51 protein-coding genes, 1 tRNA gene and 2 pseudogenes (1 of these 54 cut by a window edge) are annotated in these 56,655 nt (G+C 68.1%); 37 read left to right on the forward strand and 17 right to left on the reverse strand.

Annotated elements, in window-relative coordinates; all coding sequences use genetic code 11:
- Positions 1–1,035 precede the first annotated feature (1,035 nt).
- The gene (locus ASF65_RS09455) at positions 1,036–1,500 is read right to left on the reverse strand and encodes a PaaI family thioesterase (protein ID WP_055888267.1); all 465 of its coding nucleotides are present in this window, start codon (positions 1,498–1,500) and stop codon (positions 1,036–1,038) included.
- Positions 1,497–2,054 carry a TetR/AcrR family transcriptional regulator gene (locus ASF65_RS09460; protein WP_055888269.1) on the reverse strand — a complete coding sequence of 186 codons (558 nt, stop codon included), beginning with the start codon at positions 2,052–2,054 and terminating at the stop codon, positions 1,497–1,499. Before ASF65_RS09460 ends, ASF65_RS09455 begins: the two co-directional genes overlap by 4 nt.
- Before the next feature lie 102 nt (positions 2,055–2,156).
- On the opposite strand from ASF65_RS09460, the pseudogene ASF65_RS09465 reads away from it, so the two are divergent.
- Positions 2,157–2,944 (forward strand): annotated as a pseudogene (locus tag ASF65_RS09465) (SDR family oxidoreductase).
- Positions 2,941–3,951 (forward strand): NADP-dependent oxidoreductase, encoded by a 1,011-nt coding sequence (locus tag ASF65_RS09470; protein WP_055888273.1) that lies wholly within the window; start codon positions 2,941–2,943, stop codon positions 3,949–3,951. Before ASF65_RS09465 ends, ASF65_RS09470 begins: the two are co-directional and overlap by 4 nt.
- A 61-nt stretch (positions 3,952–4,012) precedes the next feature.
- Here ASF65_RS09470 and ASF65_RS09475 read toward each other — a convergent pair whose 3' ends face one another.
- A complete protein-coding gene (locus ASF65_RS09475) occupies positions 4,013–5,380 on the reverse strand; it encodes a diguanylate cyclase (RefSeq protein WP_082505368.1) in 1,368 nt (455 codons plus the stop codon).
- 909 nt (positions 5,381–6,289) lie between these two features.
- On the opposite strand from ASF65_RS09475, the gene ASF65_RS09480 reads away from it, so the two are divergent.
- From ASF65_RS09480 to ASF65_RS09525, 10 genes are all read left to right on the forward strand, one after another.
- Positions 6,290–7,354, forward strand: coding sequence for a type III polyketide synthase (locus tag ASF65_RS09480; RefSeq protein WP_055888277.1), 1,065 nt, complete (start codon positions 6,290–6,292; stop codon positions 7,352–7,354).
- Entirely contained in the window at positions 7,351–7,857 is a 507-nt protein-coding gene (locus ASF65_RS09485) for an isoprenylcysteine carboxylmethyltransferase family protein (RefSeq protein ID WP_055888278.1), read from the forward strand. The genes ASF65_RS09480 and ASF65_RS09485 overlap by 4 nt, the downstream gene beginning before the upstream one ends.
- Before the next feature lie 64 nt (positions 7,858–7,921).
- On the forward strand, positions 7,922–9,418 hold the full coding sequence (locus ASF65_RS09490) for a DHA2 family efflux MFS transporter permease subunit (RefSeq protein WP_244486627.1): 1,497 nt from the start codon (positions 7,922–7,924) through the stop codon (positions 9,416–9,418).
- 492 nt (positions 9,419–9,910) lie between these two features.
- Positions 9,911–10,654, forward strand: coding sequence for a FadR/GntR family transcriptional regulator (locus ASF65_RS09495; RefSeq protein ID WP_055889068.1), 744 nt, complete (start codon positions 9,911–9,913; stop codon positions 10,652–10,654).
- Between the two features lie 32 nt (positions 10,655–10,686).
- Positions 10,687–12,195, forward strand: a complete 1,509-nt coding sequence (locus tag ASF65_RS09500) for an ABC transporter substrate-binding protein (protein ID WP_055888280.1) — start codon at positions 10,687–10,689, stop codon at positions 12,193–12,195.
- Between the two features lie 64 nt (positions 12,196–12,259).
- Positions 12,260–13,207, forward strand: a complete 948-nt coding sequence (locus ASF65_RS09505) for an ABC transporter permease (protein ID WP_055888282.1) — start codon at positions 12,260–12,262, stop codon at positions 13,205–13,207.
- 53 nt (positions 13,208–13,260) lie between these two features.
- Positions 13,261–14,088 carry an ABC transporter permease gene (locus ASF65_RS09510; protein WP_055888284.1) on the forward strand — a complete coding sequence of 276 codons (828 nt, stop codon included), beginning with the start codon at positions 13,261–13,263 and terminating at the stop codon, positions 14,086–14,088.
- A gap of 14 nt (positions 14,089–14,102) precedes the next feature.
- A complete protein-coding gene (locus tag ASF65_RS09515; protein ID WP_055888286.1) occupies positions 14,103–15,908 on the forward strand; it encodes a gamma-glutamyltransferase family protein in 1,806 nt (601 codons plus the stop codon).
- Between the two features lie 13 nt (positions 15,909–15,921).
- Entirely contained in the window at positions 15,922–17,733 is a 1,812-nt protein-coding gene (locus ASF65_RS09520) for an ABC transporter ATP-binding protein (protein ID WP_055888288.1), read from the forward strand.
- Between the two features lie 35 nt (positions 17,734–17,768).
- Positions 17,769–18,527 (forward strand): sulfite exporter TauE/SafE family protein, encoded by a 759-nt coding sequence (locus ASF65_RS09525; protein WP_055888290.1) that lies wholly within the window; start codon positions 17,769–17,771, stop codon positions 18,525–18,527.
- Positions 18,528–18,558: 31 nt separating this feature from the next.
- On the opposite strand, the gene ASF65_RS09530 is transcribed toward ASF65_RS09525, so the two are convergent.
- Positions 18,559–19,320: a LuxR family transcriptional regulator gene (locus ASF65_RS09530; RefSeq protein WP_244486607.1), complete on the reverse strand. Its 762-nt coding sequence runs from the start codon at positions 19,318–19,320 to the stop codon at positions 18,559–18,561.
- A 156-nt stretch (positions 19,321–19,476) separates the two neighbouring features.
- Between ASF65_RS09530 and ASF65_RS09535 the strand changes: the two genes are divergently transcribed.
- The 6 genes and pseudogenes from ASF65_RS09535 to ASF65_RS09560 all read left to right on the forward strand — a co-directional run bounded on the left by ASF65_RS09535 (position 19,477) and on the right by ASF65_RS09560 (position 25,754).
- Complete coding sequence (locus tag ASF65_RS09535) at positions 19,477–20,397, forward strand: proline iminopeptidase-family hydrolase (protein WP_055888292.1); 921 nt, start codon at positions 19,477–19,479, stop codon at positions 20,395–20,397.
- Between the two features lie 9 nt (positions 20,398–20,406).
- Entirely contained in the window at positions 20,407–21,345 is a 939-nt protein-coding gene (locus tag ASF65_RS09540) for an ABC transporter permease (RefSeq protein WP_055888295.1), read from the forward strand.
- Positions 21,346–21,410: 65 nt separating this feature from the next.
- The gene (locus ASF65_RS09545; RefSeq protein ID WP_244486628.1) at positions 21,411–22,202 is read left to right on the forward strand and encodes an ABC transporter permease; all 792 of its coding nucleotides are present in this window, start codon (positions 21,411–21,413) and stop codon (positions 22,200–22,202) included.
- Positions 22,199–23,200, forward strand: a complete 1,002-nt coding sequence (locus tag ASF65_RS09550; protein WP_055888299.1) for an ABC transporter ATP-binding protein — start codon at positions 22,199–22,201, stop codon at positions 23,198–23,200. Before ASF65_RS09545 ends, ASF65_RS09550 begins: the two co-directional genes overlap by 4 nt.
- Before the next feature lie 2 nt (positions 23,201–23,202).
- Positions 23,203–24,258 (forward strand): annotated as a pseudogene (locus tag ASF65_RS09555) (oligopeptide/dipeptide ABC transporter ATP-binding protein); the annotation flags it as partial.
- Complete coding sequence (locus ASF65_RS09560) at positions 24,255–25,754, forward strand: ABC transporter substrate-binding protein (RefSeq protein WP_055888306.1); 1,500 nt, start codon at positions 24,255–24,257, stop codon at positions 25,752–25,754. The pseudogene ASF65_RS09555 and the gene ASF65_RS09560, both read left to right, overlap by 4 nt.
- Before the next feature lie 93 nt (positions 25,755–25,847).
- On the opposite strand, the gene ASF65_RS09565 is transcribed toward ASF65_RS09560, so the two are convergent.
- A complete protein-coding gene (locus ASF65_RS09565) occupies positions 25,848–26,552 on the reverse strand; it encodes a GntR family transcriptional regulator (RefSeq protein ID WP_055888308.1) in 705 nt (234 codons plus the stop codon).
- Between the two features lie 272 nt (positions 26,553–26,824).
- Here ASF65_RS09565 and ASF65_RS09570 point away from each other — a divergent pair, with 272 nt between their 5' ends.
- From ASF65_RS09570 to ASF65_RS09615, 10 genes are all read left to right on the forward strand, one after another.
- Positions 26,825–27,814, forward strand: a complete 990-nt coding sequence (locus ASF65_RS09570) for an ABC transporter ATP-binding protein (protein WP_055888310.1) — start codon at positions 26,825–26,827, stop codon at positions 27,812–27,814.
- 43 nt (positions 27,815–27,857) lie between these two features.
- A complete protein-coding gene (locus tag ASF65_RS09575; RefSeq protein ID WP_055888312.1) occupies positions 27,858–29,153 on the forward strand; it encodes an extracellular solute-binding protein in 1,296 nt (431 codons plus the stop codon).
- 281 nt (positions 29,154–29,434) lie between these two features.
- On the forward strand, positions 29,435–30,319 hold the full coding sequence (locus ASF65_RS09580; RefSeq protein ID WP_055888314.1) for an ABC transporter permease: 885 nt from the start codon (positions 29,435–29,437) through the stop codon (positions 30,317–30,319).
- A gap of 1 nt (position 30,320) precedes the next feature.
- A complete protein-coding gene (locus tag ASF65_RS09585) occupies positions 30,321–31,205 on the forward strand; it encodes an ABC transporter permease (protein ID WP_055888316.1) in 885 nt (294 codons plus the stop codon).
- An 8-nt stretch (positions 31,206–31,213) separates the two neighbouring features.
- Entirely contained in the window at positions 31,214–31,864 is a 651-nt protein-coding gene (locus ASF65_RS09590; RefSeq protein WP_055888318.1) for an aspartate/glutamate racemase family protein, read from the forward strand.
- 318 nt (positions 31,865–32,182) lie between these two features.
- Positions 32,183–33,274: a pyrimidine utilization protein A gene (rutA, locus tag ASF65_RS09595; protein WP_055888319.1), complete on the forward strand. Its 1,092-nt coding sequence runs from the start codon at positions 32,183–32,185 to the stop codon at positions 33,272–33,274.
- A complete protein-coding gene (gene rutB, locus ASF65_RS09600; RefSeq protein WP_055888321.1) occupies positions 33,271–34,014 on the forward strand; it encodes a pyrimidine utilization protein B in 744 nt (247 codons plus the stop codon). Before rutA ends, rutB begins: the two co-directional genes overlap by 4 nt.
- A gap of 13 nt (positions 34,015–34,027) precedes the next feature.
- Positions 34,028–34,417: a pyrimidine utilization protein C gene (gene rutC, locus ASF65_RS09605; protein WP_055888323.1), complete on the forward strand. Its 390-nt coding sequence runs from the start codon at positions 34,028–34,030 to the stop codon at positions 34,415–34,417.
- Complete coding sequence (gene rutD, locus ASF65_RS09610) at positions 34,414–35,205, forward strand: pyrimidine utilization protein D (RefSeq protein WP_055888326.1); 792 nt, start codon at positions 34,414–34,416, stop codon at positions 35,203–35,205. Before rutC ends, rutD begins: the two co-directional genes overlap by 4 nt.
- 74 nt (positions 35,206–35,279) lie before the next feature.
- Positions 35,280–35,723, forward strand: coding sequence for a flavin reductase (locus tag ASF65_RS09615; protein ID WP_244486629.1), 444 nt, complete (start codon positions 35,280–35,282; stop codon positions 35,721–35,723).
- A 40-nt stretch (positions 35,724–35,763) separates the two neighbouring features.
- Here the strand turns inward: ASF65_RS09615 and ASF65_RS09620 are convergent, their stop codons facing one another.
- Positions 35,764–36,417 carry a TetR family transcriptional regulator C-terminal domain-containing protein gene (locus tag ASF65_RS09620; RefSeq protein WP_055888330.1) on the reverse strand — a complete coding sequence of 218 codons (654 nt, stop codon included), beginning with the start codon at positions 36,415–36,417 and terminating at the stop codon, positions 35,764–35,766.
- A 218-nt stretch (positions 36,418–36,635) separates the two neighbouring features.
- Between ASF65_RS09620 and ASF65_RS09625 the strand changes: the two genes are divergently transcribed.
- A complete protein-coding gene (locus tag ASF65_RS09625) occupies positions 36,636–38,546 on the forward strand; it encodes an EAL domain-containing protein (protein WP_162239478.1) in 1,911 nt (636 codons plus the stop codon).
- Positions 38,547–38,617: 71 nt separating this feature from the next.
- A complete protein-coding gene (locus tag ASF65_RS09630; protein ID WP_055888334.1) occupies positions 38,618–39,571 on the forward strand; it encodes a Gfo/Idh/MocA family oxidoreductase in 954 nt (317 codons plus the stop codon).
- A gap of 4 nt (positions 39,572–39,575) precedes the next feature.
- Here the strand turns inward: ASF65_RS09630 and mnmA are convergent, their stop codons facing one another.
- Positions 39,576–40,748 carry a tRNA 2-thiouridine(34) synthase MnmA gene (mnmA, locus tag ASF65_RS09635; protein ID WP_055888336.1) on the reverse strand — a complete coding sequence of 391 codons (1,173 nt, stop codon included), beginning with the start codon at positions 40,746–40,748 and terminating at the stop codon, positions 39,576–39,578.
- Positions 40,749–40,996: 248 nt separating this feature from the next.
- Between mnmA and ASF65_RS09640 the strand changes: the two genes are divergently transcribed.
- Complete coding sequence (locus tag ASF65_RS09640; RefSeq protein WP_055888338.1) at positions 40,997–41,287, forward strand: DUF1153 domain-containing protein; 291 nt, start codon at positions 40,997–40,999, stop codon at positions 41,285–41,287.
- A gap of 147 nt (positions 41,288–41,434) precedes the next feature.
- On the opposite strand, the gene ASF65_RS09645 is transcribed toward ASF65_RS09640, so the two are convergent.
- Positions 41,435–41,794, reverse strand: coding sequence for a flagellar export protein FliJ (locus ASF65_RS09645; RefSeq protein WP_055888340.1), 360 nt, complete (start codon positions 41,792–41,794; stop codon positions 41,435–41,437).
- A gap of 378 nt (positions 41,795–42,172) precedes the next feature.
- Here ASF65_RS09645 and ctrA point away from each other — a divergent pair, with 378 nt between their 5' ends.
- A complete protein-coding gene (gene ctrA / locus ASF65_RS09650; RefSeq protein WP_055888342.1) occupies positions 42,173–42,868 on the forward strand; it encodes a cell cycle two-component system response regulator CtrA in 696 nt (231 codons plus the stop codon).
- Positions 42,869–42,929: 61 nt separating this feature from the next.
- Here the strand turns inward: ctrA and ASF65_RS09655 are convergent, their stop codons facing one another.
- The gene (locus ASF65_RS09655; protein ID WP_055888344.1) at positions 42,930–43,322 is read right to left on the reverse strand and encodes a response regulator; all 393 of its coding nucleotides are present in this window, start codon (positions 43,320–43,322) and stop codon (positions 42,930–42,932) included.
- Between the two features lie 100 nt (positions 43,323–43,422).
- Entirely contained in the window at positions 43,423–44,115 is a 693-nt protein-coding gene (locus ASF65_RS09660) for a histidine phosphotransferase family protein (RefSeq protein WP_082505377.1), read from the reverse strand.
- Positions 44,116–44,371: 256 nt separating this feature from the next.
- Between ASF65_RS09660 and ASF65_RS09665 the strand changes: the two genes are divergently transcribed.
- Both ASF65_RS09665 and ASF65_RS09670 read left to right on the forward strand, forming a co-directional pair.
- A complete protein-coding gene (locus tag ASF65_RS09665) occupies positions 44,372–44,968 on the forward strand; it encodes a DUF1134 domain-containing protein (protein ID WP_055888345.1) in 597 nt (198 codons plus the stop codon).
- Between the two features lie 126 nt (positions 44,969–45,094).
- Positions 45,095–46,189, forward strand: a complete 1,095-nt coding sequence (locus tag ASF65_RS09670; RefSeq protein WP_055888348.1) for a hypothetical protein — start codon at positions 45,095–45,097, stop codon at positions 46,187–46,189.
- On the opposite strand, the gene ASF65_RS09675 is transcribed toward ASF65_RS09670, so the two are convergent.
- From ASF65_RS09675 to ASF65_RS09685, 3 genes are all read right to left on the reverse strand, one after another.
- Positions 46,128–46,973, reverse strand: a complete 846-nt coding sequence (locus tag ASF65_RS09675; protein ID WP_055888350.1) for an RNA methyltransferase — start codon at positions 46,971–46,973, stop codon at positions 46,128–46,130. The genes ASF65_RS09670 and ASF65_RS09675 overlap by 62 nt on opposite strands.
- Before the next feature lie 95 nt (positions 46,974–47,068).
- Positions 47,069–47,143 (reverse strand) — tRNA-Glu (locus ASF65_RS09680).
- A gap of 58 nt (positions 47,144–47,201) precedes the next feature.
- A complete protein-coding gene (locus tag ASF65_RS09685) occupies positions 47,202–47,573 on the reverse strand; it encodes a hypothetical protein (protein WP_055888353.1) in 372 nt (123 codons plus the stop codon).
- A 75-nt stretch (positions 47,574–47,648) separates the two neighbouring features.
- Here ASF65_RS09685 and ASF65_RS09690 point away from each other — a divergent pair, with 75 nt between their 5' ends.
- Both ASF65_RS09690 and rpoH read left to right on the forward strand, forming a co-directional pair.
- Positions 47,649–48,629: an RluA family pseudouridine synthase gene (locus tag ASF65_RS09690; protein ID WP_244486608.1), complete on the forward strand. Its 981-nt coding sequence runs from the start codon at positions 47,649–47,651 to the stop codon at positions 48,627–48,629.
- Between the two features lie 197 nt (positions 48,630–48,826).
- Positions 48,827–49,738 carry an RNA polymerase sigma factor RpoH gene (gene rpoH / locus ASF65_RS09695; protein ID WP_055888357.1) on the forward strand — a complete coding sequence of 304 codons (912 nt, stop codon included), beginning with the start codon at positions 48,827–48,829 and terminating at the stop codon, positions 49,736–49,738.
- An 80-nt stretch (positions 49,739–49,818) separates the two neighbouring features.
- On the opposite strand, the gene ASF65_RS09700 is transcribed toward rpoH, so the two are convergent.
- Together ASF65_RS09700 and ASF65_RS09705 are read right to left on the reverse strand one after the other, a co-directional pair.
- Positions 49,819–51,726 carry a hypothetical protein gene (locus ASF65_RS09700; RefSeq protein ID WP_156369237.1) on the reverse strand — a complete coding sequence of 636 codons (1,908 nt, stop codon included), beginning with the start codon at positions 51,724–51,726 and terminating at the stop codon, positions 49,819–49,821.
- Positions 51,727–51,972: 246 nt separating this feature from the next.
- On the reverse strand, positions 51,973–53,265 hold the full coding sequence (locus ASF65_RS09705) for an adenylosuccinate synthase (protein WP_055888361.1): 1,293 nt from the start codon (positions 53,263–53,265) through the stop codon (positions 51,973–51,975).
- A 209-nt stretch (positions 53,266–53,474) separates the two neighbouring features.
- Between ASF65_RS09705 and ASF65_RS09710 the strand changes: the two genes are divergently transcribed.
- The gene (locus ASF65_RS09710; protein WP_055888363.1) at positions 53,475–54,383 is read left to right on the forward strand and encodes a DMT family transporter; all 909 of its coding nucleotides are present in this window, start codon (positions 53,475–53,477) and stop codon (positions 54,381–54,383) included.
- 54 nt (positions 54,384–54,437) lie between these two features.
- On the opposite strand, the gene serA is transcribed toward ASF65_RS09710, so the two are convergent.
- Positions 54,438–56,030: a phosphoglycerate dehydrogenase gene (gene serA, locus ASF65_RS09715; protein ID WP_055888366.1), complete on the reverse strand. Its 1,593-nt coding sequence runs from the start codon at positions 56,028–56,030 to the stop codon at positions 54,438–54,440.
- Positions 56,031–56,129: 99 nt separating this feature from the next.
- Positions 56,130–56,655, reverse strand: partial view of a phosphoserine transaminase gene (locus ASF65_RS09720; protein WP_055888368.1) — the 3' end only. Its footprint extends 650 nt past the window's final position; the window shows 526 of its 1,176 coding nt (coding positions 651–1,176); its start codon lies off the right edge, out of view; its stop codon occupies positions 56,130–56,132.

Raw genomic sequence — 56,655 nt, forward strand, 5'->3', positions numbered from 1 at the left:
GACCTTCGCAAGCACTGAGCGTATGGGATCGGCCACGGAGGCAGTCCCCGTATGTCGCTTGATGATGCGACCCACTACTGCTGACTTCCAAGATTTTCTCGGTAGACTCGGCTGTCCTGAGAGACATGCCTAGCTTGAGATCGGCGCATTCTCGGACCGCACCGCTGCCAGCGATGAAATTTTGACTGTGGCCTTCACGGTCGTCCCATCGATGATCGCCGCAGCGGCACGCATGTCCTCAACGCGCCCGATCCTTCGGTGGTCAGTCCCACCGCAGAACCCCTTTCGCCTTCGCCCGGACCAGAATGACCCGTCAGGGGATTTGCTGGCAGGCAGCCGCAACTTGGCGACCTAGAACGTCGGACGACAGTGGCCCAAGACGTCGCGGTCCGCTTGGATTGGAGACGTCGCCGTTTGGAGACATGTTCGCAGCTGGCGTACGGAGCCAAGCTGAATGCGGACGGGCGCTACGTCGTCACATGCAAACAGAAATCACCCCAGAAGCTTTCATCCTTAGATATGTCTTCAGTTTGGCCGACGAAATCCCACCCCTCATATACATCCACTGTACGGTCCGCCGCACAGCGCTTGTCGATACGTGAGCGCAACACTCCTACCCAACTTAAGTAATTTTAGCACTTGGCTTTATATTCCTTCTGGGTATTGCCGCGATTGATTATATTCTAGTCTAATTCCTCCTGTCTGGACTGAGTGGTGAGGTCTCAGGCCGTTTCGAATGCGACCGGAGCCGTCCAAGACCATCAGGCCGGACGCTGACACGGTCGAAGCGTTTTCGGTGTTCGTTAGGTTAATCCACGCGGTCGTCTCGGTGGTCTGCCACGCTTCCCCAAACGGCCCTGGTGCCGCCCGAAGTTCGCTTTGGCGCGCAAAACCAAACCGACCGGGGTTCGGTGCTCCCCCGTTCGAAGCGAAGAGCCGGCATCGCCATCGCCTAGCCCCGCCCGCTGGATCGGAAGTCCGCGAGGTCGCGAGCGACTTCCGGCCGAGGACGTCGGACGAGGCAGCGCGCCGCGCCTATTCCGTCGATGCGACGGGTATCGGGAACACGAGGAGGGTGGACGTCGCGGACGCGCACAGTCGTCCTTTGCCATCGACAAGCCGGGCCTCCGCAAACCCGACCCGGCGGCCGAGCGACACGAGTTTGCCCTCGGCGCGGACCGGTCCGCTCGCCGCGCCGAGGGCACGGTGGAAGGAGATTTTCAGTTCGAGCGTCGTGTAGCCGTGGCCCTGCGGCAAGCTCGAATGCACCGCGCATCCGCAAGCACTGTCGAGCAGCGTTGCCGCGTAGCCTCCGTGTACGGAGCCGATCGGGTTCAGCACGCTGCTGTCGGGCACGCCCTCGAAGACCGCCCGGCCGCGCTCGAGTTCGACGAGGCGGAAGCTCAGCGTCTCGCCGATCGGAGGCTGCCGGCCAGCCGCCAGCAGGGATGCGAGTTGATCGTGGCCGTCGAGATGAGCGAACTCCTCCATGACGTTCATGCCTCGCGCTCCGGGCTCGCGTGCAGCCAGGCTCGCGTCTCCGAGAGCAGTTCGTCGGTAAGCGGAGTATCGCCCACGGCGCGCGACAGGACGAGCGCGCCGACCATCGCGGACCAATGCCCGATCGCGGCCCTGCGTCGAAGGGCGTCGTCGCCGGGCGGCATCGCCTCTGACAGGAGGCGGATCTGCGCTTCGATCCCCTCGGCCATCGCGACCTTGGCCGCCTCCGCCTGCTGCCGCATGAGACCGGCGAAGGCGGCCGTCGGGCATCCCGCGCCCGGAGCCTCGCGGTGTGCCGGTGCAAGATAGAGATCGACCATCGCGGCGAGATCCGCCGACCTCTCGATGCCGCCGGAATGGCTGTGGGCCACCACCGCCGCGATCAGCGCGTCCTTCGAGGCGAAGTGGCCATAGAAGCCGCCATGGGTCTGGCCGGCCGCCTTCATGACATCGACGATCGTCACCGGCGCGAACCCGTGCTCCCGGAACAGGCGGCTCGCCTCGTCGAGAATGCGTCGGCGGTTCGTTTCCATCTGTTCACGCGTCACGCGCATGCCCGCCTCCACAGACCGATTGACTCTTTGATGACGACGATCATATGAAATTTCATGACGACTGTCATGTAAAAATCACCTTGCCCCCAAAAGGACCCGGTCATGCCCAAGCCGACCGCACTTGTCACCGGCGCCTCCTCCGGCATCGGAGCCACCTATGCCGATCGCCTCGCCAAGCGCGGCCACGACCTCGTCCTCGTCGCCCGCGACGAAGGACGGATGGAGGCGCTTGCCGCCCGGCTGCGGGAGGAGACCTCAGCCGTCGTCGACATCATTCGTGCGGATCTGGCTTCGGAGGCCGATATCCGGGTGGTCGAGGAGCGGCTGCGCCAAGATCCCGAGATCGGCATCCTTATCAACAATGCGGGCGTCTCCTACGGCGGGTCGTTCGAGGAACAGTCGGCCGACGACCTCGCCCGGCTGGTGTCCGTGAACGTGACGGCCGTCATGCGCCTCGCCCATGCCGTCGCGCCGCGCTTCGCGGCCGGCGGCGATGGCGCGATCGTCAACATCGGATCGGTCGTCGGTCTCGTGCCCGAGTTCGGCCAGACCGTCTACGGCGCGACCAAGGCGTTCGTGCAGTTCCTGTCGCAGGGGATGGCGCACGACCTCGGCCCGAAGGGCGTCTACGTGCAGGCGGTGCTGCCGGCCGCGACGGCCACCGAGATCTGGAGCCGCGCCGGCGCCGATCCTGCGAAGCTGCCGCCGCTCATGGATGTCGGCGATCTCGTGGATGCGGCCCTCGTCGGCTTCGATCGACGCGAGCCCGTCACCATCCCCCCCTGCACGATGTCGGCCAGTGGGATGCGTTCCAGACAGCCCGCACGGCGATGATCCCGGGCTTCGCGCAGAAGACGCCCGCGCCGCGCTACCGGGAAGACGGAAAATGAAAGCCTTCGTTCTCGAACGCTACGGCAAGGGCGAGGCGATGCGGCTTGCCGATCTGCCCGAGCCGATCCCCGGTCCCGGCGAAGTGCTCATCGAGGTGCACGCCGCCGGGGTCAATCCGCTCGACAGCAAGATCCGCGACGGCGCCTTCAAGATGCTGCTGCCCTACAAGCCCCCGTTCGTGCTCGGCCACGACGTGGCGGGCCGCGTCGTCAGGATCGGTCAGGGCGTGCATCGGTTCGCGGTCGGCGACGAGGTCTATGCCCGGCCGCGCGACGGGCACATCGGCTCCCTCGCCGAGTTCATCGCGGTTCCCGAGACCGATGTCGCGCGCAAGCCGCGCAACATCACGATGGAAGAGGCCGCCTCCCTGCCGCTGACGGCGCTCACGGCCTGGCAGGTGCTGGTCGAGCGCGGACATGTGGCGCCCGGCCACAAGGTCCTCATCCATGCAGGGTCGGGCGGGGTCGGGGTCATGGCGATCCAGATCGCCAAGCACTGCGGCGCGACGGTCGCCACCACCGCCGGCAGCGCCGGCGCGGATCTGGTCCGCAGCCTCGGGGCCGACACCGTCATCGACTACCGCTCGCAGAACTTCGCGTCGATCCTTTCGGATCAGCACCTCGTCCTCGCCAGCCAGGACGCCGAGACCCTCTCGCGGTCGGTCGATGTCCTTCGTCCCGGTGGCCTCGCCATCTCCCTCTCCGGGCCGCCCGATCCGGACTTCGCGCGGGCTCTCGGGCTGAACTGGCTGATGCGCGGCGTCATCAACCTTCTCAGCCTGAGGATCCGCCGGAAGGCAAAGGCGCGCGGGGTCGACTACCAGTTTCTGTTCATGCGCGCCGATGGCGAGCAGCTCGGCGAGATCACGAAGCTGGTCGAGACGGGCGCGATCCGTCCGGTCCTCGACCGCGTCTTTCCCTTCGCCGAGGTCAACGAGGCTCTCGCCTATGTCGATCGCGGACGCGCCAAGGGGAAGGTCGTGGTCACGCTGGCCCGCAAGGGCTGATCGACCCGCCTAGCGGTTCGATGGGGCTTCGTCCTGTCGGGCGGTGCAGCCGGCGGGCGATCTACGCGGCCGCGGCGACGTGGAACTGGACCTGACGCCGCCCGCTCCGCTTCCCGGCATAGAGTGCCTGGTCGGCATTGCGCAGGAGCATCAGCGGGTCCGTGCCGTCGCGGGGCGCGAACGTGAAGCCGACGATCGCGCTGACGCCGATCGAGCGTGCATCGCCGATCGGGATCGGCCGCTCGATGGCGTCGATGATGGCACGTCCGAACTCGAGTGCCTGCTGCGGGTGTTGCCGCCCCGGCAAGATGACCGCGAACTCGTCGCCCCCGAGCCGGGCCGCGAAGTCGTCGAGCCCGAGGCTCGCCTCCAGTCGGCGGGCAACCTCCTGAAGGACGAGATCGCCGGCCGCGTGTCCGTGCGTGTCGTTCACCGTTTTGAAGCCATCGAGGTCGAGATAGGCGACTGCGAACTCCGCGCCCCCGTCGCACAGCGCACGCGAGGCGAAGTCCATGCGTTCGAACAGTAGCACGCGATTGGGCAGCCCCGTCAGGGCATCGTGCGTCGCACGCCACTCGCTTTCCGCGACGGCCCGTGCGGCCGAGGCTGTCTGCCGAACGAACTGGAATGTCAGTGCCCCGAACGCCAAGGCGACGACCGCCCAGGCGGGCACCGCCATGGCGAGAAGGCCGTCTCCCGGACGGGCGCCCTGCCACATGAGTGTCACGACCTGTCGGTGGTCGGCCGTCACGAGCGAGGCATGCGCCTGCGCCGACGCGGCGCCGTCGGCGATACGAAGGCCTGGAAGAAGATAGATCCGGGCGAACTCGGCAAGCATCCGGTCGTCCAGCGTATCGACGAGCACCAGAACATGCCGCGGCTGCACGTCGGCAGGGTCCACCTTCAACGGACGGATGGGGACGATCGCGGCGATCGCCGGCTTTCCATCCGCCATGATGAGCCCCGAGGTCGAACCCTTCGCCCCCTTCATGCGCTGCTCGGTCAGGAGGGTCTCGTAACCGCCCGCAAGGAGGCCCGAGAGGGGTCCATCGAAGCGATCGCCATGAACCATTGCGTAGGTCGCGGTGTCGTCGGGCGCGACCACGAACGCCATGTCGAAGCCGAGGTTCTCGAAGGTCGGTCGCCCGATGTTCTCGTCCGCCCAATCGGGATCGGGCGAGACGACAAGCCGCTCCACCGCTTCGTCCCACGCCCCGTAATCCATCGCCGTCTTCTCGATGTGCTCGCCGCGCACCGTCACCGCGCCTTCGGCCAGCTTGGCCTGCTGCTGCTGCGCGACCGATGTCTGGTAGTCGGCGATCAGCCACAGCACGCCCAACAGACCACAGAGCAGAACCGCGACCAGTGCCGTCGCAGCCTTCGTGACCCTGACGACGAGTTGTCGGAAGCCGGGTAAGGAGTGGCTCATGAATCAACGCTCCTTCCGCCCGCCATTCAGCCTGCGAGGTCTGCGAGGAGCCGTTCGCCGGCTCGCTGAAAATGGCTGCGGCGTGAGCGCCAAGTCAGCCCGCCGGTGAACAGGGTGGCGAACAGTCCCGAAGCCTTTTACCCGCCTCCTCGCTAAGATCGGACTAAGCGGTGGCCATGCAATTGAGCCAATCCGCGCTTCGGTCATGGAAGCCCGCGCCTGCCAGCCACCCGACGCAGCCGGATCGGCGGTATCAGGTGGCTCGCTGAAAGACGGCGGTGCTTCTTGGGGGTGACCGCAACGATCAAGAGGAAAGAGACAGGGGCTGCCGCCGGAGCGATGTGCCACGCGACGCAAGACGACCCTCGAACGCGACGGAGAAAGCGCGGGCCGAAACTCGTCCGGCCGATGTCCGAAGCGATCTCGCGTCGGCAGGACCGGAACGCGTCCGCCGCAGGTCGGTCGGCCTTCGACCGGAGCTTCGCGCCCTCGTCGAGAAGCCCGCCTCCGCGCGCCGTGAAAGGGGGATCCTTGGCTCTCTCGTTCTTGAGATCGGGAATGAACACGGCGTGCCTATCTCCTCGCCGACGTCGTGGCCTGCCCCATCAGGTTTTCCAGCCCTCGCCTGATGCAAAGCGGGTTGCCGGCGATGGGCGAGGTGCCCGGCGAGCGGGTTGGGTCGCGCAGCTGCCCATGGCACGCCGGCGGCGCCGGCGGACGGTCGACCTCGACCGGCCGGACATCTGCCGTCTCGCATCCCGGACCGTGCGTCATTTTTGTCGTGTCCGGCGGCGAGCTTTCGATGGATATGAATGGACGCGCTCGACGTTAGATCGCGGAGCCCTTCGGTCACGTCTTGGTGAGCGGCCATTCGGGTTCCGTTCCGCCTCGGGAAGTAGGGTCGTCGTCATGCCGCGGGAAACGCCTGTCAAACTCTTGTCGGTTGCGACCGCGGTTCCGCCGCACATCATCCGTCAGCGAGAGGCCGCGGAAGTCGCGCACCGGAGTTTTGCCGACCGTTTCGACGACTTCGAGCGCTTGGTGAAGGTGTTCGAAAGTTCCGGCATCCGGAAGCGCCATGCCGTTCGCCCGCTCGAATGGTATCCGCGAACCATCGAGTGGCCGGAGCGGACCGACGCCTACCTCGAGGCTGCTTCCGATCTCTTCGTCGCGGCGGCGCAAAAGGCCCTCGACGAGGCAGGTCTCGTCGCCGGAGACGTGGACGCCGTCGTCACCGTCTCGTCGACCGGCATCGCCACACCGAGCATCGAGGCTCGCGTCAGCGGCCGGATGGGATTTCGCGACGACATCGTGCGCATTCCGGTGTTCGGTCTGGGCTGCGCGGGCGGTGCGTCCGGTCTGTCGGTTGCATCCCGGCTGGCGGCCGGGCGCCCGGGAAGCCTCGTCCTCCTCCTGGCCATCGAGATCTGCACACTCGCCTTCCGCCTGGACAAGCTGACCAAGGCCAACATCGTGGCAACGGCCCTGTTCGGCGATGGCGCGGCGGCCTGCCTTCTTCGCACGGGCGATGACGGGATCGCCGCGATCGAGGCGAGCGGTCAGCACACCTGGCCGGACACGTTGGCGATCATGGGCTGGGATGTCGAACGCCAAGGCCTCGGCGTCATCTTCGATCGGGCCATTCCCCCGTTCGCACGAGCCAACATCGCGCCCGCCATCGACGCGATCCTGAAGCGGAGCGGCCTCTTGCGAAGCGATGTCGACCGTTTCGCCTGCCATCCCGGCGGCACCAAGGTCATCGAAGCGCTCGAAGCCGCCTTGTCCCTTCCGGACGGGGCGCTCGATGACGAGCGACACATCCTCGCCGAGTACGGCAACATGTCCGCACCGACCGTCCTCTTCGTCCTGGAACGGTTGATAGGATCGGAGGCCGGATTGCCCCAGCGCACGCTGCTGACGGCCATGGGGCCGGGGTTCACGGCGAGTTGCGTCTCCCTGACGAGAACGCTATGACGCCGGCAATCCTTCTCCTCGCCTTCGTCACCCTGGAGCGGCTTGCCGAACTCTGGTTGGCGCGTCGCAACACGGCAGCCCTGATCGCACAGGGCGCGCTGGAGTTCGCGCCGGGCCACTATCCCCTCATCGTCGCGCTGCACGCCGCCTGGCTCGCGGGCCTCTGGTGGCTCGGCTGGGAGCGGCCACTTCACGCGGGGTGGCTGGCCCTCTTCGTGGGGCTGCAGTTCGCCCGTCTCTGGGTGCTGGCAACCCTGGGTCGACGCTGGACGACGCGGATCATCGTCCTGCCCGGCGCCCCCCTGGTTCGGCATGGCCCCTATCGTTTCCTGTCTCACCCCAACTACGTCGTCGTGATCGGCGAGATCGCCGTTCTCCCCCTTGCGCTCGGACTGCCGTTCTACGCTCTCGCCTTCTCGATCCTGAATGCCGCGGTTCTGGCCATTCGCATTCGCGCAGAACAGGCGGCTCTCGAGCAGAACGCCCATGTCGGGAGAGCTTGAACGGGCTTCGGCTGAACCATGGCGGTCGCCATCGCCGGTGGCGACCTGGATCGGCTTCACCGCCATGTGCGTCGGCATGTTCATGGCGGTTCTGGACGTCCAGATCGTCGCGACGTCCCTACCGACGATCCAGAACTCGCTCGGCATCGACCCCGATCGAATGAGCTGGATCCAGACCGCCTACCTGATCGCCGAGATCATCGCGATCCCGCTGACGGGATGGTTGACCCTGACGCTCGGCATGAGGCGTCTGTTCGCCGGCTCGGTGACGCTGTTCACGATCGCGTCGCTGGGATGCGCCGTCAGCGGCAGCTTCATCGAACTCGTGTCCTGGCGGGTCCTGCAAGGGTTGTCCGGCGGCACGTTGATCCCAGCCGTCTTCGCCGCCGTCTTCGTCCTGTTTCCCGCGTCGAAACAAGGGCTGGCGACCACCCTTGCCGGCGTGCTCGCGGTGCTGGCGCCCTCGGTCGGACCGATCGTCGGAGGATGGATCACCGCCGGCGCTTCCTGGCACTGGCTGTTCCTGATCAATGTCCTGCCGGGGATACTCGCGACCCTGACCGGTGCGCTCTGCCTGCCTCGTTCCGGCTTCGACCGGGCGGCGCTCGGCAGGATCGATCTCGTCTCTCTCCTGCTCATGGCAACCACTCTCTGTGCGCTGGAAATTGCCTTGAAGGAAGCGCCCCAACGCGGGTGGACGAGTCCCCTGCCCATGGCTCTGTTTGTCGTGTGCCTGTCGAGCGGCTGGGCCTTCGTCGCTCGCGCTCTCGGCCGGCCGGAGCCGCTCGTCGATCTGCGCACGCTCGCCGATCGCCGCTTTGCGGCAGGATGCGCGCTCAGTTTCATTCTCGGGATCGGGCTGTTCGGCTCGGTCTATCTGATGCCGGTGTTCCTAGCCTTCGTTCGCGGCCACGACGCGCTCGGGATCGGCGAGGTCATGCTCGTGACGGGGCTGGCGCAGCTTCTCATGGCACCGGTCGCCGTCTTCCTCGAGCAGCGTGCGAACGCCCGCCTTCTGACGGCGGTCGGCTTTGCCGTGTTCGCCGTGGGTCTCGGCATGAGCGCGTTCCAGACGCCGCGCACCGACTTCCACGAGATGATCGCGCCGCAGATCGTGCGCGGCATCGCGATCATGTTCTGCCTGCTTCCGCCGACGCGCCTGGCTCTGGGGCACCTCGATGCGGCAAGCGTCCCCAATGCGAGCGGGCTCTTCAACCTGATGCGCAATCTCGGCGGCGCGATCGGCATCGCCCTCGTCGATACCGTCATCTTCGGCCGGGCGCCCGCGATCGGTGCGGCGCTTCGGGACCAGTTGATCGCGGGCGACCTCGCGGCCGCGGACTTCGTCGGCATCCCGGCGTTCATGGTCGAGATGCAGCGCGATGTTCCGCCGACACCACGCGCGATCGAAATGCTGCGGCCGATGGTGGAAAAGGCCGCGTTGACCCAGGCGATCAACGAAGCCTGGGGGATGATCGCGATACTGACCGCGGTCGCTCTCGTCGGCGTCGCCTTCTTCGGATCGAGACAGGCCCCGGGTGGGTCGCATCCGCAGCCGTGAGGCAGGGCGCCTCCAGCCGATCTTGCCATCAAGGCGTCGAATGACGCACCGGGCGCAGGGTCATCGTCCCTTGCAGCACCAAAGAGCGTTGGGGTCTCGTGGCTCGGCGTCTGACGTCAGTCGCTGCGGACGACGCTCAACGTCGCGTTCGACGTCCTCTCCTGAAGAAGGGCGTCCTGTCGGCCGATGGTCCTCCTCGGCTCGAACGGTTCGCGACAAGCCAGACGGACCCTTCCTCCGGATCCTGCATGGTGTCGCGAGGACGGCCGCAAACGGACGCGTGATCGCCTGCGTCGGGGCGACAGGTGGGAGCGGCGCGATCTTCTTTCGGTATGCGTTCGACGCTCCGCGGGGCACGACACGCCGTCCTGACGCGAGACCAGTCCGATCTGTTGAAACATTGTGCATCTGAGAATTTGCACAAAAATCGTTTGACACAGCCAATGAAAGCAATTTGTCTGGACCAATCGCTCATTGGTTTGGTGGTTGCTCGTGCCCATCACAGGTCCTGACAATTCGGCTCTTGCGCTCGGTCGCATCCGCGACCTGATCGGTCAGCTCGCGGGTCGCGAGGAAACGCGCCTGCCCACCGAACGGACCCTGTCGGAGCAGCTCGGCGTCAGCCGGAGTGCCGTCCGCCGCGCGCTGGAGGTGCTGGAGGCCGAGGGGGTGGTCTGGCGACGGCAGGGGTCCGGGACCTTCACCGGCCCCCGCCCCGACGCCGCGCCCGGCGCGATCGATCCTCTCGTCGCCTCGATCGACTTCCTCGAGATCATGGAGGTTCGGCTGCGCATCGAGCCGCCTCTCGCGCAGCTCGCCGCCATGCGAGCGACGCCCGCCGACGTCCAGCGCATGCGCGAGCTCGTCGAGCGCATCGCCGAAACCGAGGACGCCGACGCGCGGGAACTGTGGGACGGCGCCCTGCACCGGCAGATCGCCATGAGCGCCCGCAACCGTCTGTTTCTCGCGCTCTTCGACACGGTCGACCGCATCCGCCAGGACGACAGCTGGCGCATCGTCCGCGAACGGGCCCGCACGCTCGCCGGCTCGCGCGCGGCCACCCTCGGGCAGCACTGGGCCATCGTCCACGCCATCGCGGCGCGCGACCCGATGCGGGCCGGCGAGGCGATGCGCGAGCACCTCCTCCTCATCCAGGAAATCCTGATCCGGCAGACCTCGATCGAGCCGGTGCCGCCGCAAGTCCCACCAGCCGCTCAAGAGCTGGAGCCCGTCTGACCCCTCCCCCGATCTCTCAGGAACGCGACGCCATGACCCTTCGACGCCTTGCCGTTTCTCTTCTCCTGACCGCCGCGCTCGCCGGCCCCGCCCTGTCGGCCGAGCTGCGGATCGGCCTCGGCGACGATGCCGACGTCCTGGACCCCGCCCAGTCTCGCACCTTCGTCGGGCGCATCGTCTACGCCGCGCTCTGCGACAAGCTGGTCGACATCTCGACCGATCTCCAGATCGTCCCGCAGCTGGCGACCGACTGGAAATGGTCGGGCGATGCCCGCAGCCTCGTCATGAACCTGCGCCAGGACGCCCGCTTCCATGACGGCGAGCCGCTCGACGCCAAGGCGGTCGTCTTCAACATCGAGCGGATGAAGACGCTGCCGGAATCGCGACGCAAGAGCGAGCTCGCCTCGGTCTCGAAGGTCGAGGCGACGGGCCCGTATCAGGTCACCTTCACCCTCGGCACGCCCGACGTCTCGCTGCTTGCCCAGCTGTCGGACCGGGCGGGCATGATGGTCTCGCCGAAAGCGGCCGCCGCCAGCGGTGCGAACTTCGGGGCCAACCCGGTGTGTTCGGGTCCCTACCGCTTCGTCGAGCGCGTTCAGCAGGACCGCATCGTTTTGGAGAAGTTCGCCGAGCATTGGGACGCGGCGAACTACCCGCTCGATCGCGTCACCTATCTTCCGATCCCGGACACCACCGTGCGCCTCGCCAACCTGCGCTCGGGCGATCTCGACATGGTGGAGCGCGTGGCCGCGAGCGACGCTGCAGCGGTTGCCGCCGATTCGAGCCTGAAGAGCGAGACGGTGATCGGTCTCGGCTACCAGGCTCTCTACGTGAACGTCGCCAACGGCGCGCGCGCCGACAGCCCGCTCGGCAAGGACAAGCGCGTCCGCCAGGCCTTCTCGCTCGCCATCGACCGGGATGCGATCAACCAGGTGGTCTACGAGGGCACGCAGGCCGCCGGAAACCAGCCGTTCCCGCCGGAAAGCCCCTGGTTCAACACGAGCTTCCCCGTGCCGGCCCGCGACATCGAGAAGGCGAAGGCTTTGATGGCGGAGGCCGGGGTGTCGAGCGTCGACGTGCAGTTGCAGGCCGCCAACGTGCCGGTGACGATGCAGGCGATGCAGGTCATCCAGGCGATGGTCGCCGAGGCGGGCTTCAACGTCTCGCTGCAGGCGACGGAGTTCACCACGCTCCTCGCCGCACAAAGCTCGGGCGACTTCCAGATCTCGCGCTCCGACTGGTCGGGCCGGCTCGATCCGGACGGCAACGTCCACCAGTTCATCACCTGCGCGGGTGGCCAGAACGACGTGAAATACTGCAATCCCGCGCTCGACGCCCTGCTCGACGAGGCACGCACCATCCCCGATCCGGCCGCGCGCAAGGTGAAGTACGACGCAGCCACCGCGATCATGCAGGACGACATGCCGATCATCTACCTCGGCAATCAGTCCTACATCTACGCCTTCGACACCGACGTCTCGGGCTTCACGCCCTATCCCGACGGCCTGATCCGCCTGCGCGGCATGAACAAGGCCGACTGACGCCCCTCCTCAACGCCCGGCGGCCGCGATCGCGCGCCGCCGGCCCCTCATCCCGAGGCCCGTCATGTTGAGCATCATCGCCAAGCGGCTCCTTCTTGCGATCCCGACGCTTCTGATCGTCTCCGTCTTCGTCTTCCTCCTGCAGAAGCTCCTGCCGGGCGATCCGATCCTGGCGCTGGCGGGCGAGGAGCGCGATCCCGCGACACTCGAATTCCTGCGCGAGAAGTATCGCCTAAACGACCCGATCGTCTGGCAATATGTCTACTGGCTCGGCGACCTTCTGCGCGGCGACCTCGGCATCTCGCTGCGCACCAACCAGCCGGTGACCGAGCTGATCCTCGAGAAGCTGCCCGTGACCATCCAGCTCGCGGTGCTGGCGATGATCCTCGCCATGGCGATCGGCATACCGGCCGGCATCCTCGCTGCCGTGCGCAAGAACTCGGCGATCGACGTGACCGCGAACCTCGTCGCGCTGTCGGGCCTTTCGGTGCCGAACTTCTGGCTTGGCATCATGCTGATCCTCCTCGTCTCGGTGAACCTCGGCTGGCTGCCGGCCTCCGGCTATGCGCCGCTGTTCTCTGATCCGGTCCGCGCCCTCGAGACGATGATCATGCCGGCCTTCGTCCTGTCGACGCCGCTGGCGGCAACCCTGATGCGCCACACGCGCTCGGCCATGCTCGGCGCCCTCAAGGCCGACTACGTGCGCACGGCGCGCGCCAAGGGCCTGTCGCCGCGCGAGGTCGTGCTGGGGCATGGGTTCCGCAACGCGCTGCTGCCCGTCGTCACGCTCTCGGCGCTCCTCTTCGGCGACCTTCTCGCCGGGGCCGTCCTCACCGAGCAGATCTTCACCATTCCCGGCTTCGGCAAGCTGATCGTCGATGCCGTGTTCAATCGCGACTACGCGGTGGTGCAAGGCGTCGTCCTGTGCACGGCGGTCGGCTTCATCGCCATGAACCTCGTCGCCGACATCCTCTACGTCCTCCTCAACCCGCGCATGAGGACCGCCCTGTGAGCATTGCAGCCACCACCGCCGTCCCGGCGGCCAGCGCCCTGCGCGATACGCCGATGCGCCGCTCCTGGCGCAAGCTCGCGGCCAATCGCGGCGCGCTCGTCGGCCTCGTCATCGTCGCCTTCTTCACGCTGGCCGCGATCCTCGCCCCGGTCCTGCCCCTGCCCGACCCGAACGCGACGAGCTGGAGCGCGATCCGCAAGGCGCCCTCCGCCGCCCACTGGCTCGGCACCGACGAGATCGGCCGGGACATCCTCTCGCGCCTCGTCTGGGGCACGCGCGCTTCGCTGTCGGCCGGCATCGTGTCGGTCCTGATCGCGGTGGCGATCGGCGTGCCGATCGGGCTTCTCTCCGGCTACTTCGGCGGATGGTTCGACCAGATCGTCTCGCGGCTGACGGAAGCCTTCCTCGCCATGCCGTTCCTGATCCTCGCCATCGCGCTCGCCGCCTTCCTCGGCCCCTCGCTCGGCAACGCGATGATCGCGATCGGCCTGTCGGCGATGCCGGTCTTCGTGCGCCTCACGCGCGGGCAGGTCCTGTCGGTGATGACGGAGGACTATGTCGAGGGCGCCCGGTCGGTCGGCCTGCGCCATCCGCGCATCCTGTGGCGCTACATCTTTCCCAACGTCCTGCCGCCGATCGTGGTGCAGGCGACGCTGACCATCGCCACCGCCATCATCGCCGAAGCCTCCCTGTCGTTCCTCGGCCTCGGGCAGCAGCCGCCGGCCGCGTCCTGGGGGTCGATGCTGAACACCGCCAAGAACTTCCTGACCCAAGCGCCCTGGATGGCGCTGTCGCCGGGCGCCGCGATCTTCACCGTCGTGATCGCCTTCAATCTCCTGGGCGACGGCCTCGCCGACGCGCTCGACCCCCGCGAATCCTGATCCGGACCTTTCCCATGCTGCCACCCGTCGCCGTTCCCTTCACCACGCGTCCCGAGATCCTCGGCACGTTCGGCACCGTCGCCTCCACCCACTGGATCGCGTCCGCCGTCGGCATGAGCATCCTGGAGCGCGGCGGCAACGCCTTCGACGCGGCGGTCGCGACAGGCTTCGTGCTGCAGATCGTCGAGCCGCACCTCAACGGGCCGGGCGGCGACCTGCCGGCGATCGTCTACTCGGCCGCCACCGGGCGCACCGAAGTGATCTGCGGCCAGGGGGCGGCGCCCGCCGGCGCGACGCTGAAGCACTACCGCGCCGAAGGCCTGTCGATCATCCCCGGCAACGGCCTGCTTGCCACCGTCATCCCCGGCGCCTTCGACGCCTGGATGCTGATGCTGCGCGACTACGGCTCCATGAGCGTGCGCGAGGTCCTCGAACCCGCGATCCATTACGCCGAGCACGGCCATCCCGTCCTCGCACGGGTGTCCGAGACGATCCGCGGGCTCGCCTCGTTCTTCGAGGCGGAGTGGCCGACCTCCCATGTGACGTGGCTGCCGGGCGGCGCCGTGCCGGAAGCCCTCACCCTGTTCAAGAACCCGATGCTCGCCGAAACCTGGCGGCGGATCGTCGAGGAGGCCGAGGCGGCGGGCAGCCGCGAGGCCGGCGTCGAGGCGGCCCGCAACGCCTTCTATCGCGGCTTCGTGGCCGAGGCGATCACGCGCTATCTCGACACGGCCGAGGTCATGGACGGCAGCGGCGCCCGCCATCGCGGCGTCCTCACCGCCGACGACCTCGCGGGCTACCAGGCCCATGTGGAAGCGCCGCAGACCTACGATTACGAGGGCTGGACGGTCGCCAAGACCGGCCCCTGGGGCCAGGGTCCGGTGCTCCTCCAGTCGCTGGCGCTTCTCAAGGGCTTCGACCTGAAGAGCCTCGACACCGAAGGCCCGGACTTCGTTCATGTCGTCACCGAGGCGATGAAGCTCGCCTATGCCGACCGCGACATCTACTACGGCGACCCGAATTTCGGCGACGTGCCGATCGAGCAGTTGCTGTCGGACGCCTACAACGACGAACGCCGCGGCCTGATCCGGATGGATCGCGCCTCGCTCGACCTCGACGCCGGACGCCTTCCGGGCTTCGAGGACCTGCACGACCGCACGATGGCGATGCTGAACGCCGATGGCATGACCGCGGGCACCGTCTACGAGCCGACCATGTCGCACCTGTCGGAGAAGCGCGGCGACACGGTGCATATCGACGTGATCGACCGCTGGGGCAACATGGTCTCGGCGACGCCGTCCGGCGGCTGGCTCCAGTCCTCGCCGATCGTGCCCGGCCTCGGCTTCTGCCTCAACTCGCGCGCCCAGATGTTCTGGATGACGCCGGGCCTTCCGACCTCTCTCGCCCCCGGCAAGCGCCCGCGCACGACGTTGACGCCCTCGCTCGCCATTCACGGCGACGGCCGACGGCTGGCCTTCGGGACGCCCGGCGGCGACCAGCAGGACCAGTGGCAGCTCTCGTTCTTCCTGCGTTACATCCACCACGGCGGCGACCTGCAGGCGACGATCGACCGCCCGCTCTTCCACACGACGCATTTTCCCGGCTCGTTCCATCCGCGAACCCGCTCGCCGGGCAACCTGACGATCGAGCGGTCCTTCGGCGAAGCGACGCTGGCCGAGCTCGAGCGTCGCGGCCACCGCCTCGCCGTCACCGACCCCTGGAGCATCGGCCGCCTGACGGCCGCGCAGCGCGACCCGTCCGGCCTCCTGCGCGCGGCGGCGACCCCGCGCCTCATGCAGGCCTACGCCGTCGGCCGATAAGGAGACACGCGCCATGACCCTTGCCCCGATCCTGTCCGTGCGCGACCTCACGGTGTCCTTCCATGTCGCAGGAACTTGGAAACCCGTGGTGCGCGGCGCCACCTTCGACGTCGCCCCGCGCGAGACCGTGGCGATCGTCGGCGAGTCTGGATCGGGCAAGTCGGTCACCTCGCTCGCCATCATGCGGCTTCTCGCCAAGGGCGCGAGCCGGATCGAGGGCTCGGTGATGATGGGCGGCCGCGACCTCCTCGCCATCCCCGAGCGCGCGATGCGGGACGTGCGCGGCAACGAGATCGCGATGATCTTCCAGGAGCCGATGACGAGCCTCAACCCGGTCTACACGATCGGGCGGCAGATCTCCGAAGTGCTGATGCGCCATCGCGGCATGGGCGCGGCGGCCGCGCGCGCCGAGACGATCCGAACGCTGGAGAAGGTGCGCATCCCCAACGCCGCCTCCCGCTTCGGCAGCTACCCGCACGAGTTCTCCGGCGGCATGCGCCAGCGCGTGATGATCGCGATGGCGCTCGCCTCGTCGCCCAAGCTCCTGATCGCCGACGAGCCGACGACCGCGCTCGACGTGACCATCCAGGGCGAAATCCTCGACCTCATCAAGACGCTGCAGGACGAGGACGGCATGAGCGTCCTCTTCATCACGCACGACATGGGCGTCGTGGCCGAGATCTCGGACCGGACGCTGGTGATGTTCCGCGGTTCGGTGGTGGAGAGCGGGCCGACGGCCCGGATTTTCGCGAATGCCGCCGAGCCCTATACGCGCTCGCTGCTGGCCAGCGTGCCACGGCTCGGCTCGATGAACGGCGAGGCGATGCCGCGCCGCTTCCCGACGGTCGGTATCGAGGATGGCGCCCTCTTGGAGGGCGCGCCGCTGGCGGTGTCGCTTGGGTCGGAGGCGACGCCGGTCCTCAGCGTGCGCAACCTGTGCACCCGCTTTCCCGTGCGCTCGGGCGCGTTCGGGCGCCGCACCGGCTCGGTCCACGCGGTCGAGAACGTCTCCTTCGACTTGCGCGCCGGCGAGACCCTGTCGATCGTCGGCGAGTCCGGCTGCGGCAAGTCCACCACCGGGCGTTCGGTGATCCGCCTTCTGGAGCCGAGCGAGGGGTCCATCCAGCTCGACGGCTGGGACGTGCGCAATCTCGGGCCCGCCGAGTTGCGGCGCATGCGACAGAGCGCCCAGATGATCTTCCAGGACCCGTTCGCCTCGCTGAACCCGCGCATGAGCGTCGGCGAGACGGTGGCCGAGCCCTTCCTCGCCCACGGTCTCGGCACGAGGCGCGAGGCGCGGGCGATGGTGGCGGACCTTCTCGGTCGTGTCGGCCTCGGCGAGGAGGCGGCGGACCGCTATCCGCACGAGTTCTCCGGCGGGCAGCGCCAGCGCATCGCCATCGCGCGCGCCCTGTCGCTGAAGCCCAAGGTCATCGTCGCCGACGAGGCGGTGTCGGCGCTCGACGTCTCGATCAAGGTCCAGGTCTGTAACCTCCTCCTCGACCTCCAGGAGGAGATGGGCCTCGCCTATCTCTTCATCAGCCACGACATGGCGGTGGTGGAGCGCATGAGCCACCGCGTGGCGGTGATGTATCTCGGCGAGATCGTCGAGATCGGGCCGAGGCAGGCCATCTTCGAGAACCCGCAGCACCCTTACACGAAGAAGCTGATGGCCGCCGTCCCGGTGCCCGACCCGTCGCGACGCCACCTGAAACGCACGGTCGGCTCGGACGACCTGCGCAGCGCGGTGCGCCCCTTGAGCTACGTGCCGCCCGAGCGGACCTACACGCAGGTCGGCCCCGGCCATCTCGTGCAGGCCGCCTGATCCCATTCCGAGCCCTCAGGCGATCGGCCCCGCGCATGTCCCTTCTCTGGCTTTCTCTCCTCTTCCTGTCGGGCTTCGCGTCGGGTGCGATCAACGCCGTCGCCGGTGGTGGCACGTTCATCACGTTCGGCGCGCTCAGCCTTGCCGGTGTGCCGCCGATCGTCGCCAACGCCACGTCCTCGGTCGCGCAGTTTCCGGGCTACGTCACCTCGACGCTCGCCTATCGCGCCGACATCGCGCGCGTCTGGCGCGGCGCGCTGCTGCTGGCGCTGCTGTCGGCGCTCGGCGCCCTGGCCGGCGCGGCGATCCTCCTCGTCCTCGACAACGACGAGTTCCGCCTCACCGTGCCGTGGCTGCTGCTCGGGGCGACGGCGCTCTTCGCCGCCGGCCCGTGGCTGAAGCCCAAGCCGCGCGAGGCGGGGGGTTCGGCACGCGTCGGCACCCTGCCCGGCAGCATCGTTCAGTTCCTGACCGCGCTCTACGGCGGCTTCTTCGGCGCGGGGATGGGTGTGATGATGCTGGCGACGCTCGGCCTCACCCAGCCCGCCGACTACCATCGCCTCAACGCCCTGAAGAACCTCCTGTCGATCGTCATCGCGCTCGTCGCCATCGCGGTGTTCGTCTCGGGCGGGCTGATCAGCTGGCCCCATGCGGCCGCCATGGTGCCGGGCGTGGCGCTCGGCGGCTATGCCGGCGTCTGGGCGGCGAAACGGCTGCCGCAGTCGATCCTGCGCGGGATCGTGATCCTGATCGGCCTGTCGCTCTCCGCCTACTACTTCACGGCGGTGGACTGAGGGAACCGACGCCCGCGTCGCGATGAACGGCTTACAGCAGCCGGTAGTGCGCGGCCCGCGCGATCATCTGGGCCCGGTTGCGCGCGCCGAGCTTTCGGGCGGCGGCGTTCAGATGCATCGTGACGGTCGGCACCGAGCGCGACAGGCGACCGGAAATGTCCTTCGCCGACAGGCCCTCGGCGGAAAAGCGCAGGCATTCGCGCTCGCGCGGCGTCAGGTGTACCGCGCGCGAGCGCCGCTCGGCCTCGCCGAACAGCGGCTCCACCGCGGCATGGACCGCGTGGGCGAGGAGCGTGAAGTCGCCCAGAAGCTCGGCGCCCTCGCGGTGGAAGTCGTCCTCCGCCCCGTAGCGGATGCCGGTCACCGTCGCGCAGTCGCCCGACCGCCCATGGATCGGAACCGTCATGCCGCAGGTGATCGCCATGTCGTGGACATAGGTGACGACCGGTTCGTGCCGCTCGTCGAGCGCCCGGTTGAGCACCGTCTGACCGTTCCGGCGGTAGCTCCACACGAACGGTCGCGGATTATTCAGCGCCAGATGCTGCACCGGATCGATCTGGTAGAAGCCGCTCGACGACCAGAGGTCGACCATGTCGCCCGGCACTTCGCGCATGCCGAAGAACGACGGGGTGATGAGTTCGCCCTCGTGCGTGTAGGCGACCGGCGCGTAGTCGTAGATCAGGGCGCCGAGCCCCAGCGCCGCCATCGCACCGTGGGCGATGTCGAGCCGTCCGCCGATCGTGGGCGCTGCGTCGAGCGCTGCCTCGAGCTCCAGGGCATTCAAGACCGTCACGGGCGCATCCGGCTGCTGAACATTGAGGCATGTTCACATCTTGTGCGACGACGGGCAAGCGGGCACGTTCCGATCCTATAAGTTTTGATAGCTTTCGCGCGATGCAAGCCCCGTCCTAGTCTCGACGCGTTGCAACCAACAGGGTGACGGACGGCCATGTGGCGCGAGATCGAACCGGATCGGATGGAGCGTGTCGAGGTCGAGGGCGGCAGCGTCGTCACCTATTCGTTCGGCGAGGGCGACGAGACGATCCTGCTCCTGAACGGAGGGCCGGGCCTGCCCTGCGACTACCTGCGCGATTCCCATTCCTGCCTCGTCGACCACGGCTATCGCGTGGTCGCCTTCGACCAGCTCGGCACCGGGCGCTCGGATCGGCCGACCGATCCCGCGCTGTGGACCATCACCCGCTATGTCGGCGAGGTGGAGGCCGTGCGGCAGGCTCTCGATCTCGGTCCGGTCCACCTCATCGGCCAGTCCTGGGGCGGCTGGCTCTCGGTCGAATACGCGCTGACCCACCCCGAGGCGCTGCGCACGCTGGTGCTCGAGAACACGGCGGCCGACATTCCCCACCTCGTCGGCGAGCTCGGCCGCCTGCGCGAGGCGCTCGGCTCCGAGACGGTCGCCATGATGCAGCGCCACGAGGCGGAGGGAACGCTCGACCACCCCGAATACCAGGCGGCGATCACGGTCCTGAACTACCGGCATGTGTGCCGCCTCGCCGAATGGCCGGCCCCGGTGCGTCGCTCGTTGGGCGACTGGAACATGGGTCCCTACGAGACGATCCAGGGGCCGAACGAGTTCACCTACACCGGCAACCTGAAGGACTGGAACCGCATCCCCGACATGCATCGGATCACGGTGCCCACCCTGATCACGGTCGGCCAGCACGACGAGCTGACGCCGGCCTGCGCCATGCGCATGAAGCTCGCGCTGCCCGATGCCGAGCTGCGCGTCTTCCCCAATTCCAGCCACATGCCCTTCTTCGAGGAGCCGGCCGCGTTCTTCCCTGTGCTGGTCGACTTCCTCGCCCGGCGCGGCGGGAGACGCCGGGCCGACGACCTCGCGGGAGCCGCCTGAGCCCGCCCGATGCACCGCTATCGCTTCGTCCTGTCGCGCCCGTTCCAGCTGATCCCGGTCCTGATCGGCATCAGCCTCGTCACCTTCGTGCTCGTCCGCTCGATCCCCGGCGACCCGGCGCGGCTGATCCTCGGCACGCGCGCGACGCCGCAGGCGCTGGAGCGCGTGCGCGCGCAGTTCGGCCTGGATGAGCCGCTCTGGCTTCAGTATCTCTATTTCCTGCGCAATCTCGGGCGCGGCGAGATGGGCCGCTCGATCCTCTACAAGGTCGACGTCCTCGGCCTGATCCTCCAGCGCATCGAGCCGACGCTGGTGCTCGTGGCGGGATCGGTCGCGCTGTCCCTCCTGATCTGCGTGCCGCTCGCGACGGTCGCCGCGCGGCGGCAGGGATCGGCCACCGACAGCGGCGTCCGGCTCGCCTCGACGCTCAGCCTCGGCCTGCCGAACTTCTGGCTGGCGATCATGCTGATCATCCTCTTCTCGGTGACGCTCGGCTGGTTTCCGGTGTCGGGCTACGGCGACACGGCTCTCGAGAAGCTGCACCACATGGCCCTCCCCTGGCTCACCGTCGCGCTCTCGCTGTCGGCCGTCCTCACGCGGCAGCTGCGCGCCTCGCTGATCGCGGAGATGCGGTCCGACGTGGCGCTGGCGGCCCGCGCGCGCGGCCTGCCCGAGACGGTGATCTTCCGCCGGCACGTCCTGCCCAACTCGATTCTGCCGACGCTCAATCTCCTCGCGGTCAACATCGGCTGGCTGATCGGGGGCACCGTCGTTGTGGAGCAGGTCTTCGCCATTCCCGGCATGGGTCAGCTCCTGGTCCGGGCGATCTTCTCGCGCGACTACATGGTGGTGCAGGGCGTCGCGATGGTCTTCGCGCTGGCCACCGTCCTCGTGAACTTCCTCGCCGACGTCCTGACCGTGACGGCCGACCCGCGGGTGCGCCTGTGAGCGTCGTCCCCGTCCCGGCCCCCTTGCTCGTTTCCGCCCGGCCGCGCCGCGGCGCAGGAACGCCGCTGCCGCTCGTCGCGGGCCTGGCGCTGCTCGCCGGTTTTCTTATCCTTGCGCTCCTCGCCCCGCTCGTCGCGCCCTACGACCCGATCTTCCAGGACGCCGCCGCGCGTCTCTCGCCGCCCTCGCTCAATCATCCCTTCGGCACCGACAACTATGGGCGCGACATCCTCTCGCGCATCATCTGGGGCACGCGGATCGACCTGCAGCTCGCCGTCTTCGGCGTGGTCTTCCCGTTCCTGATCGGCACGGTGGTCGGCACCGTGTCCGGCTATTTCGGCGGGCTCGTCGACGGCATCTTCATGCGCGTCGTCGACGTCGTCCTCGCCTTTCCGTTCCTCGTCCTGATGCTGTCCGTGATCACCATTCTCGGACCGGGTCTCCAGAGCTTCTTCATCGCGATGGCGCTGGTCGGCTGGGTGTCCTACGCGCGGCTCGTGCGGGCGCAGATCCTCGTTCTGAAGGGTAGCGACTTCGCGCTCGCCGCCCGCTCGCTCGGCTTCAGCCATGCGCGCATCATGTTCCGCCATCTCCTGCCCAACGCGCTGACCGCGTCGGTGGTCTTCGCCATGTCGGACTGCGTGCTCGTGCTCCTGTCGGGCGCGGCGATCAGCTATCTCGGCCTCGGCGTGCAGCCGCCCGCCGCCGAATGGGGGATCATGGTGGCCGAGGGGCAGGCCTTTCTCGCGCGCGCCTGGTGGATCTCCGCCTTCCCGGGCCTTGCGATCGTGCTTCTCGCCTTCAGCTTTAGCCTCGTCGCCGACGGGCTCGGCGACGTCCTCGGGCGGCGCGCATGAGCGGAGCGAGTTCGCATGCGCTGGAGGTCGAAGGCCTCACCGTCACCGCGGCTGGCCCGCTCGGCGAGCGCCGGATCGTCGACGGCCTCTCCTTCCGGCTCGCGCGCGGCGAGATCCTCGGGCTCGTCGGCGAGAGCGGCTCGGGCAAGACGGTCGCCTGCCGCGCCCTGATGCGGCTCCTGCCGCCGGCGCTCGCCGTGTCGGCCGACGCGATCCGCCTGAAGGGCCGCGAGGTCGCCAATCTGTCCGATGCGCAGTTCGCGCCGCTGCGAGGCCGCGAGATCGGCATGGTCTTCCAGAACCCGGCGAGCCACCTCGATCCGGTGATGCGCATCGGCGAACAGATCGCCGAGACCGTGCGCCTGACGCGCGGCCTCGGCCGGCGCGAGGCCCGCTCGGAAAGCGTCGAACTCCTCCGGCAGGTGGGCATCCCCGACCCCGAGCGGCGGGCAGACGCCTTCCCGCACGAGTTTTCCGGCGGCATGCGCCAGCGCGCGATGATCGCCGTCGCCCTCGCTTCCGATCCCGACATCCTCGTCGCCGACGAGCCGACCACGGCGCTCGACGTGACGGTCCAGGCCCAGATCCTACGCCTTCTCCTCGACCTTCGCGACCGGCGCGGCCTGTCGATCGTCTTCATCACCCACGATCTCGGCGTCGTCTCGCAGCTCTGCGACCGCATCGCGGTGCTCTACGCCGGCCGGCTCTGCGAGATCGGGCCGAAGCGCGACGTGCTGATGCGGCCGCGCCATCCCTACACGGCCGGGCTCGTGGCGTGCCAGCCGGCGCAGAGCACCGGCGCAAGGCGCCTTCGCACCATCGAGGGCCAGCCGCCCGGTGCCGGCGAAATGCCGTCCGGATGCCGGTTCCATCCCCGCTGCCCTCGCGCGGGCGAGGACTGTTGCACCCGCCAGCCGCCGCTCGTCGCCATGGACACGGAGCGCCGCGCGGCATGCCACCATCCCCTCGGGCACGGCGTCTTGGAGGGCGCGGCATGACCCAGCCCGACATCATCCTTGAAGCCGACGATGTCGTCGTTCGTTTTCCCGGTCCCGGCGCGGGCTTCCTCGGCCTGCAGCGGCGCAGCGTCCAGGCGGTGAACGGCGTCTCGCTTCAGGTCCGGCGCGGCGAGACGATCGGGATCGTCGGAGAATCGGGATCGGGCAAGTCGACGCTCGGACGCGCGCTTCTCGGCCTCGAGCCGATCTCGGGCGGTCACGTCGTGCTCGACGGACTGGCGGTCTCGGACGGCCGGCGGGCCGACCTGAAGGCGCTGCGCCGACGCACCGCCATGGTGTTTCAGGACCCCGCGAACTCGCTCAACCCGCGCCTCACCGTCGGCGAGACGCTGGCCGAAGTCCTGCGCGTCCACGGCAAGGCGCCGCGCGGCGGAACGGATCCCCGCGTCGCCGAGCTTCTGCGGATGGTCGGCCTCGATACGGCGCTGGCCGGCCGGCGTCCGGCCGCGCTCTCCGGCGGCCAGTGCCAGCGCGTCGGCATCGCGCGGGCGCTGGCGGTCGAGCCCAGCCTCGTCATCGCCGACGAATGCGTCGCCGCGCTCGACGTCTCGATCCAGGGGCAGGTGATCAACCTCTTCCTCGATCTCAAGGAGCGGATCGGCCTGACGCTGATCTTCATCGCGCATGATCTCGCCATCGTCCGCCGGCTCTGCGACCGGGTGGCGGTGATGTATCTCGGCCGGATCGTCGAGGAGGGGCCGACCGAGAGCGTGTTTCGCGCGCCGCGCCATCCCTACACGGCGGCCCTCATCGCCTCGATCCCCGAGATCGACCCCGACATCGCGCTGCCGCTGGCGCCGATGGGCGGCGAGCCGCCAAGCCCGCTCGATCCCCCGCCCGGCTGTCCGTTCCATCCGCGCTGCACCCATGCCGAGGATCGCTGCCGCACCGGCCCGCCGCCCGCCCTGCGCCGCGCCGAAGACCACGGCTGGGCCTGCATCCTCGAGCCCGGCGCGCTTCCCGCGCCGGTCCGCGAACCGCCGATCTCCCCTCCCCCTATGATACGCGAGGCTTTCCCATGTCCCGACCCCGCATGACCCGCCTTCTGGCCGCAACGGCGCTCGCCGCCCTGTCGCTCACCGCCTCGATCGCGGAAGCCGCCGGCGTCCTCACGATCGGACGGCGCGAGGATTCCACGACCTTCGACCCGATCGCCTCGGCCCAGAACGTCGACAACTGGGTCTATTCCAACGTCTTCGACGTGCTCGTGCGCGTCGACAAGACCGGCACCAAGCTGGAGCCCGGCCTTGCGGAAAGCTGGACCGTCTCGGACGACAAGCTGACCTACACGTTCAAGCTGCGCGAGGCGAAGTTCTCGGACGGCTCGCCCGTCACCGCCGAGGACGCGGCCTTCTCGCTCCTGCGCATCCGTGACGATCCGACCTCGCTCTGGTCGTCGAGCTACGCGATCGTCGACACGGCGACGGCCAGCGACCCGCGCACGCTCGTCGTCAAGCTGAAGGAGCCCTCGGTTCCCTTCCTCGCCTCGCTGGCGCTGCCCAACGTCTCGGTCCTGCCGAAGGCGGTGGTGGAGGCCAAGGGCGAGGAGTTCGCGTCCGCGCCGATCGGGTCCGGCGCCTTCTCGGTCAAGGAGTGGGCCCGCGGCGACCGCGTGATCCTCGAGAAGAACCCGAACTACTGGGAGGCCGACAAGGTCAGCCTCGACGGCGTCGAGTGGATCTCGGTGCCCGACGACAACACGCGCATGCTGAACGTGCAGGCGGGACAGCTCGACGCGGCGATTTTCGTGCCCTTCTCGCGCGTCGAGCAGCTGAAGCAGGACCCGCAGCTCAAGGTCTCGCTCGACACCTCGACCCGCGAGGACGCGCTGCTCATCAATCACGAGAAGGGCAAGCTCGGCGAGATCGCGGTGCGCCAAGCGCTGGACATGGCGATCGACAAGCAGGCGATCGTCGATGCCGTCACCTTCGGCATCGGCGAGGTCGCCAACTCCTACATCCCGAAGGGCGCGCTGTACTATTACGCCGACAACCTGCGCCGTCCCTACGATCCGGAGCGCGCCAAGGCGATGCTGGCGGAAGCGGGCGCTTCCGACCTTGCCCTCGACTACAACGTCAAGGCCGGCGACGAGGTGGACGAGCAGATCGCCGTCCTGATGCAGCAGCAGCTTTCCAAGGCGGGGGTCACCGTCAACATCAACAAGGTCGATGCCGCCTCGCAGTGGGACATGTTCATCAACGGCGATTTCGACGTCGCCGTCGGCTACTGGACCAATGACGTCCTCGACCCCGATCAGAAGACCACCTTCGTGCTCGGCCACGACACGAACATGAACTACATGACGCGCTACAAGAACGACATGGTGAAGGACCTCGTCGCCAAGGCGCGCACCGAAGCCGACCCCGCCAAGCGCGAGGCGATGTATGTCGAGCTGCAGAAGATCGCCAAGGAGGAGGTCAATTGGATCGACCTCTACTACAGCCCCTACATCAACGTGACGCGCGCCAATATCGACGGCTTCTACCAGAACCCGCTCGGCCGCTTCTGGCTGGAGGACGTGCGCAAGAACTGAGATCGCACAGCGACAGGCCTGCAACGGGACGGGCGATCGTTCGCCCGTCCTCCGCGCTCATGCGATGAACCATGCGTCATCGGTCGGGATGCCTCAGCCGCCAGCCCGGAGCGCGGCGGCGAGATCGGACGACGGAGGCGGCGTCGTGCCAAGATCCAGATCGGCCAGAAGCGCGTCGAGATGCTGCCGCATCAGGTCGGACGCCGCGGCGCCGTCGCGCCGGGACAGGGCGTCCAGAAGCGCCAGATGGGCCGCGTTGTCGCAAAGCGTCGCGGGCCGGCGCCAGTAGAGCGCGATCACCAGCGAGGACCGGGACAGGAGGCCGTCGACGATCGCCGCCAGCACGCCCTGCCCCGACGCCCGCGCGATCTGCCGGTGAAAGTCGGCGGAATGGTAGACGGCTTCCAGCGGATCGTCGGCGTGCATCGCGCCATGCTCCGCCTCGATCGAGGCTCGCAGCGCCCGCGCATCCTCGGGCCGCATCCGCGCGGCGGCAAGGGCCGCGAGCGGCGGCTCCACGATCGCCCGCGCCTCGAAGATCTCGCGCGCCTCGTCCGGCGTCGGACTGGCGATGCGGGCCCCTTTGTTGCGCTGGAGGACCACGACGCCGTCCCGCGCCAGCGCCTGGAGCGCCGCTCGCACCACCGTGCGGCTGACGCCGTTGATCCCGGCGATCTCGTCCTCCACGAGCTTCGTGCCCGGACCCAGCCGATGCCGCGCGACGGCGTCGAGGATACCGTCGTGGATCGGTTGCCAGGACGCGGTGCTCCCGCGACGGGGGTTCGGTTCGGACGGCACTCCAGGTCTCCGCAATCGGCGACCGGTGGCCGCGTCTGTCTTCCAGCATGAACCGTGCCACCCCAGGCGCCATGGGTCGGCAGGGATCGGATACAGCGATTGTATACAACTTGGGCAGGCTGCGAGGTGAGCCGCATCCTTGCTGGGCATTCGCCTGCCGTTCTTCGCCTCCCCCCGGCCGTCGACCGACGCGCTACTCCAAGCCACGCGCGGTTTCCGCGATGTGGCACGCTTCCTGCTTTCCTCTTCCCGAGCGAAGCGGAGACGGACGCATGGCCCCTGGAGACCTCGAACTCGTCAAACTGACCAAGCGCTACGGCGCGACGACGGCGGTGGACGCGATCGACCTGCGCGTGCCGGCCGGCACCTATTGCTGTTTCCTCGGGCCGTCCGGCTGCGGCAAGTCCTCGACGATGCGCATGATCGCCGGACACGAGAGCGTGTCGGGCGGCGACATCATCCTTGGCGCCCACAACGTCACCGATCTGCCGCCCGCCCGGCGCGGCACGGCGATGATGTTCCAGTCCTACGCGCTGTTCCCGCACCTCACCGTTCTCGACAACGTCGCCTTCTCCCTGAAAATGAAGGGCGCCTCGAAGGACGAGCGATACCGGAAGGCGCGCGCCGTGATGGAGCTCGTCGACCTCGCGCGCTTCGAGACGCGCATGCCCGCCCAACTGTCCGGCGGCCAGCAGCAGCGCGTGGCGCTCGCGAGAGCCCTCGTCACCGATCCCGGCATTCTCCTCCTCGACGAGCCGCTGTCGGCGCTCGACCCGTTCCTGCGCCTTCGCGTGCGCACCGAGCTGAAGCGCCTGCAGCGCGAGCTCGGCATCTCCTTCCTCCATGTCACGCACGGGCAGGACGAGGCGATGGCGCTCGCCGATCTCGTCGTCATCATGCGGGACGGCCGCATCGAGCAGGCGGGCAGCCCCCAGGACGTCTTCCACCGCCCGGCCACCGGCTTCGTCGCCCGCTTCATGGGCGGCCATAACGTCCTGCAGCTCGACGGCCGGCCCGTCTCCGTGCGCGCCGACCGGGTGCGCATCGGCGAAGGCAGCGCCGACGCGCGCTCCGTCTCCGGCGAGGTGCGCGGCGTCGAATACGGCGGTGCCACCGTCACCGTGGTCGTCCATGCCGGCGACGCCGGCGAGATCACCGCCGTGATCCCCGAGGAGCAGTTCAACGCGACCCCGGCCGAGCTCGGGCAGACGCGTGCCGTTCACTGGTCGCGCGGCGACGAGTTCGCCCTCGAAGCCGCCTGATCCTTCCGCCCTCCTCCAGCCCCCGACCCAAGGAGACCACCTCATGAGCGACACCCCCAAGACCACCGGGCTCGACCGCCGCGCCTTCCTGAAGTCCGGGGCGGTCTTCGCCGCCGGCGCGGTCGTGACCACGAAGGTCACCGGCTTTCCCTTCGTGTCCGGCGCGCGGGCGCAGGAGGCCAAGACGCTGCGCTATCTCGGCACGGCGGTGAACCAGTCCACCGAGATCGCCGCCAAGGTGAAGGAGGATCTCGGCATCACGATCGAGTACGTGCCTGTCACGACCGACGAGGTGACCAAGCGCATCATCACCCAGCCCAACACGTTCGACATCGTCGATACCGAGTACTTCTCGCTGAAGAAGTTCGTGCCGACCGGCAACCTGATGGGCATGGACGCCAAGCGCATCAAGGAATTCGACAACATCACCACCGTCTTCACCAAGGGCGAGATCGACGGCAAGAAGATCGGCGACCAGGGCACTGCGCCGTGGAAGGTGCTCTATCTCGAGGCCAACAAGTCCAAGGCCTTCTCGGCGACGCCGACGGAGTGGATCTCGCTGATCCCGACCACCTACAACGCCGATACGCTCGGCATCCGGCCCGACCTCATCAAGCGCCCCATCGAAAGCTGGGCGGAGCTGCTGAATCCCGAGTTCAAGGGCCGCGCCTCGATCCTCAACATTCCCTCGATCGGCATCATGGACGCCGCCATGGCGATCGAGGCGTCGGGCAAGTACAAGTATCCCGACAAGGGCAACATGACTCGTGACGAGATCGACCTGACGATCGACGCGCTGATCGAGGCCAAGCAGGGCGGACAGTTCCGCGCCCTATGGTCGGACTTCAACGAGAGCGTCAACCTCATGGCCTCCGGCGAGACCGTGATCCAGTCCATGTGGTCGCCCGCCGTCACCGCCGTGCGCGCCAAGGGCATCGACTGCCGCTTCCAGCCGCTGAAGGAGGGCTACCGCGCCTGGGCCTCGGGTTTCGCCCTGCCCGCGACGCTCGAGGGGCCGAAGCTCGACGCCGCCTACGAGTTCGTCAATTGGTTCCTGTCCGGCTGGGCTGGCGCCTTCCTCAACCGCCAGGGGTACTATTCCGGCGTCCTGTCGACCGCCAAAGCGTCCATGCAGCCCTACGAATGGGCCTACTGGATGGAGGGCAAGCCGGCCGAGAAGGACATCCTCTCCCCGCAGGGCCAGGTCATCGCCAAGACCGGCGACGTGCGCGACGGCGGCTCGTTCAACGAGCGCATGGGCGCCGTCGCCTGCTGGAACGCCGTGATGGACGAGGACGCCTACATGGTCCGCAAGTGGAACGAGTTCGTCGCGGCGTAAGCCGAGGCGGTTGTCGCGGGGGCGCTGCCCCTGCACCCCGCCAAGGGAATTGAATTCCCCTGGACCCCTCGTCTGTTGAGAGATGTCCGATATGCGGAAGGGTCAGAGACCCTCCCGCATATCGGAAAAGTCCCAAGAGAAAAGAAGGGTTCGGGAATTCCTTCCGTCCGCAGGACGGGCGAGACCTGCGGCTCGCCCGTTGAGCAGGGACCGGGGCAGCAGCCCCGCCATACCCACGCGGCCCGATGCCGTGATGATCTCGATCCACCCACGGAGGCCGCATGGCTGCGTCCGAACGCACGGGGCTCGCGCCCTATCTCCAGGCGGCGCCGCTGGCGCTGGTGTTCCTGCTGTTTCTAGTGGTGCCGCTCGCCTTCATCGTGATGGTGAGCTTCTGGACCTACGACAACTACCAGATCCAGCCGGCCTTCACGCTGCAGAACTATGCCGACGTCTTCGACCGTTGCATCACGCGACTGCCGGCACTGTGCACGACGTTCCGCACCTATTTGTCGACGCTCGGCTTCGCGCTTCGGGTCTGGGTCCTGACGCTCGGGATCGGGTTCACGATCGCCTATTTCCTCGCCTTCGAGGTGCGATCGAAGACGGTCCAGTCGATGCTGTTCCTCCTGTGCACGATCCCGTTCTGGACCTCCAACGTGATCCGGATGATCTCGTGGATTCCGCTTCTCGGCCGCGAAGGGCTGGTGAATCGGACGCTCATGAGCCTCGGGGCGATCGACCAGCCGATCGATTGGCTGCTCTATTCCAGCTTCTCGGTGACGCTGACCTTCGTGCATCTCTTCACGTTCTTCATGGTCGTGCCGATCTACAATTCTATGCTGCGCATCGACCGCTCGTTGATCGAGGCGGCGCGCGATGCCGGCGCCTCCGGCTGGCAGATCCTGTGGAACGTGATCGTGCCGCTGTCGAAGACCGGCATCGCCATCGGTTCGATCTTCGTCCTCACCATCGTCATGGGCGACTTCGTGACGGTCGGCCTGATGGGCGGCCAGCAGATCGCCTCGGTCGGCAAGACGATCCAGACCGAGATCAGCTACCTCCAGTTCCCGATCGCCGCCGCCAACGCCGTGGTGCTGCTCGCCACCGTCCTCCTCATCGTCTTCGCGCTCCTGCGTGTCGTCGACATCCGCAAGGAGCTATAGAGTGTCGGAAAAACGCTCCCGCGCCTTCTGGCCACTCGCGATCTTCTTCTCGCTCTTCGTCCTGTTCCTCTACGGGCCGACGCTGACCGTTCTCGTCCTGTCCTTCCAGGGGCCGCAGGGGGGCCTGACGTTCCCGATGAACGGCGTCTCGACCCACTGGTTCGGCGTGCTGTGGCAGGGGCTCGGCGTCGTCGACGTCTGGGCCGCGTTCGGACGCTCGTTCCGGCTGGGCCTCGTGGTGACCGTCCTGACGGTCGTCATCTCGGTGCTGGCGGGCCTCGCCTTCCGGCGGCGGTTCCGAGGCTCGACGCTCCTGTTCTACACGGCGATCGCGAGCCTCATCCTGCCGTCGATCGCGGTCTCGCTCGGCATCGCGCTGGAATTTCGCATCTTCGACGATTTCGTGAAGGCGTACGGCCTCGGCGGCGACGGCTACCAGTCGGCGATGGGTCTCTTCAGCTCGGCGCTCGGCGCGCACCTCACCTGGACCCTGCCCTTCGGCATGCTGGTGATGTTCGCCGTCTTCAACCGCTTCGACCAGGCCTACGAGGAAGCCGCGCGCGATCTCGGCGCAACGCCCTGGCAGACCTTCCGCCATGTCGTGCTGCCGATCATCGCGCCCTATCTCGTGGGCGTCGCGCTCTTCGGCTTCACCCTGTCGTGGGACGAGATCGCCCGCACGAGCCAGGCGATCGGCGGCCCGAACACGCTGCCGCTGGAACTGCAGGGCCTGACGACGACGGTCACCAACCCCGCGATCTACGCGCTCGGCACGCTGACGACGGCGGTGTCCTTCCTCGTGATCGCCCTGACGCTCGGCACCGGCCTGTTCCTTCGTGCGCGCCGCATGCGCGGCGCGTCCGACGCCGGCAAGGGCACGCTCTGAAGGCCGCCATGCGCATCCTCTTCATCAATCCCAACGCCACCGTCTCGATGACAAACAAGATCGAGGCGGCGGCCCGAGCGGCGGCCTCGCCCGGCACGGTGATCCACTCGGCCACCAACCACGTCGGTCCGGCGTCGATCCAGGGGCCGGCCGATGGCGAGGCGGCCGAGCCCGGCCTCCTCGCGCTGATCGCGGAGCGGGACGCGGACGCCGACGCATTCGTGATCGCCTGCTTCGACGATACGGGATTGGAGACGGCGAGAACGCTCACGGGCAAGCCGGTCATCGGGATCGGCGAGGCCGCGATGCGGGCCGCCGCCGACGGGGGTCGCGCGTTCAGCGTGGTGACCACGCTGTCGGTCTCGATTCCGGTGATCGAGGAGAACGTGCGGGCCTATGGGCTCGGTAGCCTCTGCCGGCAGGTCCGCGCCTCCGAGGTGCCGGTGTTGGCGCTGGAAGAGCCCGGCAGCGCCGCTCGCGAGACGGTGGCGGCCGAGATCGCGGCGGCGCTGGCAGAGGACCGGCCGGGCGCCGTCGTGCTCGGCTGCGCCGGCATGGCCGATCTCGCCGAGGCATTCGCTGCCCGGTTCGGCGTGCCCGTGTTCGATGGTGTGGTCTGCGCGGTCAAGGCGCTGGAAGCGCAGTCGCCCGACGCCTGACCGCAGTCCTGGGTCCATGAGTTTCTGCTGGAGGACGCACCATCTAGCGCCAGCCAGATAGGCGTCCCGCAGCCGCTTGCGCGGCTGAACGACCAAATCCTGCAAGCCGATTGCCACTTCGGTAACCATGGGTTGCCATGGTTTTCGGCATCTTCCCTTCGAATTTGTCCATTTGGTCAGTTTTTCGGGTCTCGTTCGGCGACGGGCCGTTCCACCAGTTCTCAAGCCATTGTCTCTGCTCATGAAAGAATCAGTGGCACGCATCTTGCTGCGTGTCGGATGCGGTGCTGGTGCCGCGTTGCTGGAGCAGGAGAACGGATGGAAATCGGTGTCTTCATCCCGATCGGGAACAACGGCTGGCTGATCTCGGAAAACGCGCCGCAGTACAGGCCGAGCTTCGCCCTGAACAAGACGGTCGTGCAGAGCGCGGAGCGCCATGGCTTCGACTTTGCGCTGTCGATGATCAAGCTGCGCGGCTTCGGCGGCAAGACCGAGTTCTGGGACCACAATCTCGAAAGCTTCACGCTGATGGCGGGCCTTGCCGCCGTCACCACGCGCATCCGCCTCTTCGCGACCGCCGCGACGCTGGTTATGCCGCCCGCCATCGTCGCCCGCATGGCCTCGACGATCGACTCGATCTCGGACGGTCGTTTCGGGCTGAACCTCGTGACCGGCTGGCAGCGGCCGGAATATTCGCAGATGGGCCTGTGGCCGGGCGACGAGTATTTCGCCCGGCGCTACGACTATCTTGCGGAATACGCGACCATCCTGCGCGAGCTCTGGGAGACCGGCCGGTCGGACCTGAAGGGAGAGTTCTTCCAGATGGACGACTGCCGCCTGTCGCCGCAGCCCCAGGCGCCGGTGAAGATCATCTGCGCCGGCTCGTCCAATGCCGGCATGGCCTTCTCGGCCCGCCATGCGGACTACAATTTCTGCTTCGGTGTCGGCGTCAACACGCCGAAGGCCTTCGCCGGCAACACCGCCCGGCTGAAGGCGGCGACCGACGAGACGGGCCGCGACGTCTCGACCTTCGTCCTCTTCATGATCATCGCCGACGAGACCGACGAGGCGGCTCGCGCCAAGTGGGAGCACTACAAGGCCGGCGCCGACGAGAAGGCGATCGCCTGGTTGGGCGTTCAGGGCGCGGCCGACACGAAGTCCGGCGCCGACACCAATGTCCGGCAGATGGCCGATCCGGTCTCGGCCGTGAACATCAACATGGGAACGCTGGTCGGCTCCTACGAGACGGTGGCGCAGCTCCTCGACGAGGTCGCAAGCGTGCCGGGCACCGGCGGCGTCCTTCTCACCTTCGACGACTTCGTGGAAGGCGTGGAGGCCTTCGGCACCCGCATCCAGCCGCAGATGACGTCTCGCCGGCACGTCGCCTTCCAGCGTGAGGCCGCCGAATGAGCGTGCTTCCCGCTGCCGGACACGTGCCCCGGCCGCAGACGCGCGAGAGCGTCACCCTGCCCGCCCGCCCGGAGCCGCTGTCGCTGAAGCTGCACGAGACCGCCGTCGTGGTGGTCGACATGCAGAACGCCTATGCGACGCCCGGCGGCTACGTGGATCTCGCCGGCTTCGACATTTCGGGCGCCGCCGGCACGATCGGTGCGATCGGCAAGGCCCTCTCGGCGGCGCGCGACGCCGGGGTCCTCGTGGTCTACCTCCAGAACGGCTGGGACAAGGACTACCAGGACGCCGGCGGCCCCGGCTCGCCCAACTGGCACAAGTCGAACGCCTTGAAGACCATGCGCCGCCGGCCGGAGCTCGCCGGCACGCTGCTCGCCAAGGGCACCTGGGACTACGCGATCATCAATGCGCTGCAGCCGCAACCGGGCGACCTTCTGGTGCCGAAGACGCGCTACAGCGGCTTCTTCAACTCGACCCTCGACAGCACGCTGCGCGCGCGCGGCATCCGCAACCTCGTCTTCGTCGGCATCGCCACCAATGTCTGCGTCGAGAGCACGCTGCGCGACGCGTTCCACCTCGAATATTTCGCGGTGATGCTGGAGGACGCCACGCATCAGCTCGGCCCCGCCTTCATTCAGGAGGCGGCGGCCTACAACGTCGAGACCTTCTTCGGCTGGGTCTCGACGGTCGCCGACTTCTGCGGCGCCGTCTCGCAGGCCGCCCCCTCCCCCTCGATCTGATCCAGGAGCCGTCATGCCGAAATCCATCGTCGTCCCGGAGGGCACGTCGAAGCCGATCGCCCCGTTCTCGCCCGGAACGCTCGCCGACGGGATCGTTTACGTCTCGGGGACCCTGCCCTTCGACGCCAACAACGACGTCGTGCATGTCGGCGACGCCGCGGCCCAGACGCGGCACGTCCTCGAAACCATCAAGTCGGTCATCACGACGGCCGGCGGTACGATGGAGGACGTGACCATGAACCACATCTTCATCACCGACTGGGCGAACTACGCCGCGGTCAACGCGGTCTATGCCGAATATTTTCCCGGCGACAAGCCGGCGCGCTACTGCATCCTCTGCGGCCTCGTGAAGCCGGAGGCGCTGGTGGAGATCGCCACCGTCGCACATATCGGCCGCCGATGACGCTGCACCACGACATTCACGGGCGCACCGACGACGGCGCGCCGACGCTGATCCTTTCCTCGGGTCTCGGCGGGTCGGGCGCCTACTGGACGCCGCAGATCGAAGCGCTGGCGCGCCATTTTCGCGTCGTCACCTACGATCATCGCGGCACGAACCGCAGCGGCGGCCGGGGGCAGGACACGATCGCCGCGATGGGGGACGACGTTCTCGATCTCGCGGTGGCCGTCGGCGCCGAGCGCTTTCACCTGATGGGCCATGCGCTCGGCGGCCTGATCGGCCTCGATCTAGCGCTCCGGGCGGGCTCGACCGTCGACAGCCTCGTTCTCGTCAACGCCTGGGGCAAGGCCGACCCCCATTCCGGCCGCTGCTTCGACATGCGGATCACGCTTCTGGAGAAGGCAGGCGTCGAAGCCTTCGTCGCGGCGCAGCCGCTGTTCCTCTACCCGGCGGTCTGGATGGCAGAACACGCGCCGCGCCTCGAAGCCGAGATCGCTCATGGCATCGCGCATTTCCAGGGGCGGGAGGCCGTCCTCGCGCGCATCGCGGCCCTCCGGGCCTTCGACGTCGAAGCGCGGCTCGGCGAGATCGCGGTGCCGACCCTGGTGGTGGCGGCACGGGATGATCTTCTCGTCCCCTGCACGCGATCGCTGGCCTTGGCCGATGCCATACCCGGCGCACGCCTCGCGCTGTCGGACTTCGGCGCCCACGCGGTCAACATCACCGAACCCGTCTGGTTCAATGCAGCCGTCGGATCGTTTCTCGCCTCGGTCGGAGGGATAGCGTCATGATCGCCCCTGCGACTGCCACCACCGAGCCCGCACCGGATCTCGAAGGGGTCGACCGTCTCGCCTTTCGCGACGCGATGGCCCAGCTGGGGGCCGCCGTCACCATCGTGACGACCGACGGCCCGGGCGGGCGCGCGGGCTTTGCCGCGACCGCCGTCTGCAGCGTCACCGACGACCCGCCGACGCTGCTGGTCTGCATCAACCGGGCCTCGTCGGCCTACGCGCCCGTCCGGCGGAACGGGCGGATCTGCGTCAACGTGCTGGCGGCCAAGCACGCCGAGCTCAGCCGCGTGTTCGGCGGCCGGACGCCTATTGCGGAGCGCTTCGCCGCCGCGTCCTGGCGGGAGACCAGAGGCGGCACACTCGAACTCGACGGCGCGCTCGCCTCGTTCGACTGCGACATCTCGACGGCGACGCAGGCGGGCACCCACGACGTCTTCTTCTGCCGCGTGCTCTCGCTCCGGTCGCGGAGCGAGGGCCAAGGCCTGATCTACTTCGACCGCACCTACCACGCGCTGTGAACGCAAGGCGGGCGCGCCGACTATCGGCGGGATCGATCGATCAACGCGGCCGGACCCCGTCGAGGATGACGGACAGGACGGACCGCGTGACCTCCTCCCGGAAGTCCGGGCGCTCGACGTCCGGCCCGAGGATGGCGCGGATCTGGACCGCGAAATCGGCATAGTGCTGCGTCGTCGCCCAGATCGCGAAGATCAGGTGGATGGGATCGATGGGAGCCAGCCGCCCTTCGGAAACCCAGGTTCGCAGGATGGCGGCCTTCTGGAACACGAGGGTCCGCAGCTTCGTCTGCAGCGTCGGCGAGATGACGGGAGCGCCGGCGAGGATTTCGTTCGCGAACAGTCGCGACGCCTCCGGCCGTTCGAGCGAAAGGACGAGCTTGGCCGTGATGTAGCGTCGAAGCTCCTCGACGGGGTCCGCGTCGACATTCAGGGCGTTGAGCGGATCGAGCCACTCGCCGAGCGTACGCTCCAGCACCGCCTCGTAGAGATCCTGCTTACGCCGGTAGTAGTAGAGAAGGTTCGCCTTGGACATGCCGGCGCGGGCGGCGATCTCGTCCACCGTCGATCCGCGAAAGCCGTGTCGCGAGAAGATGTCCAGCGCCGCGTCGAGGATCTGCACCCGCGAGACGGCCTGGATGCGGGTTGCCGGTGGCGTGGACCGTCCCCCCTCCCGGTCTGCGCCCTTCGCGCCCATGCCTTCTCCCTGCCAGATGGCGGCTCGCGCGAGCCGCACGCTCTCCAGTGGTAGGATGACATGCCATGCGCTGGCAATCGACAGCCGATCGGATGGGAACGTCACCCGTCGAAGCAAGGTGACCTTTTCCTCCAGTTGCAGCTACGCAATCTCAAGACCTCCCGTGTAGCGTCCTCGCCGTTGTGGACGACACCGGGCGGTCGATGCTGAAAAACGCGATGCAGTGGCTGACCCTTGCGTCGGTCGGCCCCGAAATGGCGGCGAAGCAGTTTCAGGAACTGCGCTCGCAGGTGCCGCTCCTCTACGCGCTGCTCAGCGTCAACGCCCTTGCCCTCGGTTATACGCATTACGAAGCGGCGCCCATCTGGATGTCGGTGCTCGTGCCGTGCGCGCTCGCCGTGGTGGGCGGCCTTCGCGCCGTGGCCTGGCTGCGCTACGACCCGGCCGCCTTCGACCACGCGGCCATCATCCGCCTCCTGCGCCGCACGGCCACGCTCGGCTGCATCCTCTCGGCCGCCTACATCGTCTGGTCGCTGCGGCTCACGGTCTTCGGGGGACCAGACGAGCGCGCGCATGTCGCCATGTTCGTCGGGATCACGGTGATCGGCTGCATCTTCTGCCTCAGCCACCTGCCGCAGGGCGCCGTCCTCGTGGCGAGCTTCACGACGATCCCGTACCTTCTCTTCTACCTCCTGGCGTCGGGCAACACCGTCTACATCGCCATCGCGCTCAACATCTTTCTCGTCACGCTCGTCGTCATGCGGGTGCTGATGAACGGCTTCTCGGCCTTCGCCAAGCTCGTGCAGTCGCAAAGCGAGACGGCGCGGCTGAACCGCGAGGTGACGCTGCTCGCCCATACCGACATGCTGACCGGCCTGCCGAACCGACGCCTGTTCTTCTCGGACCTGCGCCAGATGATGGAAGGGCGCGATGCGACGAGCAGCCCCCTGTCGCTCGGCGTCATCGATCTCGATCGCTTCAAGGCGGCCAACGACACCTACGGACACCTCGTCGGCGACCAGATCCTGGCGCAGGTCGGCGCGCGGCTGACCGAGGAGTTCGCGGACCGGGGAAGCGTGGCGCGCCTCGGCGGCGACGAGTTCGCCTTCCTCATGGAGGTGAGCGGCGAGAGTGCCATCGCCCTGATGACCGGCGTCTGCCAGCGGCTCGCCGAGCCTTATCTCACGGACGGCGTGACGATCTCGATCGGCGCCTCCTGCGGTATCGCGACGACCTCCGGCACGAGGCTCGACGCGTCCGCCCTCTACGAACGCGCGGACTATGCGCTCTACACGTCCAAGAGTTCGCGCCGGGGCCTGCCGACCTTGTATTCGGAGGCCCACGAGGCGGCCGTGCGTTCGGAGCGCGCGGTGGAAGCGGCGCTCCAGGCGGCCGACCTCGACCGGGAGCTGACGATCCATCTCCAGCCGGTGGTGAACGCGCGGACCCACGCGCTGTCGGCCGTCGAGGTTCTGGCGCGCTGGACCTCGCCGACGCTCGGGCCCATCAGCCCGGCGGTGTTCGTGCCCGTCGCCGAGCGGACCGGCATCGTCCACCGGCTGACCGTCAAGCTCTTCGACCTGGCGCTCGCCGCCGCCGTCGATCTGCCCGACACGACGGCTGTCTGCTTCAACCTTTCCGCCCACGACCTGACGTCGCCCGGCACGATCCTCTCGCTCATCTCCGCCCTTCGCAATTCCGGGATCGCGCCCTCGCGCATCGTCTTCGAGCTCACGGAGACCGCGATGCTGCGCGATTTCGAAGCCGCGCGCGAGGCGCTGGGCGTGCTCTCCGCGCTCGGCGCGCAGGTCGCGATCGACGATTTCGGCACCGGCCACGCCAGCCTCAGCTATCTTCGCGAGTTGCCGATCGGCCGCGTGAAGATCGACCGCAGCTTCGTCTCGGGCGACAAGGCCCTCGAGCGTCGCGATCTCCTCGGCGCGGTGATCGCCATGTGCCGATCGCTCGGTCTGCCCTGCGTCGCCGAGGGTGTCGAGACCGAAGAGCAGATGGCGTTCCTGCGCGAAGCCGGCTGCGACGCGCTGCAGGGCTACCTCATCGCACGGCCGATGCCCGCCCCGGCCCTGCGCGACTGGATGGAGGCCCCGCGCGCCGTCGCGGTCGCCTGACCGTCTCGCGCTTGCGCGGCCTCGTGCCCGAGGCTAGGCAACGCGGGAACGAGGCTGCGAAGGAAGCTTTCATGACACCGCGCGTTGCCGTCGTCGGCTGTGGCCACTGGGGTCAGAACCACGTCCGCACCCTCAAGGAGATCGGCGCCCTCGCCGCCCTGTCCGACGCCGATCCCTCGCGCGCCGCGGCGCTCGCCGACCGCTTCGCGGTGCCCGCCCTGGCGCTCGACGATCTTCTCGCCGACCGGTCCATCGACGCGCTGGTGCTGGCGCTGCCGCCCTCCCTGCACGGGCCGACCGCGCGGCGCGCGTTCGCGGCCGGCAAGGACGTCCTGATCGAGAAGCCGATCGGGCTCGATGCCGGCGATGCGGCCGAGACGGCGCGGGACGCTGCCGAGGCCGGGCGCATCCTGATGGTCGGCCACGTCCTGCGCTTCCATCCCGTGTTCGAACGGCTGGCAGCTGCGGTCGACGAGGGCCGCATCGGCGCGGTCCGGCACATCATCTCGACGCGTCTCGGCCTCGGCCGCTTCCTCGGCATGGATGCGGTGTGGGATCTCGCCCCGCACGATCTGTCGCTGGTGCTGACGATCGCCGGCGAGCATCCGTCCGATATCGAGACCCTGCGCCGCACCGTCCTCAGCGACGAGACCGACGTCGCCGACATCGCGCTCCGCTTCCCCTCCGGCATCGGGGCGGAGATCCACGTCTCGCGTGTCTCGCCGTTCCGCGACCGCCGCTTCACCGTGATCGGCACCGAGGGGATGCTGTGCTTCGACGACCTCGCCCCCGAAGGACAGAAGCTTGCCTTCTACGGCCACCGCGTCTGGCGCGACGGCCGGGCCTTCGCGTTCCAGTCGGCCGATCCGGAGTATCTCGAGACCGAGCCCGGCCTGCCGCTCGACCGGGAACTGCGTCACTTCCTCGAATGCGTCGCCACGCGGCAGACGCCGCGCACCGGCGCGGACGAAGCGGTCGAGACCGTGCGCATTCTAGAGGCCGCGTCGCCGCGCGCGGCAGGCTGATACTTCAGGCGACGAGACTTTCCGCGCCGACGGCCGGCATCGGCGCCCGCTCGGTGCGGGCGATCACGCCGCCGCCGAGGACCTGCGCGCCCTCCCCCTCGCCGGCATAGAAGACGCAGGCCTGCCCCGGCGACACGCCGTCCTCGCCTGCCAGAAGCTCGACCACCGGCAACCCGTCCGCCCCGGCCGTCAGCCGCGCGGGCGCAGGCGGGCGCGTCGAGCGGATGCGCACGAAAAGATCGATCGCGTCCGCCTCGCCCGACGGCATCGGCGCGGTGCCGAGCCAGTTCACCGAACGCAGCGCAAGACGGCGCGTTTCCAGCGCCGAGCGCGGACCGACGATCACGCGCGCCGCGCGGGCGTCGATGCCGACGACGTAGAGCGGCTCGCCCGACGCGATGCCGAGGCCCCGCCGCTGACCGATCGTGAAGTGGACGATGCCCTGGTGCCGCCCGAGCGAGCGCCCGTCGACATGCACGATCTCGCCCGGCTCGCCGGCATCCGGGCGCAGGCGCGAGATCACGTCGCTGTAGCGTCCGTTGGCGACGAAGCAGATGTCCTGGCTGTCGGGCTTCGAGGCGACGCCGAGCCCGAAGCGCGCCGCGATCTCGCGCGTCTCGGGCTTCGTCAGGTGCCCGAGCGGAAAGCGCAGGAAATCGATCTGCTCCTGCGTCGTGCCGTAGAGGAAGTAGCTCTGGTCGCGGTCGAGATCGGCCGGCCGGTAGAGGCTGCGATGGGCGCCGTTCGGCCGCGACAGGATGTAGTGCCCGGTCGCCAGCGCGTCGGCGCCAAGGTCGCGTGCGGTGGAGAGGAGATCGCGGAACTTGACCGTCTGGTTGCAGGCGACGCAGGGAATCGGCGTCTCGCCCGCGAGATAGCTCGCGGCGAACGGGTCGATAACCGCCTCGCGAAAGCGCTGCTCGTAGTCGAGGACATAGTGCGGGATGCCGAGGATCTCGGAGGTCCGGCGCGCGTCGGCGATATCCTGCCCCGCGCAGCAGGCGCCGGCGCGCTTGGGCGTCGCGCCGCCGTCGTAGAGCTGGAGGGTGATGCCAACGACGTCGTAGCCCTCGTCCTTGAGAATCGCGGCGGTGACCGACGAATCGACGCCGCCCGACATGGCGACCACGACGCGCGTCTCGGCGGGCGCCTTCGGCAGGTCGAGACTGTTGAGCATGGCAGGCAAACTCTCATGCGCCGGCCGCGCCGGCAGGTAAGCATTTCTTTTAACCAGAGCGCGCGAGCGTGCCAACCATCGGTTCGCGCTCGGCTTCTCGGCTCGGGCGGATCATGGTCGCATCTGGGCCCGGCCGGACCTTGATTCAACCTGTTATCGAATTGCTAATAAGGGCTTAGCGGAATGTTTAGAGCCGCCGGTCTAGCTTGAACGTGGCGATTAGGTCTTTGCGTAGTGTAGAGAGTTCAATGACCGATCAGGTTAGACCAAGAGTGAAATACGTCATTGGCCCCGATGGGAGTCCGCTGACGATCGCCGACCTCCCGCCCTCCAATACGAGGCGCTGGGTGATCCGCCGCAAGGCGGAAGTGGTCGCGGCGGTGCGCGGTGGGCTTCTCAGCCTCGACGAGGCCTGCTCGCGCTACACGCTGACCGTGGAAGAATTCCTGTCGTGGCAGGCGTCGATCGACAGCCACGGCCTGGCCGGGCTGCGCACGACGCAGCTGCAGGAGTATCGCAAGAAGATCGATCTGCACTGATCGATCGACGCGCGAGGGAATCGAAGGGCCGGGCCGCAGGGCGCCGGCCCTTTTTCATGCCTCAGGCAGAGCGGGCAGCGCCAAAAAAAGGCCCGGTCGCTAAAAGCGTCCGGGCCTCCCCTCTAGAATCGTGTGCGACGCGAGGCGTCAGGCGACCGCGGTGCGCCGATCGTCTCCGGCATCGCGCTGCTCGAGCTTCTCGGCGTTGACGAGATCCGCCTCGGCCTCCTCGAGCGCGATGCGCGCGGCGTTCATCTGGATGCGCAGGTCGCCGGCCGAATTCGTCAGGTTGTCGCGGCGGGTGCGCGCAGCCTTGGCGAAGGTCGGATAAGCGAAATGGTTGAGGTCCGTGATGCCGGACTTCTTTTCCTCGCTCGCGATCTGGGCGTCGAGCTCGCCGGCCATTCGCTCGAACTCGTTCAGCATCATCTGCAGCTGGTCGGCCTGCCGGCGCTTCTCGGCCACCTTGAAGCGCGCCAGCCGAACCAGGTTGTCACGTTTGGCCATGACGCCCTCATCTCCTGTGTTCCATAGGGGTTCTCGACATGAACCCCCGTTTCGCGACGCTCGTGCGGCTTCAGGCAAGCCTCGGCGGCTACACCTTAACCGTCTGTTTACGCGCGCCGTTAATCATAGCCATGGATCATTTAAGGCAGGGTAAACCGATCAGGTTCAAGTCGAGGCGAGGATGCGACGTGCTTTCCAAATGGGATCCCACACATCTTCGCCGCGATACGGACACAGATCGAAAGACTCGGTTGAACAAAGGATTTGAGCGGAAGGCATTGTTAACCATTCACTGGCACGATGGCTCTCAGCTCTAAGACGAACTCCAACCTTGTCGGTCCCCCCGCCCCGGCCGGGCTGATGCAGAGGATTTAACTGATGCGCGTTCTTTTGATTGAGGATGACAGCGCGATCGCGCAAAGCATCGAACTCATGCTGAAGTCCGAGAGCTTCAACGTCTACACGACGGATCTCGGCGAAGAGGGTGTCGATCTCGGCAAGCTCTACGACTACGACATCATCCTTCTCGACCTGAATCTCCCGGACATGTCGGGCTACGAGGTCCTGCGGACGCTGCGTCTGGCCAAGGTCAAGACGCCGATCCTGATCCTGTCGGGCATGGCGGGCATCGAGGACAAGGTGCGCGGTCTCGGCTTCGGCGCCGACGACTACATGACCAAGCCCTTCCACAAGGACGAGCTGGTCGCCCGCATCCACGCCATCGTGCGCCGCTCCAAGGGCCATGCGCAGTCGGTCATCGTGACCGGCGACCTGACCGTGAACCTCGACGCCAAGACGGTCGAGGTGAACAGCCAGCGCGTGCACCTCACGGGCAAGGAATACGCCATGCTGGAGCTGCTTTCGCTCCGCAAGGGCACGACGCTGACGAAGGAAATGTTCCTGAACCACCTCTATGGCGGCATGGACGAGCCCGAGCTGAAGATCATCGACGTCTTCATCTGCAAGCTGCGCAAGAAGCTGGCGACGGCGACCGAGGGCAAGAACTATATCGAGACCGTCTGGGGCCGCGGCTACGTGCTTCGCGAGCCGGAATCGGATACCCGCGCCGCCTGAACCAGCGATCGTCTTAGACCAAAGCCCGCCCTTCCCTTCGGAATGGCGGGCTTTTTCGTGCTCAAGCCGCGGCCGGCTCGGCCGCCGCGACGAAGGGCGAGACCCAGTCGAGAAGCGAAGCGCGGTCGAAAGGGCGGAAGATGAAGCCGTCGGCACCCGCCCGCTTGGCGCGGGTCATCGTGCCGAGATTGGATTCCACCAGCGACACCAGGATCTTCGCCTTCGCTGTCTTCGAATCGGCGCGCAGCGCCCGCACCGAGGCGTCCACCGTCGTGCCGGGGAGCGAGGCCGAGACCAGCACCAGCACCGGCGCGGCGATGCGCGGCTCGGCCAGGAGGCGGGCCGCCGCCGCGACGCTCTCGGCACCGATCGTCTCGAGGTCGACACCCGTCAGGATACGCGAGGCGACCTTGGCGACGATGCTGGATTCGTCGATGACGAGGCAGACGGACATGCGAGCGGCTCCGGCTTGCCGCCGGCGGAAGACCGGCGTTCGGGACGGACCCTAGCAGCCGATCTTTTCGGACGCGTTCACGAGGACGACCAACGGATCGTCAACGCGATCCGTCGATTGCAACCGTTTCGTCCGTGGCGGCGGGCTCGGCGGCCTCGTCGATCGGCGCCACGCGGAACACGGCCTCCTCGTCGCTCTGCTCCAGCGTGACGGCGAGCTTCGCCTCGCGCGCCAGGAGCATCGCGTAATAGGGCTGGATGCCGTGGGCGTCGATCGAATCGGGCGTCGCCTCGCCGGCCAGAAGCTCGCGGAACTTCGCCGGCACGCGCAGCGGCTTGCCGCGCGAGGTGATCGTGAAGCGCGCCACCGGCTCGAGCTGCTCGATCACCACCTCGACCTCGCGCCCCCGCGGCACCGACGCGTTGGCGACGACCAGAAGATTGAGCACCAGCTTGGCGATGTTCTTCGGCACGTAGGCGCGCTCGCCCGACCATTGCAGGTTGGCCTTCTCGAACGCCATCCAGCCCTCGGCGACGGTCTTGGCATCGCCCATGTCGATCTGTGCCGTCGAGGAGCCAGACGCCCCGTAGGCGATCCGGGCGAACTGGAGCTTGGCCACCGCGCTCTTGGTCGAAGAGCGCACCAGCGCCATCGATTCCGGATCGTCCGGCATGTCGTCGAGAAGCTCGAGCCCGCTCTGGATCGCCCCGACCGGGGAGATGATGTCGTGGCAGAGGCGGCTGGCCAGGAGGGCCGCCAGATCCGGCGCGGACAATGCGGGCAGGTTCGTCATCGGCGTTCCGTCTTGGTTAACATTCGATGAAAATCGGACACAATCGCCCTATCACGCGGCCGCCCGTGCGGCGAGGCAAAGCCGGGCCGCAGGCACCCTTTCCGCCGCCTGTGACATCCCGACGACACCTGACGGAGCGGCAGGCGCCAGCGTTAGGGAAGCGGAAACCATGGATCGCGCAAGCTGTGGACGAGACCTTCGTCCGGTCGCCTGTCAGGGCGCCCGGATCGTCACAGCCTCCGGAAGGATTCCCGCGATGAACCGCACGACCCGGCTGGTCCGCCGCCTCGCCCTCGCCGCCATGGCCGCCGTCGCGCTGCCGGCGTCGATCGGCCTGTCCACCCTGCCCGCGAGCGCCCAGGCGCAGAGCGGCGGCTACTCGATGGAGGAGATCGTCGGCGAGGGACATCGCTTCTTCGGCGCCACGGCCGGGGGCCTTGCCACGGTGATCGAGCGCGCGTTCCAGGAGCGCGGCCTGCCCAACGGCTACATCCTCGGCGAGGAAGGCTCAGGCGCCTTCATCGGCGGCCTGCGTTTCGGCGAGGGCACCCTCTTCACCAAGAACGCCGGCGAACACCGCATCTTCTGGCAGGGCCCCTCGATCGGCTTCGACGCCGGCGGCGACGGCGCGCGCACCATGATGCTCGTCTACAACCTGCCGTCGGTGGAAGGCGTCTACGGCCGCTTCATCGGCATGAGCGGCAGCGCCTATCTGGTCGGCGGCGTCGGCATGACGTTCCTGCAGCGCGACTCGATCACGTTGGTGCCCATCCGCACCGGTGTCGGGGCCCGTCTCGGCGTTAATGTCGGCTATCTCAAGCTGACGCCGAACGCGACCTGGAACCCGTTCTGACCGGGAACGCCGCGCTAGGCAGGCCGGGTCGGATTGACGTATGACAATCCGATGCGGCCGTCGTCCGGTCGCCTTTCTGGCCTATGTCGACCTACGGCATCCGCCAGGCACGAGGTCGACTGTTTCATGATCGCAACCGCGCTCGTCTTCGCGCTTGGCGCCCTGGTCGCCAGCTTCCTGGCCCTCGTCTTCGCACCGATCCTGTGGAACAACGCCCAGCGCCTCGCGCGCCGCGAGTTCGAGGCCAACATCCCGGCGTCCGTGCGCGAGATGCGCGCCGAGGTGGACGCCGCCCGCGCCAAGGCGGCCTTCGACCTGCGACAGGACGCGATGCGGCATCGCGCCGCGCAGGAGACGGTCGTGCGCGAGCGCACCGAGGCCGGTCGCGCCATCCTCGAAAATGGCCAACTCCTCGCCCGGCAGGTCGAGCTCGATCGCGAGATCGCCGCGAGCAGCGGTCGCATCCGCCTTCTCGAAGACCAGATCGGCCTGCTGACGCAGGAGCGCGACGCGCTACTGGCGACGCGCCAGGATCTGCGCGCGCGCCTCGAACGCCGCGAGGGCGAACTCGCGAGCCTCTCCGCCAAGCACGCGAGCCTCAGCGAGCGCTTCGACGCGCAGCGGTTCCAATTGGCGACCGCCGAAGCACGGGTCGGCGAACTCACCGCCGCCCTCGCCCCGCCTCCGGCCGCTGGCGCCGGCGCTCTCGCGGCGACCGTGCCCGCGCCGCGGCCCGTCCCGGAAACGCGGGCGGCGGCAAAGCCCGAGGCATCCCTCGCCGCTTTCGCCTCGGCTCTGCCGGCGGCCACGGGCCCGACCGGAAGCAGCCGACTTCGAGCGGCCATCGCGCGCACGGGAGCCGCAAAACCCGCAGCCACGCCGGCCGACCACGCGGAAATCCGCGAGCGCATCGGCGACATCGCGGCGCGAGTCATCCACGAGCGGATCAAGGTCGAAGGGGCTGATTCGCAGCTGGCACGGTTCATCGCAGAGGCGCCGCAGCCGACCGGCGACGGCGAGCCGTTCCTCGCCGACCGCGTGCGCAGCCTTCAGGCCGGCGAAGCGTCCGCCGCGCCGGATGCCGGCGTTGCGGTGACGCCAGCGGCGACGGTCACGACCGCGCCGGGGGCGACGGCTACTGCCGCGCCGGGGGCGACGGTCACGACCGCGCCGGGAAAGCCAAATGGTGCAGGACGAGCGCGGCGGAAGTCGCGACGTTGAGGCTGTCGAGCCCCGGCGCCATCTCGATGCGCACGGGGCGGCAGCGGGCCATCACCGCATCGTCCAGCCCATCCCCTTCCGCGCCGAGAAACAGGGCGCGGGCGCGGGTATCCCGGATGTCGCGCAGCGCATCCGCGGCGTTCGGCGTCAGGGCGAGGCACTCGTAGCCCATCGACGACAGGCGTTCCGCGATCGCTGACGCACCGCCCCAGCGCACGAAGGGCACGGTGAACACGGTTCCGACGGACACACGGATCGCCTTGCGATAGAGCGGATCGCAGGCCCGCTCGTCGAGGATCACGGCCCCCGCGCCGAACGCCGCGGCGTTGCGGAAGATCGCGCCCATGTTGTCGTGGTTCGACAGGCCGCACGCGACGACGACGCTTCCCCTTCGATCGAGGGTCGCCCGCAGCGCCGCCTCGATCGCGCTGTTGCCTGCCGCCGGCACGGGTTCGGCCAGAGCCATCACCCCGCGGTGAACCGGAAAGCCGGCGATCCGATCGAACACGTCGCGCTCGGCTCGGTAGACCGGGACATCGGCCGGCAGCCGGGAGAGGCGCGAGCCCAGCCCCTCCAGCCGCTCGCGCAGCACCAGGAGGCTGACCGGGCGAAACCGGTCCGAAGCGACGATCTGGTCGAGGACCACCGCCCCTTCCGCGATGAACTGGCCGCTGCGCGTCAGGTCGCGCTCGCGCACGTCGCGAAACCCAGCGATTCGCGGATCGGCGGGATCGAGGATGTCGATGACGCTCGGACGTTCCGGAGCCTGCCGCGCTTCGTCCATCACTATCTCCCGCATCCCGGCCTCGACGCACGGCCGACGATTCACGCCGCAACGACGAAATGGCGAGTCGATGGAGATTTGAAGGAGAAGACGACTGGTACGCCCAAGGGGAATCGAACCCCTGTTTGCGCCGTGAGAGGGCGCCGTCCTAACCGCTAGACGATGGGCGCGAACCAGTGACCGGGGATATAGCCAGCCCGTTTCGGCTTGGCAAGCGCTTTCTGCGGATCACCGTGCGGTTTGCGCGGGAGGCTCGACCGCGGACAGAGGATAGCGCGCGGCGAGCGTGCCGGAGCCGAGGTCGAGGAGGACGAGCGACTGCGTGCCGTCGGCCGCTTCCACGGTCAGAAGCGCATTGTCGCCGTTGAGGGCCGTGGCGACGACGCGCGCGCCTGCGCCGATCGCCACCGGCGGCAACGTGCCGGCGGCGCGCTGCCCGCCCTCGCCGTCCTTGGTGCGATAGACAACGGCGCTGAGAACCGCGATAAGCCCGACGAACAGGACGGCAATCGAGATCGCGAGAAGGCGGACCATCTTGCGCCGCACCTTCTCGAAGGCCGGATCGTTCGGCGCGCCGGCCGCTTCATTGTTTCCCGTCACGTTCTTCCCGCGCCGCTGGAGTGTCAGATGTCGATCGTTGGTACAGGGGGAGACGAAACGGACGCAAGCGCGTTCGTGGTGGGGGAAGCCGACGCCGGCCGTCGGCTCGACCAGTTCCTGGCCGCGGCGCTCGGCGGCGAGCTGTCGCGCTCTCGCCTCCAGTCCCTGATCGAGGACGGACAGGTCCGCATCGACGACGAGACCGTCACCATCCCGAAGCGCAAGGTCGCGGCGGGCGAGACGGTGCAGCTCGACATGCCGGAGGCGGCCGCCCCGGAACCAACGCCCGAGGACATCCCGCTCGACATCCTCTACGAGGACGACCACCTCGTCGTCCTCGACAAGCCGGCGGGGCTCGTGGTGCATCCGGGACCCGGCAACTGGACCGGCACGCTCGTCAACGCCCTTCTCTTCCACTGCGGCGACACACTGTCAGGCATCGGCGGCGTCAAGCGCCCCGGCATCGTTCACCGGCTCGACAAGGACACGAGCGGCGTCATGGTCGTCGCCAAGTCCGACACCGCCCATCGCTCGCTGGCCAAGCAGTTCGCCGCGCACGGGCAGGACGGCAAGATGGAGCGCGCCTATCAGGCCGTGGTCTGGGGCGTGCCGTCGCGGCCCGTCGGCACGGTCGAGGCCGCGCTCGGGCGCTCCAACTCCGACCGCACCAAGCGGCAGGTCGTGCCGCAGGGCCGGCCGGACGCGCGCCACGCCGTCACGCACTTCGAGGTTCTGGAGCGCTTCGGCACGGAGGGTGCCAATGCCTCGCTGATCGCCTGCGTCCTCGAAACCGGCCGTACCCACCAGATCCGCGTCCATATGAGCCATATCGGCCACCCGCTGATCGGCGACGAGGTCTACGGCGCGCACTTCCGCACCAAGGCGAAGAAGCTCGGGCAAGTCGGCGAGGTCGTCGCAGCCTTTCCCCGTCAGGCCCTCCACGCCTTCCGCCTCGTCTTCGAGCATCCGGTCACGGGGGAAGCAATGGAGTTCGAGACCGACCCGCCGGCCGACATGCAGGAACTTCTGGAAGCGCTGGGCCGTTTGGACGGCTGACAGGCCTGCGATGACGGCGGGCGCTGCGATCCGGCGTCTCTACCGAGTGAACGAAATGTAACCTTCGTTCGCCCTTCTCCGGCCGTGTAATCGGGGCACAGAGTCACCATATCGAAGCTCGGCGGGGTGCGCCTTCAGGGCGCCCCGCAGCCGATCGGCTCGGGCAACGAGCGATCCAGGCAGAAGGAGGGTTCCATATGGCGAGAGCCAATCTTCCCAGCATCGCGTCCGGCGAGGGCGGCCTCAGCCGCTATCTCGACGAGATCCGGCGTTTTCCGATGCTGGAGCCGAACGAAGAATACATGCTGGCCAAGCGCTACGCCGAACACGACGATCGCGGCGCGGCCCACAAGCTGGTGACGAGCCATCTGCGCCTCGTGGCGAAGATCGCGATGGGCTATCGCGGCTACGGGCTGCCGATCGGCGAGGTCGTGTCCGAGGGCAATGTCGGCCTGATGCAGGCGGTGAAGCGCTTCGACGCCGACCGCGGCTTCCGTCTGGCCACCTATGCGATGTGGTGGATCAAGGCCTCGATCCAGGAATACATCCTGCGGTCGTGGAGCCTCGTGAAGATGGGCACGACGGCCAACCAGAAGCGCCTGTTCTTCAACCTGCGCAAGATGAAGAGCCGCATCCAGGCGCTCGACGAGGGCGACCTGCGCCCCGATCAGGTGCAGCAGATCGCGACCTCGCTCGGCGTGTCCGAGGAGGAGGTCGTGTCGATGAACCGCCGCCTCTCCGGCGACGCGTCGCTGAACGCGCCGATCCGCGCGACGGAAGGCGAGTCGGGCGAGTGGCAGGACTGGCTGGTCGATCAGTCCGAGAGCCAGGAGGACGTCCTCGTCGAACAGGACGAACTCGAGCAGCGCCGGGGCATGTTGCACCGGGCGATGGACGTCCTGAACGATCGCGAGCGCCGCATCTTCGAGGCGCGCCGCCTTGCCGAGGATCCGCTGACGCTGGAAGCGCTGTCGGGCGAGTTCGACATCAGCCGCGAGCGCGTGCGCCAGATCGAGGTGCGGGCCTTCGAAAAGGTGCAGAAGGCGGTGCAGGACACGGCGGAAGCCGCGCGCCGCTCGTTGCGGGTCGTCGAGGACGCGCACGCCTGACACGGCAGCCCGTCGAGACATGAAAAGGGCCGGTCTCCCGCGAGACCGGCCCTTTTTTCTTGGCCCTGGCCTGACCGCCGTCAGGTCCGGCTCGCCCAGGCGTCGATCGCCTCCCGGAACACGCGCTCACCGGGGATGCCCTTCTCGATCGACATCAGCGCCCGCTGGCCCGATGTGTAGGCGATCGGAATGTCGATCCATTCCTGGCTTCGCAAGAGCGCGAGATTGCTCTGGATCGCCTGCGGCAGGTCGTTCAGCGCGATGATGAAGAAGCCGTCCGAAATCTTGCCGGCGACGCCGATCAGCGGCTCGCCACGCGCCTGTTCCGTCGGCTTCAGCGCCAGCCGCTGCACGTTCTCGATCTGGCCGCCGGCGAAGTTGGCGGGCGTGTCGAAGAGGATCTCGATCACATGGCTCGCCGGCAGCGTCGTGTCGGCGTTGCGGCGGATGGTCATCGTCATCTTGAGGCTCGTGTCCGGCACGTCGACCACGGCCCGGATCACCGGCTCGGCAGGCCGGCCCTCGGCGGGCGGTTCGTTGTCGAGGCTCCAGACGACATTGCCGGTCTGCTGCGTGCCCTCGCGATCGGCCGAACGCTCTTCATAGAACACCGCGCGCTGGCCGACCGGCACCGTGCCGGCGGCCACCTGCGGCGCGGACGCGGGCGCCTGGGGCGCGGGCGTGGCGCTCGGCTCAGGCGTGGCGGGCGTCGGGGCCGGCGTCGTTTCGGGGACCGGCGACGGCGCGATCGTCGCGGCGGCGACGTTGGTCCCCTCCTCGAAGGCGTTCGGCGCGCTGGTGCCCGGCCCCTCGTCCACCTCGGTCCCGTCCGGCAGGAGGCGCTGGGTGAACTGTCGCCCGCCCGGCGCCGGCGGCGTGGTCGTCGGCGTCGCCGGAGCGACGTCGGTCACGGTGCCGCTCGGCGGCGCGGCGGTCTCGGGCGTCGCACCGGCGTCGGGGGCCGAGGCTTCGCCGCCGTCGGTCGTCTGGCCGGGCGCGGTCCCGGCCGGAACCGACGCCGTCTGGGGCGTGCCGAGGACGACGGAGCGGATGTCGTCGAGATAGAGATAGCCGAGCGCGCCGAGGCCGACGAGCGCCACCACGGCGACCCCGGTCCAGAGCGGCGAGCGGCCTCGGCTGGCGGCGCGGCGCGGCGCATAGCGCGGGGCGCCGAGGTCCGCTTCGGGGATCCCCGACAGCATGGCGCCCGGCGACGGCGGCGCCGACGGAGCGGGCACGGGGCTTGCGGGGCGAAGTCCGCCACGCGTCGGAGTTCGTGCATCCGGCCGGTCACGGGCTTCGTCCCGCGAGCGCCGCTCGCGGGGCGCCGAGGCTGGTGGCGGCGCGATGCGCGCCGGAGCCTCGTCCGTTTCCGGCGCCGGTCCCACGACGCCGACCTGAGGCGCTTCGTCGGCGGCGGCGCGCTCCGGCATCACCGGGGGCGAAGGGCGCTCGGTGCGGGGCTGCGGCGGACGCTCGAAGGCGGGTGCGGCCCGCTCCACCGGGCGGGCCTCGGCCGCTGCCGGCGGACCGGAGGCGGAAGGCTGAGGACGCGGCGGCGCCACGGGCGCTCCGTCCCCGGACCGCATGGTCGGGGTGGCGCGCGGAAACGCGGGAACAGGTGCGCGCGGAGGCGCACGCTCCGGCTCGGGTGCCGTGTACGATGGGGCGGGCTCGGGAGCGACCGGGGCCGGTTCCGGCTGCGGCGCCATCGGCGGCGGCGCTGCGACCGGGGGTGGGGCGCCGGGTGCCTCGAGCGGGACCGCAGCGCCCTCGACGCCCCGGTAATAGGCTTCCGATTCGGCGATCGCGTCTTCCAGCACGCGATAGCGCTGCTCCGCCACCTCGGCGGCCAGCGGCGGGTCGGCGGACTGGATCTGCCGCGTGATGGCGGCCCGCGCCTTCTCGTAGACCTTGGCCCGCAATTGCGGCGTGGCATTCGGCAAGCCGTCGATGGTCTTGCGGAGGACGGCGGTCAGATTCGCCATGAAGCGCTGCACTCACTCGAGGTCGGTACCGGGAACGGACCGAGCCTCGCGGCGATCCAACACCCGTCCGGCTCCGCCGCGCCGGTCGATCCCGCCTGCCAGGGAATCGCGACGGGAGGGGCCTATGGAAGGAAGGCGGATCGCCTCCCCTCCCGGTTGTGGACGAACCCCGCCTCGGAGAAAGCGGGGGCCGCGCGGCGCAGCCGAAAGCTCGAACGAACCTAGAAACCTTTTATCAAGGTTTCATTAATCTTGAAACGGATCGCGGACAAGGATCGTGTCGTCACGCTCCGGCGAGGTCGACAGGAGCGTCACCGGTGCGCCCACGAGTTCCTCGATCTGGCGCACGTACTTGACCGCCTGCGCCGGAAGGTCGCCCCAGGAGCGCGCGCCCGCCGTCGTGCCCTTCCAGCCCTCGAAGCTCTCGTAGACCGGCTTCACGCGCTTTTGGGCGGCAAGGCTCGCGGGGAAGTAGTCGATCCGCTCGCCGTCGAGCTCGTAGGCCGTGCAGATGCGGATTTCGTCCATCCCGTCGAGCACGTCGAGCTTGGTCAGCGCCAGCCCGTGGATGCCGTTGATCGCGACCGCCTGTCGCACCAGCACCGCGTCGAACCAGCCGCAGCGGCGCTTGCGGCCCGTCACCGTGCCGAACTCGTGGCCCTTCGTGCCGAGGAACTCGCCGACCTCGTTGTCCTGCTCGGTCGGGAACGGCCCTTCGCCGACGCGCGTCGTGTAGGCCTTGGTGATGCCAAGCACGAAGCCGAGGCTGGACGGCCCGAGGCCGGAGCCCGCCGCCGCCTGTCCGGCCACCGTGTTGGAGGAGGTGACGAACGGATAGGTGCCGTGGTCGATGTCGAGGAGCGTGCCCTGCGCGCCCTCGAAGAGGATGCGGTCGCCCGCCTTGCGGCGCTCGTCGAGAAGGCGCCAGACCCGGTCGATATAGGGGGTGATCTCGTCGGCGACCGAGGTCAGCTCCTCGAGGATCGCCGACGCCTCGACCTCCGGCTGACCGAGGCCGCGCCGAAGCGGGTTGTGGTGGGCGAGGAGGCGCTCGATACGCTCAGGGAGCGCTTCCGGCTCGGCGAGGTCCATCACGCGGATCGCGCGGCGGCCGACCTTGTCCTCGTAGGCCGGGCCGATGCCGCGGCCCGTGGTGCCGATCTTGGTGCCGGCGGCGGCCGCCTCGCGTGCGGCGTCGAGCTCGCGATGCAGCGACAGGATCAGCGAGGCGTTGTCGGCGATGCGAAGGGTGTCCGGCGAGATCGCGACGCCTTGGCCCTCGAGGCGCTTCTTCTCGGTGACGAAGTGATGCGGGTCGAAGACGACCCCGTTGCCGATCACCGAAAGCTTGCCCTTCCGCACCACGCCCGACGGCATGAGCGAGAGCTTGTAGGAGACGCCGGAGACGACCAGCGTGTGCCCGGCATTATGGCCGCCCTGGAATCGCACGACGACGTCGGCCCGCTCCGAGAGCCAGTCGACGATCTTGCCCTTCCCTTCGTCTCCCCACTGGGAACCGACGACGACGACGTTAGCCATGCAGTCTCCTCGAAGGCGTCCCGCCCTCACGATGCTGATCTTCGGGCGCGCGAAAGACCCGTCGGGGGTCCGCCGGCGCAAACGCGGCGGACTATAGTCAAGGCTTCGCCGCAGCGCGAGGTCGCGGCAGCGCTTTTTCCAAAGCCTGACGCAAGATTTAAGCCATGCGAACGATTGCCTGTGACGAGGCGATCCGCGAAACGTCGGGAATGCTGAAGCGACTCGCCCACCCCGCCGTGCTCCTCCTCCTCACCGCGTTCATCTGGGGCGCCAACGCGGTGGCGGGGAAGCTGTCCGTCGGCCACATCTCGCCCATGAGCCTGACGCTCCTGCGCTGGGTCGGGGCGTTGATCCTCCTCTTCCCCTTCGCGCGCCCGCATCTCCAGCGCGACCGGTCGACCATCCGGCGCCACTCGCTCTATTTCGTCGGCCTCGGCCTCCTCGGCTTCACCTCGTTCAACGCGCTGTTCTACGTCGCGATGGGCTACACCAGCGCGATCAACGCGATGATCATCCAGGCCGCGATGCCGCTGGTCGTCTTCGTCGGCATGTTCCTGTTCTTCCACATCCGCGTGTCGGTGCTGCAGGTCGTCGGCTTCGCGCTGACGCTGGTCGGCGTTCTCCTCGTCGCCTCGCACGGGCATCCCGAGACGATCCTCGCGCTCGACTTCAACATCGGCGACGCGATGATCCTCGCCTCGACGACGATCTTCGGCGTCTACACGATCCTTCTGTCGCGCAAGCCGCGCGTTCATTGGCTGAGCTCGATCTTCATGCTCAGCCTCGGCGGCGCGCTCGGGGCGGTGCCCCTGCTTGCCTGGGAGGTCTCGGCGGGACTGTCCTTCGCGCCGGATGCGCAAGGGCTCCTGATCCTCGCCTTCACGATCGTCTTCCCCTCGATCCTCAGCCAGGCGCTCTACATCAAGGGCGTCGAGATGATCGGCGCCAACCGGGCGAACATCTTCGTCAACACGGTGCCGGTCTTCGGCGCGATCCTCGCGGTCCTGATCCTCGCCGAGCCGTTCCACGCCTATCACTTGGCGGCGCTGTCGCTGGTGCTCGGCGGCATTGCGCTCGCCGAACGCGGCAAGCGCGCCGTACAGCCCGCGGCCGAATAGAAAAGGGCGGAGCGGTTTCCCGCTCCGCCCCTTCTTTGGCAGTCTGTCGTCCGATCAGACGTCGAAGGTCAGCATCTTCGCTTGGCCGATCGCGTTCAGGCCGCGCAGTTCATTGAGGAATTCCTCGCTCAGCGGCTCGTCGAGATAGATGATCGCGATCGCGCTACCGCCCTGCTCGTCGCGGCCGAGGTGGAAGTTGGCGATGTTGATCCCGGCCTTGCCGAAGGCGGTGCCGATCTGGCCGATGACGCCCGGCACGTCCTTGTTGGCCGTGTAGAGCATGTAGCGGCCGACATCGGCCTCCATATTGATGCCCTTGATCTGGATGAAGCGCGGCTTGCCGTCCGAGAAGGTCGTGCCCGCGACCGAGCGCGTCTGCTTCTTGGTCTTCACGGTGACCATGATGTAGCCGTCGAACACGCCGGTCTTGTCGCGGCGCACCTCGGAGACGGCAATGCCGCGCTCCTTGGCCATCAACGGCGCGGAGACCATGTTGACCGTCTGCACCTGCGCCTTCAGGAGGCCGGCGATCGCGGCGGCCGACAGGGCGCGCGTGTTCATCGTGCCCGGCGCGCCGTCGTAGAGAATCTCGACCGCGTCGATCGGCTCTTCCGTCAGCTGGCCCGCGAAGGAGCCGAGGATTTCGGCGAGCTTCACGTAAGGCGTCAGGATCGGCGCCTCTTCGGCGGTGATCGAGGGCATGTTCAAGGCGTTCGAGACCGCGCCCTTCACGAGGTAATCGGCCATCTGCTCGGCGACCTGCAGCGCGACATTCTCCTGCGCTTCCGTCGTCGAGGCGCCGAGATGCGGCGTGCACACCACGTTGTCGAGGCCGAAGAGCGGGCTGTCGGTCGCCGGCTCGACCTCGAACACGTCGATGCCCGCGCCCGCCACATGGCCGGACTTGATGGCCTCGGCGAGATCCTTTTCGACGATCAGCCCGCCGCGCGCGCAGTTGATGATGCGCACGCCCTTCTTCATCGTGGCAATGGCCTTGGCGTCGATGATGTTGCGGGTCTTGTCGGTCAACGGCGTGTGCAGCGTGATGAAGTCGGCGCGCTTGAAGAGGTCCTCGAGCTCCACCTTCTCGATGCCGAGCTGGGCCGCGCGCTCCTCCGACAGGAACGGGTCGAAACCGATCACCTTCATCTTGAGGCCGACGCCCCGGGAAGCCACGATCGAGCCGATGTTGCCGCAGCCGACGACGCCGAGCACCTTGCCGGTGATCTCGACGCCCATGAAGCGGTTCTTCTCCCACTTGCCGGCCTGCGTCGAGGCGTCGGCGGCGGGCATCTGGCGGGCCACCGCGAACATCATCGCGACCGCATGCTCGGCCGTCGTGATCGAGTTGCCGAAGGGCGTGTTCATCACGATGATGCCCTTCCGGCTGGCGGCCGGAATGTCGACATTGTCGACGCCGATGCCGGCGCGGCCGATGACGCGCAGGTTCGGCGCGGCGTCGATCACCTTCTCCGTCACCTTGGTGGCGGAGCGGATGGCGAGGCCGTCATACTGGCCGATCACCTCGAGAAGCTTGTCCTTGTCCTTGCCGAGATCGGGGAGGTAGTCGACTTCGACGCCCTTGTCCTTGAAGATCTGGACGGCGGTCGGGGACAGCTTGTCGGAAACGAGAACGCGCGGAGCCATCAGGCTTCTCCTGCAGCTTTCGGCATCGAGCGATGCCTGGAAACGGGGAATGGAAGAAGGCGCCCGCCCCTGTCGTCGGGGCGAGCTCCGGCCGTCAGCTCAGGCGGCCTGCGCCAGCGTCGCGCGCTGCGCCTCGTAGGCGTAGGCGATCCAGGGCATCAGGGCCTCAAGGTCGGACGCCTCGACCGTCGCGCCGGCCCAGATGCGAAGGCCCGGAGGGGCGTCGCGGTAGGCACCGATGTCGAGGGCGACGCCCTCCTTCTCCAGCTTCGAGGCGACACCCTTGGCAAAGGCGTCCTGCTCGTCCTTGGACAGGCCGGTGATCTCGGGCGCCGTAAACTGGAGGCAGACCGAGGTGTTGGAGCGAATCTCGGCGGTCTTGGCGAGGAAGCCGATCCAGTCGTTGGCCGACACGAACCGGTCGATCACGCCCAGATTCTTGTCGGCGCGCGCCTTCAGAGCCTCGAGACCGCCGATCGACTTCGCCCACTGGAGCGCATCGAGATAGTCCTCGACGCAGAGCATCGACGGCGTGTTGATGGTCTCGCCCTTGAAGATGCCCTCGATCAGCTTGCCGCCCGAGGTGAGGCGGAAGATCTTCGGCAGCGGCCAGGCCGGCTTGTAG

It is taken from the genome of Aureimonas sp. Leaf324 (assembly GCF_001423245.1).
Classification (GTDB): Bacteria; Pseudomonadota; Alphaproteobacteria; order Rhizobiales; family Rhizobiaceae; genus Aureimonas.

Coding starts and splice junctions, on each gene's coding strand:
- ASF65_RS09675 (WP_055888350.1), bottom strand. CDS start 46,973: ATGGACGAAGCGCGGCAGGCTCCGGAACGTCCGAGCGTCATCGACATC.
- ASF65_RS09525 (WP_055888290.1), top strand. CDS start 17,769: ATGTCCCTTCTCTGGCTTTCTCTCCTCTTCCTGTCGGGCTTCGCGTCG.
- ASF65_RS09620 (WP_055888330.1), bottom strand. CDS start 36,417: ATGGGCGCGAAGGGCGCAGACCGGGAGGGGGGACGGTCCACGCCACCG.
- ASF65_RS09475 (WP_082505368.1), bottom strand. CDS start 5,380: ATGAGCCACTCCTTACCCGGCTTCCGACAACTCGTCGTCAGGGTCACG.
- ASF65_RS09625 (WP_162239478.1), top strand. CDS start 36,636: ATGCAGTGGCTGACCCTTGCGTCGGTCGGCCCCGAAATGGCGGCGAAG.
- ASF65_RS09460 (WP_055888269.1), bottom strand. CDS start 2,054: ATGCGCGTGACGCGTGAACAGATGGAAACGAACCGCCGACGCATTCTC.
- serA (WP_055888366.1), bottom strand. CDS start 56,030: ATGGCTCCGCGCGTTCTCGTTTCCGACAAGCTGTCCCCGACCGCCGTC.
- ASF65_RS09520 (WP_055888288.1), top strand. CDS start 15,922: ATGACCCTTGCCCCGATCCTGTCCGTGCGCGACCTCACGGTGTCCTTC.
- ASF65_RS09670 (WP_055888348.1), top strand. CDS start 45,095: ATGATCGCAACCGCGCTCGTCTTCGCGCTTGGCGCCCTGGTCGCCAGC.
- ASF65_RS09640 (WP_055888338.1), top strand. CDS start 40,997: ATGACCGATCAGGTTAGACCAAGAGTGAAATACGTCATTGGCCCCGAT.
- ASF65_RS09705 (WP_055888361.1), bottom strand. CDS start 53,265: ATGGCTAACGTCGTCGTCGTCGGTTCCCAGTGGGGAGACGAAGGGAAG.
- ASF65_RS09505 (WP_055888282.1), top strand. CDS start 12,260: ATGTTGAGCATCATCGCCAAGCGGCTCCTTCTTGCGATCCCGACGCTT.
- ASF65_RS09580 (WP_055888314.1), top strand. CDS start 29,435: ATGGCTGCGTCCGAACGCACGGGGCTCGCGCCCTATCTCCAGGCGGCG.
- mnmA (WP_055888336.1), bottom strand. CDS start 40,748: ATGCTCAACAGTCTCGACCTGCCGAAGGCGCCCGCCGAGACGCGCGTC.
- ASF65_RS09630 (WP_055888334.1), top strand. CDS start 38,618: ATGACACCGCGCGTTGCCGTCGTCGGCTGTGGCCACTGGGGTCAGAAC.
- ASF65_RS09485 (WP_055888278.1), top strand. CDS start 7,351: ATGACGCCGGCAATCCTTCTCCTCGCCTTCGTCACCCTGGAGCGGCTT.
- ASF65_RS09710 (WP_055888363.1), top strand. CDS start 53,475: ATGCTGAAGCGACTCGCCCACCCCGCCGTGCTCCTCCTCCTCACCGCG.
- ASF65_RS09700 (WP_156369237.1), bottom strand. CDS start 51,726: ATGGCGAATCTGACCGCCGTCCTCCGCAAGACCATCGACGGCTTGCCG.
- ASF65_RS09660 (WP_082505377.1), bottom strand. CDS start 44,115: ATGACGAACCTGCCCGCATTGTCCGCGCCGGATCTGGCGGCCCTCCTG.
- rutA (WP_055888319.1), top strand. CDS start 32,183: ATGGAAATCGGTGTCTTCATCCCGATCGGGAACAACGGCTGGCTGATC.
- ASF65_RS09500 (WP_055888280.1), top strand. CDS start 10,687: ATGACCCTTCGACGCCTTGCCGTTTCTCTTCTCCTGACCGCCGCGCTC.
- ASF65_RS09575 (WP_055888312.1), top strand. CDS start 27,858: ATGAGCGACACCCCCAAGACCACCGGGCTCGACCGCCGCGCCTTCCTG.
- ASF65_RS09470 (WP_055888273.1), top strand. CDS start 2,941: ATGAAAGCCTTCGTTCTCGAACGCTACGGCAAGGGCGAGGCGATGCGG.
- ctrA (WP_055888342.1), top strand. CDS start 42,173: ATGCGCGTTCTTTTGATTGAGGATGACAGCGCGATCGCGCAAAGCATC.
- ASF65_RS09665 (WP_055888345.1), top strand. CDS start 44,372: ATGAACCGCACGACCCGGCTGGTCCGCCGCCTCGCCCTCGCCGCCATG.
- rutB (WP_055888321.1), top strand. CDS start 33,271: ATGAGCGTGCTTCCCGCTGCCGGACACGTGCCCCGGCCGCAGACGCGC.
- ASF65_RS09515 (WP_055888286.1), top strand. CDS start 14,103: ATGCTGCCACCCGTCGCCGTTCCCTTCACCACGCGTCCCGAGATCCTC.
- ASF65_RS09615 (WP_244486629.1), top strand. CDS start 35,280: ATGGCCCAGCTGGGGGCCGCCGTCACCATCGTGACGACCGACGGCCCG.
- ASF65_RS09490 (WP_244486627.1), top strand. CDS start 7,922: ATGTGCGTCGGCATGTTCATGGCGGTTCTGGACGTCCAGATCGTCGCG.
- ASF65_RS09570 (WP_055888310.1), top strand. CDS start 26,825: ATGGCCCCTGGAGACCTCGAACTCGTCAAACTGACCAAGCGCTACGGC.
- rpoH (WP_055888357.1), top strand. CDS start 48,827: ATGGCGAGAGCCAATCTTCCCAGCATCGCGTCCGGCGAGGGCGGCCTC.
- rutD (WP_055888326.1), top strand. CDS start 34,414: ATGACGCTGCACCACGACATTCACGGGCGCACCGACGACGGCGCGCCG.
- rutC (WP_055888323.1), top strand. CDS start 34,028: ATGCCGAAATCCATCGTCGTCCCGGAGGGCACGTCGAAGCCGATCGCC.
- ASF65_RS09480 (WP_055888277.1), top strand. CDS start 6,290: ATGCCGCGGGAAACGCCTGTCAAACTCTTGTCGGTTGCGACCGCGGTT.
- ASF65_RS09550 (WP_055888299.1), top strand. CDS start 22,199: ATGAGCGGAGCGAGTTCGCATGCGCTGGAGGTCGAAGGCCTCACCGTC.
- ASF65_RS09455 (WP_055888267.1), bottom strand. CDS start 1,500: ATGAACGTCATGGAGGAGTTCGCTCATCTCGACGGCCACGATCAACTC.
- ASF65_RS09560 (WP_055888306.1), top strand. CDS start 24,255: ATGACCCGCCTTCTGGCCGCAACGGCGCTCGCCGCCCTGTCGCTCACC.
- ASF65_RS09590 (WP_055888318.1), top strand. CDS start 31,214: ATGCGCATCCTCTTCATCAATCCCAACGCCACCGTCTCGATGACAAAC.
- ASF65_RS09510 (WP_055888284.1), top strand. CDS start 13,261: ATGCGCCGCTCCTGGCGCAAGCTCGCGGCCAATCGCGGCGCGCTCGTC.
- ASF65_RS09655 (WP_055888344.1), bottom strand. CDS start 43,322: ATGTCCGTCTGCCTCGTCATCGACGAATCCAGCATCGTCGCCAAGGTC.
- ASF65_RS09535 (WP_055888292.1), top strand. CDS start 19,477: ATGTGGCGCGAGATCGAACCGGATCGGATGGAGCGTGTCGAGGTCGAG.
- ASF65_RS09540 (WP_055888295.1), top strand. CDS start 20,407: ATGCACCGCTATCGCTTCGTCCTGTCGCGCCCGTTCCAGCTGATCCCG.
- ASF65_RS09645 (WP_055888340.1), bottom strand. CDS start 41,794: ATGGCCAAACGTGACAACCTGGTTCGGCTGGCGCGCTTCAAGGTGGCC.